This is a genomic window from Mycobacterium florentinum (assembly GCF_010730355.1).
Lineage (GTDB): Bacteria > Actinomycetota > Actinomycetes > Mycobacteriales > Mycobacteriaceae > Mycobacterium > Mycobacterium florentinum.
On sequence record NZ_AP022576.1, the window covers coordinates 3,023,912 to 3,080,418 of the forward strand.

The 56,507-nt window shown below is 67.8% G+C and carries 54 protein-coding genes and 2 pseudogenes (2 of these 56 running past the window's edge); 24 read left to right on the forward strand and 32 right to left on the reverse strand.

Translation table 11 applies throughout. The features are described 5' to 3' along the window. Together G6N55_RS14345 and G6N55_RS14350 are read right to left on the reverse strand one after the other, a co-directional pair. On the reverse strand, window positions 1-14 hold the 5' end (the start) of the coding sequence (locus G6N55_RS14345) for a PaaI family thioesterase (RefSeq protein WP_085222656.1). Its footprint begins 625 nt before the window's first position; the window shows 14 of its 639 coding nt (coding positions 1-14); the start codon lies at window positions 12-14; its stop codon lies off the left edge, out of view. Then, window positions 14-1,309 (reverse strand): adenylosuccinate synthase, encoded by a 1,296-nt coding sequence (locus G6N55_RS14350; RefSeq protein WP_085222655.1) that lies wholly within the window; start codon window positions 1,307-1,309, stop codon window positions 14-16. The genes G6N55_RS14345 and G6N55_RS14350 overlap by 1 nt, the downstream gene beginning before the upstream one ends. Before the next feature lie 80 nt (window positions 1,310-1,389). Here G6N55_RS14350 and G6N55_RS14355 point away from each other — a divergent pair, with 80 nt between their 5' ends. From G6N55_RS14355 to G6N55_RS14365, 3 genes are read left to right on the forward strand one after another with little or no spacing between them, the layout of a single operon-like run. Further along, complete coding sequence (locus tag G6N55_RS14355; RefSeq protein WP_085222654.1) at window positions 1,390-2,043, forward strand: peptidase M50; 654 nt, start codon at window positions 1,390-1,392, stop codon at window positions 2,041-2,043. Between the two features lie 9 nt (window positions 2,044-2,052). After that, complete coding sequence (locus G6N55_RS14360) at window positions 2,053-2,829, forward strand: site-2 protease family protein (RefSeq protein ID WP_085222653.1); 777 nt, start codon at window positions 2,053-2,055, stop codon at window positions 2,827-2,829. A 40-nt stretch (window positions 2,830-2,869) separates the two neighbouring features. Next, window positions 2,870-3,763 carry a cation diffusion facilitator family transporter gene (locus G6N55_RS14365; RefSeq protein WP_085222652.1) on the forward strand — a complete coding sequence of 298 codons (894 nt, stop codon included), beginning with the start codon at window positions 2,870-2,872 and terminating at the stop codon, window positions 3,761-3,763. On the opposite strand, the gene G6N55_RS14370 is transcribed toward G6N55_RS14365, so the two are convergent. Further along, the gene (locus G6N55_RS14370; RefSeq protein ID WP_085222651.1) at window positions 3,760-4,173 is read right to left on the reverse strand and encodes a DUF3151 domain-containing protein; all 414 of its coding nucleotides are present in this window, start codon (window positions 4,171-4,173) and stop codon (window positions 3,760-3,762) included. The two genes, G6N55_RS14365 and G6N55_RS14370, sit on opposite strands and share 4 nt — an antisense overlap. Window positions 4,174-4,218: 45 nt before the next feature. Here G6N55_RS14370 and G6N55_RS14375 point away from each other — a divergent pair, with 45 nt between their 5' ends. After that, window positions 4,219-5,049, forward strand: a complete 831-nt coding sequence (locus G6N55_RS14375; protein ID WP_085223020.1) for an Rv0361 family membrane protein — start codon at window positions 4,219-4,221, stop codon at window positions 5,047-5,049. An 81-nt stretch (window positions 5,050-5,130) separates the two neighbouring features. On the opposite strand, the gene fbaA is transcribed toward G6N55_RS14375, so the two are convergent. After that, window positions 5,131-6,165 (reverse strand): class II fructose-bisphosphate aldolase, encoded by a 1,035-nt coding sequence (gene fbaA, locus G6N55_RS14380; RefSeq protein WP_085222650.1) that lies wholly within the window; start codon window positions 6,163-6,165, stop codon window positions 5,131-5,133. 89 nt (window positions 6,166-6,254) lie between these two features. Here fbaA and G6N55_RS14385 point away from each other — a divergent pair, with 89 nt between their 5' ends. Beyond that, window positions 6,255-6,971, forward strand: coding sequence for a DedA family protein (locus G6N55_RS14385; RefSeq protein WP_085222649.1), 717 nt, complete (start codon window positions 6,255-6,257; stop codon window positions 6,969-6,971). On the opposite strand, the gene G6N55_RS30140 is transcribed toward G6N55_RS14385, so the two are convergent. Together G6N55_RS30140 and G6N55_RS14395 are read right to left on the reverse strand one after the other, a co-directional pair. Continuing rightward, a complete protein-coding gene (locus G6N55_RS30140; protein WP_085222648.1) occupies window positions 6,906-8,264 on the reverse strand; it encodes a 3-oxoacid CoA-transferase subunit B in 1,359 nt (452 codons plus the stop codon). The two genes, G6N55_RS14385 and G6N55_RS30140, sit on opposite strands and share 66 nt — an antisense overlap. Window positions 8,265-8,288: 24 nt before the next feature. Next, a complete protein-coding gene (locus G6N55_RS14395; RefSeq protein WP_085222647.1) occupies window positions 8,289-9,416 on the reverse strand; it encodes a glycoside hydrolase family 76 protein in 1,128 nt (375 codons plus the stop codon). Between the two features lie 172 nt (window positions 9,417-9,588). Here G6N55_RS14395 and G6N55_RS14400 point away from each other — a divergent pair, with 172 nt between their 5' ends. Both G6N55_RS14400 and eutC read left to right on the forward strand, forming a co-directional pair. After that, a complete protein-coding gene (locus tag G6N55_RS14400) occupies window positions 9,589-10,995 on the forward strand; it encodes an ethanolamine ammonia-lyase subunit EutB (protein ID WP_085222646.1) in 1,407 nt (468 codons plus the stop codon). Continuing rightward, a complete protein-coding gene (gene eutC / locus G6N55_RS14405; protein ID WP_085222645.1) occupies window positions 10,995-11,738 on the forward strand; it encodes an ethanolamine ammonia-lyase subunit EutC in 744 nt (247 codons plus the stop codon). The genes G6N55_RS14400 and eutC overlap by 1 nt, the downstream gene beginning before the upstream one ends. Here the strand turns inward: eutC and G6N55_RS14410 are convergent. Beyond that, window positions 11,709-12,281 (reverse strand): TetR/AcrR family transcriptional regulator, encoded by a 573-nt coding sequence (locus G6N55_RS14410; protein WP_085222644.1) that lies wholly within the window; start codon window positions 12,279-12,281, stop codon window positions 11,709-11,711. The two genes, eutC and G6N55_RS14410, sit on opposite strands and share 30 nt — an antisense overlap. Window positions 12,282-12,366: 85 nt before the next feature. On the opposite strand from G6N55_RS14410, the gene G6N55_RS14415 reads away from it, so the two are divergent. Then, window positions 12,367-13,248 (forward strand): SDR family oxidoreductase, encoded by an 882-nt coding sequence (locus G6N55_RS14415; RefSeq protein ID WP_085222643.1) that lies wholly within the window; start codon window positions 12,367-12,369, stop codon window positions 13,246-13,248. 113 nt (window positions 13,249-13,361) lie between these two features. Here G6N55_RS14415 and G6N55_RS14420 read toward each other — a convergent pair whose 3' ends face one another. From G6N55_RS14420 to G6N55_RS14455, 8 genes and pseudogenes are all read right to left on the reverse strand, one after another. Continuing rightward, a complete protein-coding gene (locus G6N55_RS14420) occupies window positions 13,362-14,570 on the reverse strand; it encodes a vWA domain-containing protein (RefSeq protein WP_085222642.1) in 1,209 nt (402 codons plus the stop codon). Window positions 14,571-14,576: 6 nt separating this feature from the next. Next, a complete protein-coding gene (locus G6N55_RS14425) occupies window positions 14,577-15,245 on the reverse strand; it encodes an SRPBCC family protein (protein ID WP_085222641.1) in 669 nt (222 codons plus the stop codon). A gap of 13 nt (window positions 15,246-15,258) precedes the next feature. Further along, entirely contained in the window at window positions 15,259-16,137 is an 879-nt protein-coding gene (locus tag G6N55_RS14430) for an AAA family ATPase (protein ID WP_085222640.1), read from the reverse strand. 134 nt (window positions 16,138-16,271) lie between these two features. After that, window positions 16,272-17,012, reverse strand: a pseudogene (locus G6N55_RS14435) (XdhC family protein); the annotation flags it as partial. Between the two features lie 10 nt (window positions 17,013-17,022). Continuing rightward, window positions 17,023-19,422, reverse strand: a complete 2,400-nt coding sequence (locus G6N55_RS14440; RefSeq protein WP_085222638.1) for an aerobic carbon-monoxide dehydrogenase large subunit — start codon at window positions 19,420-19,422, stop codon at window positions 17,023-17,025. Continuing rightward, window positions 19,419-19,898: a (2Fe-2S)-binding protein gene (locus tag G6N55_RS14445; protein WP_085222637.1), complete on the reverse strand. Its 480-nt coding sequence runs from the start codon at window positions 19,896-19,898 to the stop codon at window positions 19,419-19,421. Before G6N55_RS14445 ends, G6N55_RS14440 begins: the two co-directional genes overlap by 4 nt. A 2-nt stretch (window positions 19,899-19,900) precedes the next feature. After that, window positions 19,901-20,779, reverse strand: coding sequence for an FAD binding domain-containing protein (locus G6N55_RS14450; RefSeq protein ID WP_085222636.1), 879 nt, complete (start codon window positions 20,777-20,779; stop codon window positions 19,901-19,903). Window positions 20,780-20,845: 66 nt separating this feature from the next. Further along, a complete protein-coding gene (locus tag G6N55_RS14455; protein ID WP_169718499.1) occupies window positions 20,846-22,015 on the reverse strand; it encodes an XdhC family protein in 1,170 nt (389 codons plus the stop codon). Window positions 22,016-22,039: 24 nt separating this feature from the next. Here G6N55_RS14455 and G6N55_RS14460 point away from each other — a divergent pair, with 24 nt between their 5' ends. Further along, the gene (locus G6N55_RS14460; protein ID WP_085222634.1) at window positions 22,040-23,005 is read left to right on the forward strand and encodes a LysR family transcriptional regulator; all 966 of its coding nucleotides are present in this window, start codon (window positions 22,040-22,042) and stop codon (window positions 23,003-23,005) included. 157 nt (window positions 23,006-23,162) lie between these two features. On the opposite strand, the gene G6N55_RS14465 is transcribed toward G6N55_RS14460, so the two are convergent. From G6N55_RS14465 to ttfA, 4 genes are read right to left on the reverse strand one after another with little or no spacing between them, the layout of a single operon-like run. Then, window positions 23,163-23,816 (reverse strand): TrmH family RNA methyltransferase, encoded by a 654-nt coding sequence (locus G6N55_RS14465; protein ID WP_085222633.1) that lies wholly within the window; start codon window positions 23,814-23,816, stop codon window positions 23,163-23,165. Continuing rightward, on the reverse strand, window positions 23,813-24,667 hold the full coding sequence (locus tag G6N55_RS14470) for a hypothetical protein (protein WP_139826900.1): 855 nt from the start codon (window positions 24,665-24,667) through the stop codon (window positions 23,813-23,815). Before G6N55_RS14470 ends, G6N55_RS14465 begins: the two co-directional genes overlap by 4 nt. 57 nt (window positions 24,668-24,724) lie before the next feature. Then, window positions 24,725-25,258, reverse strand: coding sequence for an orotate phosphoribosyltransferase (pyrE, locus tag G6N55_RS14475; protein ID WP_085222631.1), 534 nt, complete (start codon window positions 25,256-25,258; stop codon window positions 24,725-24,727). 18 nt (window positions 25,259-25,276) lie between these two features. After that, window positions 25,277-26,125 carry a trehalose monomycolate transport factor TtfA gene (gene ttfA / locus G6N55_RS14480; protein WP_085222630.1) on the reverse strand — a complete coding sequence of 283 codons (849 nt, stop codon included), beginning with the start codon at window positions 26,123-26,125 and terminating at the stop codon, window positions 25,277-25,279. Window positions 26,126-26,217: 92 nt separating this feature from the next. On the opposite strand from ttfA, the gene G6N55_RS14485 reads away from it, so the two are divergent. Then, the gene (locus G6N55_RS14485; protein WP_085222629.1) at window positions 26,218-27,033 is read left to right on the forward strand and encodes an enoyl-CoA hydratase/isomerase family protein; all 816 of its coding nucleotides are present in this window, start codon (window positions 26,218-26,220) and stop codon (window positions 27,031-27,033) included. Between the two features lie 182 nt (window positions 27,034-27,215). Here the strand turns inward: G6N55_RS14485 and clpB are convergent, their stop codons facing one another. After that, window positions 27,216-29,762 carry an ATP-dependent chaperone ClpB gene (gene clpB / locus G6N55_RS14490; protein WP_085222628.1) on the reverse strand — a complete coding sequence of 849 codons (2,547 nt, stop codon included), beginning with the start codon at window positions 29,760-29,762 and terminating at the stop codon, window positions 27,216-27,218. 105 nt (window positions 29,763-29,867) lie between these two features. On the opposite strand from clpB, the gene G6N55_RS29815 reads away from it, so the two are divergent. The 3 genes from G6N55_RS29815 (at window position 29,868) to G6N55_RS14505 (ending at window position 32,966) form a co-directional block, all read left to right on the forward strand. Further along, window positions 29,868-30,800, forward strand: coding sequence for a DUF3060 domain-containing protein (locus tag G6N55_RS29815; RefSeq protein WP_232079007.1), 933 nt, complete (start codon window positions 29,868-29,870; stop codon window positions 30,798-30,800). Between the two features lie 30 nt (window positions 30,801-30,830). After that, window positions 30,831-32,003: an FAD-binding oxidoreductase gene (locus G6N55_RS14500; RefSeq protein ID WP_085222627.1), complete on the forward strand. Its 1,173-nt coding sequence runs from the start codon at window positions 30,831-30,833 to the stop codon at window positions 32,001-32,003. A gap of 72 nt (window positions 32,004-32,075) precedes the next feature. Continuing rightward, entirely contained in the window at window positions 32,076-32,966 is an 891-nt protein-coding gene (locus G6N55_RS14505; protein ID WP_085222626.1) for an aldose 1-epimerase, read from the forward strand. Here G6N55_RS14505 and G6N55_RS14510 read toward each other — a convergent pair. Genes G6N55_RS14510 through dnaK form a run of 4 tightly spaced genes read right to left on the reverse strand, consistent with a single transcriptional unit; the run spans window position 32,963 to window position 37,102 of the window. Then, window positions 32,963-33,349 (reverse strand): heat shock protein transcriptional repressor HspR, encoded by a 387-nt coding sequence (locus G6N55_RS14510; protein ID WP_085222625.1) that lies wholly within the window; start codon window positions 33,347-33,349, stop codon window positions 32,963-32,965. The two genes, G6N55_RS14505 and G6N55_RS14510, sit on opposite strands and share 4 nt — an antisense overlap. Further along, window positions 33,349-34,527, reverse strand: coding sequence for a molecular chaperone DnaJ (dnaJ, locus tag G6N55_RS14515; protein ID WP_085222624.1), 1,179 nt, complete (start codon window positions 34,525-34,527; stop codon window positions 33,349-33,351). Before dnaJ ends, G6N55_RS14510 begins: the two co-directional genes overlap by 1 nt. 53 nt (window positions 34,528-34,580) lie before the next feature. After that, window positions 34,581-35,243, reverse strand: a complete 663-nt coding sequence (gene grpE, locus G6N55_RS14520) for a nucleotide exchange factor GrpE (RefSeq protein ID WP_085222623.1) — start codon at window positions 35,241-35,243, stop codon at window positions 34,581-34,583. Next, entirely contained in the window at window positions 35,240-37,102 is a 1,863-nt protein-coding gene (gene dnaK, locus G6N55_RS14525; protein ID WP_085222622.1) for a molecular chaperone DnaK, read from the reverse strand. The genes grpE and dnaK overlap by 4 nt, the downstream gene beginning before the upstream one ends. Window positions 37,103-37,511: 409 nt before the next feature. Between dnaK and G6N55_RS14530 the strand changes: the two genes are divergently transcribed. Beyond that, on the forward strand, window positions 37,512-38,684 hold the full coding sequence (locus tag G6N55_RS14530) for a sulfotransferase family protein (protein ID WP_085222621.1): 1,173 nt from the start codon (window positions 37,512-37,514) through the stop codon (window positions 38,682-38,684). Window position 38,685: 1 nt separating this feature from the next. Here the strand turns inward: G6N55_RS14530 and G6N55_RS14535 are convergent, their stop codons facing one another. Then, window positions 38,686-39,579 (reverse strand): LysR family transcriptional regulator, encoded by an 894-nt coding sequence (locus G6N55_RS14535; protein WP_085223018.1) that lies wholly within the window; start codon window positions 39,577-39,579, stop codon window positions 38,686-38,688. Window positions 39,580-39,721: 142 nt separating this feature from the next. On the opposite strand from G6N55_RS14535, the gene G6N55_RS14540 reads away from it, so the two are divergent. Together G6N55_RS14540 and G6N55_RS14545 are read left to right on the forward strand one after the other, a co-directional pair. After that, on the forward strand, window positions 39,722-41,212 hold the full coding sequence (locus tag G6N55_RS14540; protein WP_085222620.1) for an aldehyde dehydrogenase family protein: 1,491 nt from the start codon (window positions 39,722-39,724) through the stop codon (window positions 41,210-41,212). 11 nt (window positions 41,213-41,223) lie between these two features. Further along, window positions 41,224-42,174 (forward strand): amidohydrolase family protein, encoded by a 951-nt coding sequence (locus G6N55_RS14545; RefSeq protein ID WP_085222619.1) that lies wholly within the window; start codon window positions 41,224-41,226, stop codon window positions 42,172-42,174. Between the two features lies 1 nt (window position 42,175). Here G6N55_RS14545 and G6N55_RS14550 read toward each other — a convergent pair whose 3' ends face one another. Beyond that, window positions 42,176-42,733, reverse strand: coding sequence for a nucleotidyltransferase family protein (locus tag G6N55_RS14550; RefSeq protein WP_232079008.1), 558 nt, complete (start codon window positions 42,731-42,733; stop codon window positions 42,176-42,178). A gap of 166 nt (window positions 42,734-42,899) precedes the next feature. Between G6N55_RS14550 and G6N55_RS14555 the strand changes: the two genes are divergently transcribed. Continuing rightward, on the forward strand, window positions 42,900-43,490 hold the full coding sequence (locus G6N55_RS14555; RefSeq protein WP_085222617.1) for a hypothetical protein: 591 nt from the start codon (window positions 42,900-42,902) through the stop codon (window positions 43,488-43,490). Window positions 43,491-43,746: 256 nt separating this feature from the next. Here the strand turns inward: G6N55_RS14555 and G6N55_RS14560 are convergent, their stop codons facing one another. Together G6N55_RS14560 and G6N55_RS30145 are read right to left on the reverse strand one after the other, a co-directional pair. Then, window positions 43,747-43,917, reverse strand: coding sequence for a barstar family protein (locus G6N55_RS14560; protein WP_163667338.1), 171 nt, complete (start codon window positions 43,915-43,917; stop codon window positions 43,747-43,749). 173 nt (window positions 43,918-44,090) lie between these two features. After that, window positions 44,091-44,225, reverse strand: coding sequence for a hypothetical protein (locus tag G6N55_RS30145; RefSeq protein ID WP_264001599.1), 135 nt, complete (start codon window positions 44,223-44,225; stop codon window positions 44,091-44,093). A 114-nt stretch (window positions 44,226-44,339) separates the two neighbouring features. On the opposite strand from G6N55_RS30145, the gene G6N55_RS14565 reads away from it, so the two are divergent. From G6N55_RS14565 to G6N55_RS14575, 3 genes are all read left to right on the forward strand, one after another. Continuing rightward, window positions 44,340-44,840 carry a hypothetical protein gene (locus G6N55_RS14565; protein ID WP_139826869.1) on the forward strand — a complete coding sequence of 167 codons (501 nt, stop codon included), beginning with the start codon at window positions 44,340-44,342 and terminating at the stop codon, window positions 44,838-44,840. Window positions 44,841-44,937: 97 nt separating this feature from the next. Further along, the gene (locus tag G6N55_RS14570; RefSeq protein WP_139826868.1) at window positions 44,938-45,441 is read left to right on the forward strand and encodes an oligopeptide transporter substrate-binding protein; all 504 of its coding nucleotides are present in this window, start codon (window positions 44,938-44,940) and stop codon (window positions 45,439-45,441) included. Between the two features lie 68 nt (window positions 45,442-45,509). Beyond that, window positions 45,510-47,153 carry an Hsp70 family protein gene (locus tag G6N55_RS14575; RefSeq protein ID WP_085222614.1) on the forward strand — a complete coding sequence of 548 codons (1,644 nt, stop codon included), beginning with the start codon at window positions 45,510-45,512 and terminating at the stop codon, window positions 47,151-47,153. On the opposite strand, the gene iniC is transcribed toward G6N55_RS14575, so the two are convergent. Both iniC and G6N55_RS14585 read right to left on the reverse strand, forming a co-directional pair. After that, window positions 47,147-48,652 (reverse strand): isoniazid-induced dynamin-like GTPase IniC, encoded by a 1,506-nt coding sequence (iniC, locus tag G6N55_RS14580; RefSeq protein ID WP_085222613.1) that lies wholly within the window; start codon window positions 48,650-48,652, stop codon window positions 47,147-47,149. The two genes, G6N55_RS14575 and iniC, sit on opposite strands and share 7 nt — an antisense overlap. Then, complete coding sequence (locus tag G6N55_RS14585; RefSeq protein ID WP_085222612.1) at window positions 48,649-50,490, reverse strand: dynamin-like GTPase family protein; 1,842 nt, start codon at window positions 50,488-50,490, stop codon at window positions 48,649-48,651. Before G6N55_RS14585 ends, iniC begins: the two co-directional genes overlap by 4 nt. A 437-nt stretch (window positions 50,491-50,927) precedes the next feature. On the opposite strand from G6N55_RS14585, the gene G6N55_RS29820 reads away from it, so the two are divergent. From G6N55_RS29820 to G6N55_RS29830, 3 genes are read left to right on the forward strand one after another with little or no spacing between them, the layout of a single operon-like run. After that, window positions 50,928-51,149, forward strand: coding sequence for a hypothetical protein (locus G6N55_RS29820; protein WP_139826867.1), 222 nt, complete (start codon window positions 50,928-50,930; stop codon window positions 51,147-51,149). 24 nt (window positions 51,150-51,173) lie between these two features. Continuing rightward, entirely contained in the window at window positions 51,174-51,911 is a 738-nt protein-coding gene (locus G6N55_RS29825) for a hypothetical protein (RefSeq protein ID WP_163667341.1), read from the forward strand. 12 nt (window positions 51,912-51,923) lie between these two features. Then, the gene (locus G6N55_RS29830) at window positions 51,924-52,934 is read left to right on the forward strand and encodes a hypothetical protein (protein ID WP_085222610.1); all 1,011 of its coding nucleotides are present in this window, start codon (window positions 51,924-51,926) and stop codon (window positions 52,932-52,934) included. A 48-nt stretch (window positions 52,935-52,982) separates the two neighbouring features. Here the strand turns inward: G6N55_RS29830 and G6N55_RS30360 are convergent. Then, a pseudogene (locus G6N55_RS30360) lies at window positions 52,983-53,249 on the reverse strand (IniB N-terminal domain-containing protein); the annotation flags it as partial. Between the two features lie 122 nt (window positions 53,250-53,371). Continuing rightward, window positions 53,372-53,911, reverse strand: a complete 540-nt coding sequence (locus G6N55_RS14605; protein ID WP_085223016.1) for an Rv0340 family IniB-related protein — start codon at window positions 53,909-53,911, stop codon at window positions 53,372-53,374. A gap of 273 nt (window positions 53,912-54,184) precedes the next feature. Between G6N55_RS14605 and iniR the strand changes: the two genes are divergently transcribed. Continuing rightward, window positions 54,185-56,507: the 5' portion of an isoniazid response ATPase/transcriptional regulator IniR gene (gene iniR, locus G6N55_RS14610; RefSeq protein WP_085222609.1), read on the forward strand. The gene runs 62 nt beyond the window's last position; the window shows 2,323 of its 2,385 coding nt (coding positions 1-2,323); the start codon lies at window positions 54,185-54,187; the stop codon falls past the right edge of the window.

Here is a 56,507-nt window from a genome sequence, read left to right on the forward strand (position 1 = left end):
TCAGGGTCGGCCACTAGCGCGCCGCCAAGACGTCGCGGCGCACGATGGTCTGATCCCGTCCCGGCCCCACGCCGATGCACGAAACATGTGCTCCGGCAAGCTCTTCCAGACGCAGCACGTAGTCGCGCGCCTTGGCGGGCAGGTCCTCGAACTCGCGTGCGGCGGAGATGTCCTCCCACCAGCCGGGCAGCTCTTCGTAAATCGGTTCGGCCTTGTGCAGATCGCTCTGCGTCATCGGCATTTCGTCGGTCCGCACACCGTCGACGCGGTAGCCGACGCACACCGGCACGGTTTCCAGGCTGGACAGCACGTCGAGCTTGGTCAGGAAGTAGTCGGTGATGCCGTTGACCCGGGTGGCATAGCGGGCGATCACGGCGTCGAACCAACCGGTGCGCCGCCGCCGCCCGGTGGTGACACCGAACTCGCCGCCGGTCTTGGACAGGTATTCGCCGCTCTCGTCGAACAATTCGGTCGGGAACGGGCCCGAGCCCACCCGGGTGGTGTAGGCCTTGAGGATGCCGAGCACGGTGGTGATCCGGGTCGGGCCGATGCCGGACCCGACGGCCGCGCCGCCCGCCGTCGGATTCGAGGACGTCACATAGGGATACGTGCCGTGGTCGACGTCGAGCAGCGTGCCCTGCGAGCCCTCCAGCAGCACGGTCTCGCCGGCCTCCAGCGCGGTGTTGAGCAGCAGCCGGGTGTCGGCGATGCGGTGGGCGAACCCGTCGGCCTGCTTCAGCAGCGCGTCGACGACCTGCTGGGGATCCAGCGCCTTGCGGTTGTAGATCTTGACCAGGATCTGGTTCTTGAGTTCCAGTGCGCCCTCGACCTTTTGGGCCAGCAGCTCCGGGTCGAGCACGTCGGCGACCCGGATGCCCTGGCGCGCGATCTTGTCCTGGTAGCAGGGTCCGATGCCGCGGCCGGTGGTGCCGATCTTCTTGTTGCCCATGTAGCGCTCGGTCACCTTGTCGATGGCCACGTGGTAGGGCAGCAGCAGATGCGCGTCCGCGGAGATCAACAGCCTCGAGGTGTCGACGCCGCGGTCTTCCAGGCCTCGCAGCTCGTCGAGCAGCACGCCGGGATCGATCACCACGCCATTGCCGATGACGTTGGTGACGCCGGGCGTGAGCACTCCCGACGGGATCAGATGAAGGGCGAAGTTCTCGCCGGTCGGCAGTACGACGGTGTGTCCGGCGTTGTTGCCGCCCTGGTAGCGCACCACCCACTGCACTCGCCCACCGAGCAGGTCAGTGGCCTTACCTTTGCCCTCGTCGCCCCATTGGGCGCCGATGAGGACGATTGCCGGCATGACATGCTCCCGCCTGGTCTCGCCTGCTTATTGTGGTCCAGCCGGGGACCCACCCTATCCCAGCAGGTCGCGAGGAGCCCATGAATATCGCCGCGGACACGGCCGACCTGGCGGTGTTGTGCTTCGGCGACCGGCGGCCGCCCGGACCGCTCGGCGGCCTGCCCGTCCACCGCGTCGAGAGCCCGGACGAGATCGACGCCGCGATCGGGCCCTACCGACGGCTGGTCGTCCTCGGCGGCGACGCCGACCTGGCCGCGGTTTTGAGCCGGCTGCTGCGCGCCCAGCGACTCGACGTCGAAGTGGCCTACGTGCCGCGCCGCCGCACCCGCGCGACCCGCATCTACCGCGTGAAGGCGGGACGGCGGGCGGCCCGGCGGGCCCGGCGCGGCGCGGTGCGGCGGGTCACCCTGGTGCGCGACGAGACCGGCGCGGTGATCGTGGGCCGGGCCGGCTGGCAGCCCCCCGAGGACCGGGAGCTCATTCACGGCGAGGCCGTCGTCGACGACACGCAGCTGTTCGACGGCGACGTCACCGGCGCGTTCGTCGAGCCGACGCTGGCCGTGCCGGGCCTGCGGGCCGCGGTACACGGCCGCTGGCGGCGGTGGGTGGCCGGGCGCGCCGTGCAGCTGGGCAGCACCGGCGTCGTGGTGGTCCGCGACGGTGTCGCCGCTCCCCGCGCCGCGCGACGATCGACGTTCTACCGCCACGTCGAAGGTTGGTTGTTGGTCCGGTAGTTTCGACCGGTGGACTCACACGGGCACGCATCGGTGCGACCCAGCCCAATCTTCTTGGCACTCGTCGCATTGACGGCCGCCGGCGGTGTGCTGGCCTGGCTGTCCGGCACGACCGTGCGGCCGATATCGTACGCAGGGGTGTTCATCTTCGTGATCTCCGGTTGGCTGGTCTCGTTGTGCCTACACGAATTCGGCCACGCGGCGACCGCGTGGCGTTTCGGCGACCACGACGAGCAAGTGCGCGGCTACCTGACGCTGGATCCGCGCCGCTACGCCCATCCCGGGCTGTCGCTGCTGCTGCCGATGGTGTTCATCGCGCTGGGCGGGATCGGCTTGCCCGGCGCCGCGGTGTACGTGCGCGCCTGGTTCATGTCGCCGACGCGCCGCACCCTGGTCAGCCTGGCCGGCCCGGCGGCCAATCTGCTGCTGGCGGTGCTGCTGCTCACGCTGACCCGGCTGTTCTTCGACCCGGAGCACTGGGTGCTGTGGGCGGGTGTGGCGTTTCTGGGTTTCCTGCAGATCATGGCGGTCGTGCTGAACCTGCTGCCCATCCCCGGCCTGGACGGTTACGACGCCCTGGAACCGCACCTGAGCCCCGAGACGCAGCGCGCCGTGGCACCGGCCAAACAGTACGGCGTGTTCATCCTGTTGTTCCTGCTGTTGGCGCCGGCGATCAACCAATGGCTGTTCTCGGTGGTGGACTGGTTCTTCGACTTCTCCGGGGTGCCGCACCTGCTGGCCAACGCCGGCAATTCGCTGACCCGCTTCTGGAGCCGCTGGTTCTAGGTCTTGCAATATATGCGATTCCACGCATATATTGATCGGCATGGGCGCAGGACACAGTCACACCCCCGCCGAAGCCGACGCGTCTCGGATGATCCCCCGCATGATCATGGCCGCGGGGATTTTGGCGACGTTCTTCGTGATCGAGCTGGCGACTTCGCTGCTGATCAATTCCCTTGCGCTGCTGGCCGATGCCGGGCACATGCTGACCGACGTGGTCGCGGTGTTCATGGGGCTGGCCGCGGTGATGCTGGCCAAGCGCGGCAGCACGTCGCCGTATCGCACCTACGGCTGGCACCGCGCCGAGGTCTTCACCGCGGTGGCCAATGCGGTGTTGCTGGTGGGTGTGGCGGCGTTCATCCTCTACGAGGCGATCGAGCGCCTGGGCACCGGAGCCGAGGTCCCCGGCCTGCCGATGATCGTGGTGGCGCTGGCCGGGCTGGTCGCCAACTTCGTGGTGGCGATGCTGCTGCGGTCGCATTCGGAGGGCAGCCTGGCCGTCAAGGGCGCCTACATGGAGGTCATCGCCGACACCGTCGGCAGCCTGGGCGTGCTGATCGCCGGCATCGTGACCGTCACGACGCACTGGCCCTACGCCGACGTCGTGGTCGCCGTCCTGGTGGCCCTGTGGGTGCTGCCCCGCGCGTTCTCGCTGGCGCGCGCGGCGCTGCGGATCCTGTCCGAGACGTCTCCGGCCCACATCGACGTCGAGGAGCTGCGGACGGCGCTGAACGCCGTCGACGGCGTGACCGAAGTGCACGATCTGCACGTGTGGACGCTGTCGCCGGGCAAGGACATGTGCACGGTGCATCTGATCAGCGCCACCGACTCGGCCAGCGTGCTCACTGACGCGCGCGAGGTGCTGCACGAGCGTGGGCTCGAGCACGCCACCGTGCAGGTCGAGAGCCGCGACAGCGACTGCTCGGAGAACTGCTAGAGACCGAGCTCTTTGCGGGCCGCGGGGTCGCAATCGTCGAGCAGGTCCAGGCAGCGGTTCAGCTCGTCGGTCTCGCCGATCGTGTCGGCGGCCTTGGCCAGCGCCGCCACACAGCGCAGGAAGCCGCGGTTGGGCTCGTGCGAGTACGGCACCGGGCCGAAGCCCTTCCAGCCGTTGCGGCGTAACTGGTCCAGGCCGCGGTGGTAGCCGGTCCGGGCGTACGCATAGGCGGTGACGGCCCGGTCTTCGGCCAGCGCCTCCTCAGCGAGGGCCGCCCAGGCCACCGACGCCGACGGATGCGCCGCGGCGACGATGCTCGGATTCTCGTTGGCGAGCAGTTCGGCCTCGGCTTCGATGTCGCCGGGCAGCAGGATTGGATCGGGTCCCAGGAGATCACCCATCGGTGTCATAAGTTCTATTCTGCCGTCTCGCCGCGGATGACTAAGCTCCAACTCATGCCTAACCCACCGGAGCCCGATCGCGGCACCCCGCCGGGTGAGGATCCAACCGGCGAGCACGTCGACGAGGCAACCGAGGCCTATCCGCTGGTTCCACCCGATCCTGAGACCGAGACCGTGGTGATCAACCCCGATCCGGACAACCAGGACGAGGGTGACCCGGCAGGGCAACAGCCCGAACGTCGCTTCACCGCGCCCGGCTTCGACTCGAAGGAAACGGCGATCATCCACACCGCCCCGGAGCCCGCAACGGAGGTGTTCTCGACGTCGCCGAGTCAGCCCGGCCCGCCGGGGCAGCCGCCCATGCCTCCGCTGCCTCCGAAATCTGCTGCACCACAAGCTATCCCGGGGCGGGACGGCAACAAGCCACGATCGACATCCAGGAGTTTCAACTGGGGCTGGGTGCTGGCGATCACCGTGATCGTGCTGGCGCTGGCGGCGATCGCCATCCTGGGCACCGTGCTGCTGACCCGCGGAAAGCATTCACACGTCTCGCAAGAAGACCTGGTTCGCCAATCCATCCATGCCTTCGACACCGCGGTGCAGCGCGGCGACCTGACTCAGCTGCGCAGCATCACCTGCGGCACCACCCGCGACGGCTACGTCGACTACGACGAGCGCGCGTGGAGCGAGACCTACCAACGGGTTTCGGCGGCCAAGCAGTATCCGGTGATCGCCAGCATCGACCAGATCGTCGTCAACGGTCAGCACGCCGAGGCCAACGTCACCACGTTCATGGCCTACGACCCGCAGGTCCGCTCAACGCGCAGCCTCGACCTGCAGTACCGCGACGACCAGTGGAAGATCTGCCAGTCCCCCAGCGGCTAGGTTAGGCCCTCACGCCAAGTGCCCGTCCAGCCGGGCGTTCGGCGACGAGTACCCGTCCAGCCGGGCACTCGAGGAAAGCCGTTAGACGCCGACCGACTTTCCGGCGCAGTGCAGGTCATTGCAAGCCTCGATCACGCGCTCGGTCATCGACGCTTCGGCCTTCTTGAGGTAGCTGCGCGGGTCGTAGACCTTCTTGTTGCCCACCTCGCCGTCGACCTTGAGCACGCCGTCGTAGTTGGTGAACATGTGCGCGGCGAGCGGGCGGGTGAAGGCGTACTGGGTGTCGGTGTCGACGTTCATCTTCACCACGCCGTAGCGCAGCGCCTCTTCGATCTCCGACTTCAGCGATCCCGAGCCGCCGTGGAAGACGAAGTCGAACGGCTTGGAACCGTCGGCCAGGCCGAGCTTGGCCACCGCGACCTTCTGGCCCTCGTCGAGGATGTCGGGACGCAGCTTGACGTTGCCGGGCTTGTAGACGCCGTGCACGTTGCCGAAGGTGGCGGCCAGCAGGTACTTGCCGTGCTCGCCGTGGCCCAGCGCGTCGATCGTCTTCTCGAAGTCCTCGGGAGTGGTGTAGAGCTTGTCGTCGATCGCGCCCTCGACGCCGTCCTCCTCGCCGCCGACCACGCCGATCTCCACCTCGAGGATGATCTTGGCGGCCGCGGCGTCCTTGAGCAGCTCCTTGGCGATCGCGAGGTTCTCGTCGATCGGCACCGCCGAGCCGTCCCACATGTGCGACTGGAACAGCGGGTTCTTGCCGGCGGCCACCCGCTCGGCCGAGATCGCCAGCAGCGGACGCACGTAGGTGTCCAGCTTGTCCTTGGGGCAGTGGTCGGTGTGCAGCGCGACGTTGATCGGGTACTTGGCCGCGATGGCGCGGGTGAACTTGGCCAGCGCGACCGCGCCGGTCACCATGTCCTTCACCCCGAGGCCGGAGGCGAACTCCGCACCGCCGGTGGAGAACTGGATGATGCCGTCGCTGCCGGCGTCGGCGAAGCCCTTGATGGCGGCGTTGACGGTCTCCGACGAGGTGCAGTTGATGGCCGGGAAGGCGTACGCGTTCTCCTTGGCGCGTCCCAGCATCTCGGCGTAGACCTCGGGGGTTGCGATGGGCATGAATTCCTCCCTAAGACTTAAGTTGCCCCAGTATCGCAACCCGACGTTGACGGCGGGCACCCACCTGGGGGCCGGTATGTTGAGGCACCATGAGCACCGCCGTGACGGCCTTGCCCGACATCATCGATCCGATGTTCTGGATCGGACCCCAGGGCCTGTTCGCCTCCGCGGTGTTGCCGACCATCCTGGTCATCGTCTTCGTAGAGACCGGTCTGCTGTTTCCGCTGCTGCCGGGCGAGTCGCTGCTGTTCACCGGCGGATTGCTGGCCGCGCACGGAACGCTCAACATCTGGGTGCTGGCGCCGTCCGTCGCGGTGGTCGCGATCCTCGGCGACCAGACCGGGTATTTCATCGGCCGCAGGATCGGCCCGGCCCTGTTCAAGAAGGAAGACTCCCGGTTCTTCAAGCAGCACTACGTGACCGAGTCGCACGCCTTCTTCGAGAAGTACGGGCCCGCGGCCATCATCCTGGCCCGCTTCATGCCGTTCGTGCGGACGTTCACGCCGGTCGTCGCCGGGGTGTCCTACATGCGCTATCCGGTCTACCTGGCGTTCGACATCGTCGGCGGGGTGCTGTGGGGCGGCGGTGTGACGGTGGCCGGCTACTTCTTGGGCAACATCCCGTTCGTCCACCAGAACCTGGAAAAGATCATTCTGGTCATCCTGTTCGTCTCGCTGCTGCCGGCACTGATCGCCGCCACCCGGGGCTACCTGGGGCGACGGCGCGCCGCCAAGACAGGTTCAGGCGACGAGGAAGTCGCAACCGGTCTTGGCACGGACGTCGTCGACCGTCACCCCGGGGTGTAGTTCGGTCAGGGTGAGCCCGCGTTCCGGGTCGACGTCGAAGACGCACAGGTCGGTGATGATCATGTTCACCACGCCTTTGCCGGTCAGCGGCAGCGTGCATTGCTTGAGGATTTTCGGGCTGCCGTCCTTGGCCGTGTGATCCATCACGACGATCACCCGCTTGACGCCGGACACCAGGTCCATCGCACCACCCGGACCCTTGACCATCTTGCCCGGAACCATCCAGTTGGCCAGGTCACCGTTCTCGGCTACTTCCAGGCCACCGAGGATGGCCAGGTCGACGTGCCCGCCGCGGATCATCGCGAAGGAGTCGGCGCTGTTGAAGAAGCTGGAGCCGCTGATCGTGGTGATGGTCTGTTTTCCCGCGTTGACCAGGTCGGGATCCACCTGGTCCTCGGCCGGATAGGCCCCGATGCCGAGCAGGCCGTTCTCGGACTGCAGCGTCACGTTGATGTCGTCGGGGATGTAATTGGCCACCAGCGTCGGAATGCCGATGCCCAGGTTCACATAGTAGCCGTCGCGCAGTTCCCGGGCGGCGCGCTTGGCCATGGTCTCGCGGATCGGGGTGTCGTTCTTGGTTACGGCGGCACCCCTGGTGGTGCGGAATTCGATCCGCTTCTCGTAGCCGGGTCCCTCGATGATGCGGTCCACATAGATGCCGGGGGTGTGGATCTGGTCGGGGTCCAGTTCGCCGACCTCGACCAGTTCCTCGACCTCGGCGACGGTCACCGTGCCGCAGGTGGCGATCATCGGGTTGAAGTTGCGCGCGGTCTTGCGGTAGATCAGGTTGCCCGCCGTGTCGCCCTTCCACGCCTTGACGATCGCGACGTCGGCGCGGATCCCTTCCTCCAGCACATATTCGGTGCCGTCGAACACTCGCATGTCCTTGCCTTCGGCGAGTTGGGTGCCGAACGCGGTGCGGGTGTAGAAGCCCGGAATCCCTGCGCCGCCGGCGCGTAACTTCTCGGCCAGCGTGCCTTGCGGGGTGAGCGACAGGTCCAGCTCGCCGGCCAGTACCTGGCGCTCGAATTCCTTGTTTTCTCCTACGTAGGAGGCAATAACTTTCTTGACCTGACGGCCCTTGAGCAACAGACCCATGCCGAAATCGTCGACGCCGGCGTTGTTTCCGACGATCGTCAGCTCTTTGACGCCGCTGTCCACCAACGCCTGGATCAGATTCTCCGGGATACCGCACAGCCCGAATCCGCCTGCGGCAATTGTGATTCCGTCCTTCAGCAGGTCTTGCAATGCCGACTCGGCATCGGGGCGAACCTTGGTGCCCGAAGGGGTCATTCGAAAGCTCCTCTCAAAGGCCGGTCACGCGTGGCCTGGTGTCACGGCGGTGACGTTACAGGCGGCCTCCATCAGCATCCACCCCGACAGCTGCACCGACAGGTCCCGCTCCGGAGTCTCGGACGCGTTGACCGCACCCTCGACGAACTGCGCTTGCCCGCCGCCCGTCGTCGGCAACTCCGCATCGCGGTCCCAAAACGCCCCGAACAGCGGCAGCCCGTCCACCGTCTGCCGGCAATCCCAGGCCGACTTCGCGCTCGACAGCACGATGGTGCGCGCGGTGTCCCGGGCCACGACGTCGTCGGCGGAGTCGCCCGGCAGCGTGGTGGCGACCAGCGCCAGGTAGCGCGCAGTGATGCCGGCGAACAGCCCGCCGTCGCCGCCGCCGGAACCCTTCAGCACGCCCGACGGCGCCATGTGCTCGTTGACGGCGGCGACCAGGCGGTGCACCCGGGCGGCGTGCCGGCCCCGCGCCTGGACGCCGGTGCGGGCCGCCAGCTCGGTCTCCAGCCCGAGCACCACACCCTGGCAGTAGGTGTACTGCGCGCGGACCAGCGAACCGGCCTTGATGCCGTCGAACACCAGATGGGTCTGCGGGTCGATCAGGGTCTGGTCGATCCAGTCGCCCATCTGTGCGGCGCGCTTGAGATGCTCCCCGTAGCGGGCCAAGAAGATTCCCGCCGGACCGTTGGCCGGGGCGTTGAAGAACTGGTCCTGCTTGCGCCACGGGATGCCGCCGCCGTCCTCGGGTACCCACGCCTTCATGAACTGGTCGGCGAGCTTCGGCATGGCGCGGCCGCGCTCGACGCCGACGATCCGGGCGGCGCGTTCCAGCGCGATCGCCAGCCACGCCATGTCGTCGTAATAGCTGTTGGTCCAGCGGAAGTTGTTGCGCAGCCGGTGCGAGCGAACCTGCCGGTTGATCTCGGTGTACCGATGCGGCTGCGGGTCCCGCTGCTGCGCGTCGACCAGGCAGTCCAGCAGGTGCGCCTGCCACCAGTAGTGCCAGGTGCCGAACAGCCGGACCCGGCGCGTCGCCGGCCAGGCCACCACGCCCAGCTGGGTTCCCGGCAACCCCCACAGCCGTTTCAGGTGGCGTTGCGCGACAGCGGCTTCGGAGCTGGCAGCCCGGTTGGCCCATAGCTGGTCCATGCCTACCGATCCTGCCTCATGCGGGTTTGGGCGTTGAGTGTGCGCTGGCGGCGTTGACTGTGCGGCCACGGCGGCCCGGATCGGCGTGTCGTCGCCCACGCCGCACACTCAACGCCGCCGACGCACGGCGAAGTTGACCTGCTGCTGAACCGACAGTGACCTACTGTGAAATATGCGCTATCGGCAAACCATCTCGGGGACCACGCATTCCTTTGCGGGGCTGGTCGACGTGATGGCGAAGGCGACGCCGCTGCGTTCCGGTGACCAGCTGGCCGGTTGCGCGGCCGATTCGGACGCCGAACGGGCCGCGGCGGCGTGGGTGCTGGCCGACATACCGCTGGCGACATTCCTCAACGACGTGGTGGTGCCGTATGAGACCGACGAGGTCACCCGGCTCATCATCGACAGCCACGATCGCGAGGCGTTCGGCCCGGTCGCGCACCTGACCGTCGGCGGCTTGCGCGACTGGCTGCTGGATGCGGCGTCGCGCGACGACAGCGCGGCACGCATCGCCGCCGTCTCCCCCGGGCTCATCCCGGAGATGGCGGCCGCGGTGTCGAAGATCATGCGCAACCAGGACCTGATCCTGGTGGCCGCCGCCGTGACGGCCACCGCGGCGTTGCGGACGACGATCGGGTTGCCGGGCACGCTGGCCACCCGGCTGCAACCCAACCACCCCACCGACGACCCGCGCGGGATCGCCGCGGCGATGCTCGACGGCCTGCTGATGGGCTGCGGCGACGCGGTGATCGGCATCAACCCGGCGACCGACTCGCCGCACGCGGCGTCGGACCTGCTGCATCTGCTCGACGACATTCGCCAGCGGTTCGCCATCCCCGTGCAGTCCTGCGTGCTGTGCCACGTCACGACCACGATGGAACTGATGGAACAGGGCGCGCCCGTCGACCTGGTTTTCCAGTCGATCGCGGGCACCGAGGGCGCCAATGCGGGCTTCGGCACCTCCATCGCGATGCTGACCGAAGCCAACGAGGCCGCCCGGTCGCTGCGCCGCGGCACGGTCGGCGACAACGTCATGTACCTCGAGACGGGGCAGGGCTCGGCGTTGTCGGCCGGCGCGCATCTCGGCGTGGGCAACCAGCCGGTCGACCAGCAGACGCTGGAGGCGCGCTCCTACGCGGTGGCCCGGGCGCTGGAACCGCTGTTGATCGACACCGTCGTCGGATTCATCGGGCCGGAGTACCTCTACGACGGCAAGCAGATCATCCGCGCCGGGCTGGAAGACAACTTCTGCGGGAAACTGCTCGGCCTGCCGATGGGTGTCGACGTCTGCTACACCAACCACACCGAGGCCGACCAGGACGACATGGACACGCTGCTGACCCTGCTGGGCGCGGCCGGCACCGCATTCGTGATCGCCGTTCCCGGCGCCGACGACATCATGCTCGGTTATCAGAGCCTGTCGTTTCACGACGCGTTGTACGTCCGAAAGGCGTTGGGGCTGCGGCCCGCACCCGAATTCGAAGCATGGCTGGCCAGCCTGGGCATGGCCGACGCCGACGGCCGGATTCTTCCCGTCGACCTGGCGACGTCGCCGCTGCGCGCCTTGGCAGCCGGCTGATGATCGACCTTTGGGCACCGCTGCGGGCCACTACGCGGGCCCGCATCGGACTGGGCCGTGCCGGAAACTCACTGCCGACCCGTCGGGTGCTGGAGTTCCAGGCCGCACACGCCGCGGCGCGCGACGCCGTCCACGAGCCACTCGATGCCGACGACCTGATCGAGCAGCTGAGCCACATCGGGCTCGGTGAGCCGCTGCGGATACACAGCCGGGCGAGGACACGCGGCGAATACCTGCGCCGACCCGATCTCGGCCGCAGCCCCGCGGACCTGTCCGGCTTGCCAAAGACCAAGGCGGACATCGGCTTTGTGCTCGCCGATGGGTTGTCACCTCGTGCGCTGACCGACCACGCCGCGGGAATGGTCGACGCGCTGGTTCGCGAATTCGACGGCCGCTACCGCATTGCCCCGCCGGTCATCGCCAGTCAGGCGCGCGTCGCGCTGGGGGATCACATCGGCGAAGCCCTGGGCGTCACAACGGTTCTGGTGCTTATCGGTGAACGCCCCGGGCTCTCGGTCGCCGACAGTCTGGGCATCTATCTGACGCATCGACCGGCGCCGGGTGTCACCGACGCGGATCGCAACTGCATCTCGAACATCCATCCGCCCGACGGCCTCGCCTACCCGACGGCCGCGGCGGTCGCCGCCGCGCTCGTCACCGGAGCCCGCAAGCTCGGCCGGTCGGGCATCGCCCTCAAAGACCGGTGCGGTGGCTCAGCTGAGATTGGTCGCGGCGGCGCGTAATTCCTCCAATTCCTGACATGCGATGGTGCCCAGGTCTTGGTTCTCGCCGGGTTCGGCCCAGCGCGCGTATGCCGTCTTGAATGCCAAGGCACCCAGCTCGGCGGCCAGTGCCGCGGTCGGCTCGGGCACGCCCCGGGATTGCAGTGCTTCGACCATCGCGAGAGCCAGCCCGATCTGCTTGAGCGCGTTGCGTTCCTGAAGTTCGGCGCTGGCCGCGATCGCGGCCTTGAGCCTGGGGGCAAGCTCCTTGTTGAACGACGTGAACGCCGCCGCGGCCGCTTTCAAGCCGGAGCACACCGCCGCCAGCGGTGTCGCATCGGCGGGCGCCGCCGCAATGCCCTCTCGCAGCAGTTGCGCGATGGCATCCTGACCCGCCGCCAGCACGTCGCGCTTGTCCGGGAAGTGCCGAAAGAACGTGCTCTTGGTCAGGCCCGCGCGTTCGGCGATCTCCGCCACCGTCGTCTGGTCGTATCCGCGTTCGTTGAACAACTCCAGTGCCGCGCCGACCAACCGTGCCCGCGCGTCAGGTTGCCAGCGTGCCATGGCCCCACTGTAGTGATGCGACTTTTATCCCGTCACTGCTGTAGGGTGATGAGACCATAGTCGCATCACATGAACGGAGCTACTCGTGCGCGTATTCGTCACCGGCGCCAGCGGAGGAATCGGCTCGGCCGTCGTCGCACAACTGATCGCCGCCGATCACCAGGTCGTGGGCCTGGCCCGATCCGAAGCCTCGGCCGCGACCATCAGCGGACTCGGCGCCGAGCCGCTGCGCGGAGACATTGCCGACTTCGACGTGTTACAAAAGGCGGCTTACGACGCCGATGGCATTGTCTACCTGGCTTTTTCGCACGACTTCAGCGCCGTCGGCGACGCCGTCGGCGACGAAGCCCGTGCCGTCGCCGCGCTGGGCGACGCGCTGGTCGGCTCCGGTAAGCCGCTGGTGCTCGCAAACGGCACCCCGGCGGCACCTGGACGTGCCAGCACCGAAGACGACCCGTTCAACGTCGAGGGTCCGGTGGCCGGCCGCGGCCGCACCGGCCAGGCCGTCATCGATCTCGCCGGGCGCGGGGTCCGGTCCGCCGTCGTCCGGCTGCCGCGGTCGGTTCACGACGCGAGCGGGCGCTACGGCTTCGCCAGTCTGCTGATCCAAGCCGCACGACAGCGTGGCGTCTCGGGCTACGTCGGTGACGGTTCGCAACGCTGGCCCGCAGTCCACCGCGACGACGCGGCATCGCTGTTCCGGCTCGCGTTGGAAGAAGCCCCTCCCGGGTCGGTGCTGCACGCGGTGGGCGACGAAGGCGACCCGATGCGGGCGATCGCCGAGGTGATCGGCCGCCGACTCGGCCTACCCGTCGAATCCACCCCGGCCGAGAATTTCGGGCCGCTCGGCACCATCTTCGCCGTCGACCAACCGTCGTCGAGCACACTGACTCAGCAGCGATTCGGTTGGCGGCCAACACATCCGAGACTGCTCGAGGACCTGGAAACCGGCTACTACCCCGAGTGAAGCCCATTGACACACCGTCCGGGCGTCTAGTGACGGATTCGACTGTGCGCCCGCGGATTCGAGTGTGCTCTCACGGCGGTGTCGGCCCGCGTGTCGCCGCCCTCACCGCACACTCACCGCCAAGCTTGCCCACTCGACGCCAACTCCAGCAGTAGATCGCGCAGACCCGTCAGCGAGTGCGCCGGCAGGAACAGGTCACAATAGGGCAGGGCCGCGGCCATCGAGCCGGCAAGCGGCTCGAATTCACGCTGTGCCGCACGAGGATTGAGCCAGACCAGCAGCTCGGCGCGACGGCGCAGCCGGGCCATCGCGTGCTCCAGCTCCTCGGGGGGATCGCTGTCCCAGCCGTCGGACGCGACGATCACCACGGCGCCGCGCAGTGCGTTGCCGTGCGGCGGGGCGAGCAGCGCGGCCATGCTGCGGCCGATGAACGTGCCGCCGTAGCGGTCGGTGACCTTGGCGTTGGCCCGCTGCAACGCCATCTCGGCCGACCGGTGCGACAGCACCGAGGTGAGCCGGGTCAGTGACGTCGAAAACGCGAACACCTCGGGCCGAGTTCCCGCCTGGCGCAACACCGCTCGCATCAAATGCAAATAGACCGCGGCGTAGGGCTGCATCGAACGGCTGACATCGCAGAGCAGCACGACCCGCCGGGGCCTGCGGCGCGGGCGGGTCCGCGCCAGCACCATCGATTCCCAGCCGGTGGCCCGCGACGCGTTCATGGTGGCCCGCAGGTCGATGCGCTTGCCGCCGGGGCTGGGCTCGAATCGCAGGCTGCGGCGCCGCGGCCAGCGCGCAACGGTCGCTTCCAGCCAAATGCCAAGCATCCGAAGATCTTCGGGATCGAAACGGTCGAACGGCTCGTCGGCCAGCACGGCGATCCGGCTGGGCAGCACGTCGGGCAGCAGCAGACCCGAGGTCGACGTGTCGTCACCGGTAGCAACGGTCCGCGTCACCCAGGGCAGCTTCTGCGTGGAGGTGGATCCGCCACCACCCGGACGCACCGTACCGGCGGCCGGCGTCTTGGGACCCGGCAGCGGCAGGGGGCTGTCGGGGTGTCCGTTGCCGTCGGGTTCGGCCGCGCCGAACACCGAGGCGAAGACCGCGTCGAAGGCGCCCAGATCCTCCATCCGGTTGACCAATGTCAGCCGGGCCGCCCAATACAGCGCGGTTCTGTTGTCCGGAGGCAACTTTCGCAGCGCCTGCACAAAATTCGCCGGGCCACTGGCGGACACCAACACCCCGACGCGGCGCAGCCGGTCGACCAGCGCCGTCGCGAGCGCCGCCCGGTCGACGCCCCGCAGCAGCAAGGGGGTACCCACGAGCGGCTAACGGCGCCGCAGCAGCACCCAGATCAGCACCAGCGCGGCCACCGCCGCCAGCGCCGGGCCGGCGTATTTCTTGAGCCGGTCGCCACCGGCGAGCTGCAGCAGGTCGATGGGCTCGGGCTCGGGAGCGGGGGCTTGCTGGGTTCCCGGGACCGGGTTCACCCGCCGCGCCGGAATCGGCTCCTCCTCCGACGCCGGCTCCGGCGCCGCCGCGCGGCCGCCCTTCTCGGCGGCCAGCTTGGCCTCCAGCGATTCCACGAACTGCCCCAGCAATTTCTCCGACACCTGCTGCAGCATGCCGCTGCCGAACTGGGCCAGCTTGCCGACGATCTTCAGGTCGGTGTCGACGGTGACGCTGGTGCGCTCGCCGTCCGCCTGCAGCTGCGCGGTGACCGTCGCGGCCGCGTTGCCGGTGCCGCGCGCTTCCTTGCCCTTGCCGTCGATGACGGCGCGGTGCTGATCGCGGTCCTGCTCGACGAAACGCACCTTGCCGCTGAATTCGCTTGTCACCGGCCCTACTTTGACTTTGACCTTGCCGAGATAGTCCTCGCCCTCGTGGCCGATCAGCTGGGCACCGGGCATCAGCGGGATCACTTGCTCCAGGTCGCACAGCACGTCCCAGGCCTGGTCGATGGGCGCACCTACGGTGAACTGGTTGGCAATCTTCATGCTGCGGGTCCTCTCATGTGCGGCTGTACTCGGAAAATGCGTCGCGGATCTGCGTACGGTCGTCGGGCGTCTTGGCCAGCGCCCCCAGGCTCATGGCCGCGGAGTCGTCGACGAGGTCGGCCACGCCCAGCGACACCAGGGCGGCGACCCAGTCGATGGTCTCGGCGACGCCCGGTGGCTTGTCCAGGTCGAGATCGCGTGCACTGCCGACGAATTGGGTGGCCTGTTCGATCAATGGCGCGGCCGCGCCGGGCACCGTGCGCCGGACGATAGCGGCGGCCCGGTCCGGCTCGGGGTAGTCGATCCAGTGGTAGAGACAGCGCCGGCGCAGCGCGTCGTGCAGGTCGCGGCTGCGGTTGGAGGTCAGCACCGCGATCGGCGGGCGCTCCGCGACGAAAGTGCCCAGTTCGGGGACGGTGACTGCGGACTCGCCGAGGAACTCCAGCAGCAGCGCCTCGAATTCATCGTCGGCCCGGTCGATTTCGTCGATCAACAGCACGGGAGGGTTCGGCCCGTGGTGGCGCACGCACTGCAGGATGGGCCGGTCCACCAGATAGGTCTCGGTGTACAGATCCGCTTCCTGGATGCCGGTGCCACGAGCTTCGGCCAGCCGGATGGACAGCAACTGGCGTTGGTAGTTCCAGTCGTAGAGCGCCTCGTTCGCGGTCAGGCCCTCGTAGCATTGCAGCCGCACCATCGGGGTGTTCAGCACTGCCGCAAGGGTTTTCGCTGCGGTGGTCTTGCCGACTCCGGGCTCACCCTCGAGCAGCAACGGCCTGCCGAGCGTGATGGCCAGATAGATCGCCGACGCGGTCCCGGTGTCGAGCAGATAATCCATTGCGTCGAACTGGCGCACCACGTCGTCGGGGCTGCTGAACACCGCCGGCGTCATGCGCCGGCTTTTCCGGCGGCGAATGCCGATCGGCATCCCGGGCAGCAGAACCAGTAGTCGGTGCCCGCCAGCTCGAGGTGTTCGGTGGCGAGGCCGATCGGCACCGTCATGCCGCACACCGGATCGACCGCCTCGGCTGCGCCGCTGGTTTCCGGGACGGTCTGCCGGGTCAGGCTGCCGTCGCGCACGGCGGCGATCAGTTCGGCCGCGATCGACACCGCGATCTCCGCAGGGGTCTTGGCGCCGATGCGCAGCCCGACCGGGGTGTGGATGCGGGCCCGCTCGGCCTCGGAGAGTTCGAGGTCGTTGAGGATCGATGCCCCGCGGACCTTGCTGGCCACCAGGCCGATATAGCCGACGCCGTTATCCAGTGCGGCACGGATGATTTCGGCTTCCGGACCGCCGTGGCTGGCGATCACCACCGCGGTGGTGTCGGAGAGATCGGTGTCACGCCTGGCGTCGTAACCGAGCACCCGGCACACGTCGATCAGCGCGTCGGCGATCGGCGTCGCACCGTAGATCCGAATCAGCGGGGCGGGCAGCTGCGGCGTCAGGAAGATCTCCAGCGACCCGCCGGACAGGCAGGGGTTGACCACCACGCTGGCACCGGCGGCCTCCGGAAAGTGCACGTCCCCGTCGGGAAGCACGCGCAGCAACACACTCTCGCCCGCCTGCAGCACACCCAGGGCCGCCTTGCGCACGGAGTTCTGCGCGCACTGCCCGCCGACGAACCCCTCAATCGTTCCGTCCGCCAACAGGATTGCCTCGTCACCCGGATACGCCGACGTCGGTGGCTGGGCGCGCACCACCGTGGCATGCACGAATGGTGTCCGTGCCGCCAACAGTTGCCGAGCCCGCTCGCTGATCGCCGTCATCGCGCAGTCCCTAGATCGGCGGTCTGGCGCGGCCCTGCATGGCCTCCCAGACCCGCGACGGCGTCAGCGGCATATCGGCGTGCCGAACCCCGAACGGCGCCAACGCATCCACCACGGCGTTGACCACCGCGGGCGGCGAACCGACCGTCGCCGATTCGCCGATCCCCTTCGCGCCGATCGGGTGATGCGGCGACGGCGTCACGGTGTGCCCGGTTTCCAGGTGCGGCACCTCGAGGGCGGTCGGGATCAGGTAGTCCATCAGCGACCCGCCCAGGCAGTTGCCCTCCTCGTCGAAGGCGATCATCTCCATCAGTGCCATCCCGATGCCGTCGACGATGCCGCCGTGCACCTGGCCCTCAATGATCATCGGATTGATCTGTGTGCCGCAGTCGTCGACGGCGAGGAAGCGCCGCACCTTGACCACCGCGGTGCCCGGATCGATATCCACCACACAGAAATACGCGCCGTAGGGATAGGTCAGGTTCTCCGGGTTGTAGCAGATCTGGGCGTCCAGCCCACCCTCGATACCCTCCGGGAGATCACCGGCGCCGTGCGCGCGCATCGCGATGTCCTGAATCGTGACCGCTGCGGACGGATCACCCTTGACGTGGAATTTGCCCTTCTCCCAATCCAAGTCGGCGACCGAAACCTCGAGCATGCCCGACGCGATGATCTTCGCCTTGTCACGGACCTTGCGGGCCACCAATGCCGCGGCCGCCCCGGACACCGGCGTGGAGCGGCTGCCGTAGGTGCCCAGCCCGAACGGCGTCTGATCGGTGTCGCCGTGTACGACATCGATGTCGTCGGGCGGGATGCCCAGCTCCTCGGCGACGATCTGCGCGAACGTCGTCTCATGGCCCTGGCCCTGCGTCTGCACCGAAAGCCGCACCACCGCCTTACCGGTGGGGTGCACCCGCAACTCGCAGCCGTCGGCCATACCGAGGCCGAGGATGTCCATATCCTTGCGCGGGCCGGCGCCGACGGCCTCGGTGAAGAAGGACATGCCGATGCCCATCAGCTCGCCGCGCTCGCGTTTGGCTGCCTGCTCGGCCCGTAGCGCGTCATAGCCGATCATGTCCATGGCCTTGCGCATGGTGGTCTCGTAGTCACCGGAGTCGTAAACCCAGCCGGTCTTACTGCGGTACGGGAACTGGTCGGGCCGCAGCAGGTTTCGCAGCCGCAGCTCGGCCGGGTCCATCTTCAGGTCGAACGCCAGGCAATCCACCAGCCGCTCAACGAAATACACCGCCTCGGTGATCCGGAACGAACACGCATACGCCACCCCGCCGGGTGCCTTGTTGGTGTATACCGCGGTCATGTGGCAGTAGGCGGCTTCGATGTCGTAGCTGCCGGTGAACACCCCGAAAAAGCCCGCCGGGTACTTCACCGGCGCCGCGGTGCCGTTGAATGCGCCGTGGTCGGCCAGCACGGTGGACCGGATCGCCAGGATCTTTCCCTCGTTGGTGGCGGCGATCTCGCCGACCATGATGTAGTCGCGGGCGAAGCCGGTGGACGTCAGGTTCTCGCTGCGGTCCTCCATCCACTTCACCGGCTTGCCCAGCAGCAGCGAGCCGACGATCGCGCACACGTAGCCGGGGTAGATCGGCACCTTGTTTCCGAATCCGCCGCCGATGTCGGGCGAGATCACCTGGATCTTGTGCTCGGGCAGGCCGGCGACCAACGCGTACAGGGTGCGGTGCGCGTGCGGCGCCTGGCTGGTGGACCACAGCGTCAACTTGCCGGTAACCGGATCCAAATCGGCTACCGCACCGCAGGTTTCCATCGGCGCCGGGTGGACCCGGGGGTAGACGATCTCCTGCTTGACGACGACGTCGGCTTTGGCGAACACCGCATCGGTGGCCGCCGCGTCACCGGTCTCCCAGTCGAAGCAGTGGTTGTCGGTCTTGCCGTCCAGGTCGGTCCGGATCACCGGGGCCGACGGATCCAGCGCGGTGCGGACATCGACGACAGGGTCCAGCGGGTCGTATTCGACGTCGATCAGCTCCAGCGCGTCGCGGGCCGAATACCGGTCCTCGGCAACGACAAACGCGACCTCCTGACCCTGGAAACGCACCTTGTCGGTGGCCAGCACCGCCTGCACGTCGTTGGACAGCGTCGGCATCCAGGCCAGGCCCTTGGCGGCCAGGTCGGCGCCGGTCACCACCGCCTTGACCTTCGGATGTGCTTGCGCGGCAGTCACATCGATGCCGACGATAGTGGCGTGCGCGTACGGCGAACGCAGGATCGCCAGGTGCAGCATGCCGGGCAGCGCGATGTCGTCGACGTAGCGACCCCGGCCGCGGATGAAGCGGGGATCCTCCTTGCGCATCATCCGGCCGTAGCCGCACGGCTTTTGGTCGTTGTCGGCCAGGTCTTCCGGCGACGGCGGGCGGGATTCGATGGTCGTCATGAGCCGGCCTCCACTGGTGCGGCATGCGACGCGGCCCATTGAATGGACCGCACGATCGTGGTGTACCCGGTGCAGCGGCAGATCTGCCCCGAAATCGCCTCCCGGATGGTCTCCTCGTCGGGGTTCGGGTCGCGGTCCAGCAGGGCGCGGGCGGTGATCATCATTCCCGGTGTGCAGAAACCGCATTGCAGGCCGTGGCAGCGCATGAAGCCTTCCTGCACCGGGTCCAGCTCGCCGTCGGTCGCGAGACCTTCGACGGTGCGCACACTGTGGCCCGACGCCATCACGGCGAGCATCGTGCAGGATTTCACCGGCACGCCGTCGACATCGACCACGCACGTTCCGCAATTGCTGGTGTCGCAACCCCAGTGAGTTCCGGTGAGCCGCAACTGATCGCGCAGGAAATGCACGAGCAGCATCCGGGGTTCGACGTCGGCGGTCACCTGCTCGCCGTTGACGGTCATATTCACCTGCATGACTAGTTCCCTTCTGCGCGTACTCGTTCGGCGGCGGTGCGCAAGGTTCGAGTGGTCAATTCGGCGGCCAGGTGCCGCTTGTATTCGGCGGTGCCGCGGCCATCGGTCACCGGGTCGCAGGCCTGCGCGGCAAGCCGGCCCGCGTCGGCGAATACCCCGTCGGTGGCCGGCCGCCCGGCCAGCCCGGCCGCCACGTCGGCCAGTGCCGTCCGGTCGGCGTTGACGGCGGTCAGGCCCAGCCGGGCCGCGGTGATTACGGCACCGTCCAGGGTGAGCGCCGCGCCCACCGCCGCCACGGCCCAATCACCCACGCGCCGTTCGACTTTGGCATAGGCGCTGGACGAGTTGTGTCGCAGCGGGATTCGCACCTCGACGAGCATCTCGTTGAAGGCCAGTGCGGTTTCGTAGGGCCCGACGATGAAGTCGTCGATCGGTATTTCGCGTTCGCCCGACGGCCCGCGGGCCAGGCACACCGCGTCCAGCGCCTCGCACACGGTCGACAGATCCTCGGCCGGATCCGCCTGGCACAGCGAGCCCCCCAGGGTGCCGCGATTGCGGACCACCGGGTCGGCGATGACGCGTTCGGCGTCGCGGAAGATCGGGCACACGGCGGCCAGCGGGTCGGAGTCCAGCAGCTCGCGGTGACGGGTCATGGCGCCGATGCGGACCAGGGTCGGGTCGGTGATCACGTACCCGAGCTCGAGCGCCAGGTCGTTGATGTCGACGAGGTATTCGGGGTTGGCGATGCGCAGCTTCATCATCGGCAGCAGGCTGTGTCCGCCGGCGACGACTCGCGCCCCCTCCCCCAACCGATCCAGTAATCCGATGGCGTGGTCGACACTGGTTGCACGTTCGTATTCGAAGGGGCCGGGGACCTGCATGTGACGCACCTCACTTGGAAGGGGAACACAAGTGTCGGCCGCTCTGACAAGGGCGTCAATAGCGAGTTAAGCGCTCGTTGAAGTCGCCTCGAACCCGCCAGTGACCTGCTGTTCCGGCGCCTCGTGGTGGATTCGGCCGGCCAGCCGGGCCAGCGGCAAACCACCGCCACCCCAGCGCCGGGCGATGATGTCGGCCGCGATCGAGACCGCGGTCTCCTCCGGCGTTCGGGCGCCCAGATCCAGCCCGATCGGGCTGGTGAGCCGGCTCAGCTCGGCGTCGGTCAGCCCGATCGCCCGCAGCCGCGCCATTCGGTCGTCGTGCGTGCGCCGCGAGCCCATCGCCCCCACGTACCCGACCCGCGGCAGGCGCAGCGCCACTTCGAGCACCGGGACGTCGAACTTCGGGTCGTGGGTGAGCACGCAGATCACCGTGCTCTCGTCGACGGCGCCCGCCTCCGCCTGGGCGGCGAGGTAGCGGTGTGGCCAGTCGACGACGACATGCTCGGCCGCCGGAAATCGGGCCCGCGTGGCAAACACCGAACGCGCGTCGCACACCGTGACGCGGTAGCCGAGGAAGGCGCCCTGCTGCGCCAGGGCGGCGGCGAAATCGATGGCGCCGAACACCAGCATCCGCGGCTGTGGGGCGTAGCTGGAGACGAACACCTCCATGCCTTCGCCGAGCCGCTGCCCGTCGGGCCCGTATTCGAGCACCTCGCTGCGGCCCACCGCGAGCAGCCCGCGCGCGTCGTCGGCGACCGCGGCGTCGGCGCGCGCCGATCCCAGCGACCCCGCCTCCGCATCCGGGCGGACGACGAGCCGCCGGCCGATCCACCGCGCGTCGGGATGGCCGATGACGGTCGCAACCGCGACCGGACGTTGCTCATCGATGTCTTCGTAGACCACGCCTAGTTCGGGAAAGGTCTTCTGAGATACCGCCTCGACGAAGATGTCGATGATGCCACCGCACGTCAGGCCGACCGCGAAGGCGTCGTCGTCGCTGACTCCGTAGCGTTCCAGCCGCGGTGTTCCGGTCTGCGTCACCTCGGTAGCGGCTTGGTAGACAGCGCCTTCCACGCAACCGCCCGACACCGAACCGCTCACCGAGCCGTCCGGTGCGACCACCATCGAGGCTCCGGGCAGTCGCGGTGCCGACCGAAAAGTTCGCACCACGGTCCCCAGACCCGCGGTGTCACCGGCGCGCCAAATCTTCATTAGTTCGGCAAGCACGTCTCGCACACTTCCCAAAGTAGGCTCATAAGCATGACTCCGGCTCAACTTCGGGCCTATTCGGCGGTGGTTCGGTTGGGCTCGGTGCGAGCCGCCGCCGCGGAACTCGGTGTTTCCGACGCCGGAATCTCGATGCATGTCGCGGCGCTGCGCAAAGAACTCGGCGACCCGCTGTTCACCAGAACCGGTGCGGGGCTGGCGTTCACGCCCGGCGGGCTGCGACTGGCCAGCCGCGCGGTCGAAATCCTGGGTCTGCAGCAACAAACCGCGATCGAGGTCACCGAGGCGGCGCACGGGCGCCGGTTGTTGCGGATCGCGGCGTCGACGGCGTTCGCCGAACACGCGGCGCCCGGCCTGATCGAGTTGTTCTCGTCGCGGGCCGACGACCTGTCGGTGGAGTTGAGCGTGCATCCGACGAGCCGGTTCCGCGAGCTGATCGCCTCGCGCGCCGTCGACATCGCGATCGGCCCGGCCAGCGAGAGCTCGGCGGCTCCCGACGAGTCAATCTTCGTGCGGCCCTTCCTGAAATACCAGATCATCACCGTCGTCGCACCGAATAGTCCACTGACTGCGGGCATTCCGGCGCCGAGCATGTTACGTCAGCAGCAGTGGATGCTCGGGCCGTCGGCGGGCAGCGTGGATGGCGAGATCGCAATCATGCTGCGCGGCTTGGCAATTCCAGAGTCGCAGCAGCGAATCTTCCAGAGCGATGCGGCCGCACTCGAGGAGGTGCAACGGGTCGGCGGTGTGGCGTTGACGATAGGCTTCGCCGTCGCCAAGGACCTCGCTGCGGGCAGGCTGGTGCATGTGACCGGCCCGGGCCTTGATCGGTCGGGCGAGTGGTGCGCGATGACGCTGGCGCCCGCGGCGCGTCAGCCGGCGGTGTCCGAGCTGGTCCGCTTCATCACGACGCCGCGGTGTATCCAGGCGATGATCCGCGGATCCGGCGTCGGGGTGACGAGGTTTCGCCCCAAGGTTCACGTCACGCTGTGGAGCTGAGCGCCCCACCCCTTCTCCCCCATGCGTCGAGTGTGCGGCCAGGCCGCCGCCGCGTCGAACGTGCTCTCAGGGCGGAAAAATAGCCGAAAACTCGCCATCAGAGCACGTTCGACGAAAGGGACGGGCGACGACGGGCGGCGGGCCGAGGTGACGGCGTTTACCAGGCGCGGCCGAGATCCCCGTGCTGACGGATCCAGGCGTGCATCGCGATCCCGGCGGCGACGCCGGCGTTGATGCTGCGCGTCGAGCCGAACTGCGCGATCGACACCGTGAGCGCCGCACCCAGCCGGGTGTCGTCGGTGATGCCCGGTCCCTCCTGGCCGAACACCAATAGACATTCGCGCGGTAGTGCGGCTTCCTCGAGCCGCGCGGCGCCCGGCACGTTGTCCACCGCGACCACGCTCAAACCCGCGGCCGTCGCGAAATCCAGCAACTCGGCGGTGCTGTCGTGATGGCAGAGCCGTTGATAGCGATCGGTCACCATGGCGCCGCGGCGATTCCAGCGACGCCGCCCGACGATGTGCACGGTATCCACCGCGAAGGCGTTGGCGGTACGCACCACCGAACCGATATTCGCGTCGTGGCCGAAGTTCTCGATCGCGATGTGTAGCGGATGCCGGCGATGATCGATGTCGGCGATGATCGCTTCGCGGGTCCAATACCGGTAAGCGTCAACAACATTGCGAGTATCGCCGTCGCGCAAAAGAATTGGGTCATAACGCGGGTCGTCTGGAAGATCGCCCACCCAGGGCCCGACGCCCGCGGCCGGTGGGACCGCCCATTCGGTGGGCCCAGGCCCGGGCTCGCTCATCGCTGCGTCCACACACCCGCGTGGGTGCCGACGATCGCCACCGTCGCATAGAGCAACGCCTGGTTGATCTCACCCTGCGTGCACAACGACGCGGAGACGCGCACCGCATCCAGCGAGGCGTCGGGCAGGATCAGCACCGACGACCCGTACACCGCGCACGCCGGGTTCAGGCCGCGACCGGGAAGGGTCGGCGACGCCAGCAGCATCATGGGTCCGCCGCGACGGGCGGAGTCGTCGCGGTACCGGGCCGCGAGGGATTCGGCCTGCAACCCCAGCAGCATGTAGCCGTTGCCGGTGAAGGCCCCCGGATCGCCGAGTTGCGCCTTGGTCACCGGGGTTCCGTCGGCGCGCCAGGCCGACAGCGTGGTGGTCTGGACCACCAGGCCCGTGTCGTTGACGTTGGTCGGCATCAACCCGATCGGAAACGCGGCGGGGTACGCAGCGGAGGTGTCGGCGATCCGGTCCCGCTCCGAATAGCTGTACACGCCGCGCACCTGGCTGCGATCCTTCAGCGGACCAAGGCAGACCGCGCCGGTCATCCGGTCGGGGGGCGCCGACAGCGGCGACCGGATATCGCGCACGGTGGCCATCGCGTTGTCGCAGCTGCCCAGCCCGGCGGCTTCCATCGGGTGGGCGAGCGCGCCGTAAAGCCCGAACCGGATGTCCTCGGGTTTGGCGTGCGGCTTCTTCGGGTCCGTCGGTGCGGCGTCGACGTCGACCAACACATAGTCGCCATCCCAGCGCAGGTTCGACACCGACATGTTCCAGCCCAGCAGCGCCAGCGATTCACCCAGCCGCGCACCCTGAGCGCCGTACGGGCGGACGGCATGATTGGAATCCGAACAGCCCATCAGGCAGGTGGCCAAACAGACTGCTATCGCAAGGAAAGTGCGCACAGCGGTGAAGCCCTAGCCCAACCCCAGATCGGCCAGGCCCAGCACGCTGCGGTACAGCAGCCCCTCGGCCTGGATGGCCTCCGCGGCGCCGGTCGCGCGGTCCACGACGGTGGCCACGCCGACGACTTCGGCTCCCGCGTCCTGGACGGCGTGCACCGCGGTCAACGCCGAGCCACCGGTGGTGCTGGTGTCTTCGACCACCAGCACCCGTTGACCTGACACCTCGGATCCCTCGATAAGACGTTGCAGGCCATGGGCTTTCGCGGACTTGCGCACTACAAAGGCATCGATCGGACGTCCGGGCGCGTGCATGATGGCGGTCGCGACCGGATCGGCGCCCAGGGTCAGCCCGCCGACGACCGCGTAATCCCAGTCGGCGGTGAGTTCACGCATCAGCACGCCGATCAGGGCGGACGCGCGGTGGTGCAGTGTGGCCCGGCGCAGGTCGACGTAGTAGTCGGCCTCTTTGCCCGACGACAGGGTGACCCGGCCGTGCACCACCGACAGGCGGCGCACCAGTTCGGCCAGCTCGTCGCGATCAGACATGTTGCAGCGCAATAGCTTTCAGCGCTGGAAGTTGGTGGCCTGTTGGCCGTTACGCCCCGTCGACGACGGCGGGCGCCGGATGGCTTCGGTACGGCCCTCGTCGCGGCGGGCCGACTCCGGGGCGCGGCGACCGGCGTCTCCCACCAGCCCGGATACGTCCTGTGCCGAGCGCCGGGGCGGCAGCTCCGCCCGCCCGGCCGGGGCCAGCGGACGACTCGGTGCCGCACTGCGCGGTCCGCCGTGCTCGTCGCTGTCGGCGGGCACCGGCGGCAACACTCGCAATAGGTCGTTGAACTGGCGCACCGTGCGCAGGCCCTCGTCCCACTGGGTGCGCGTACTGGAAACCGGCATCGCGACCAGCGTCCAGTTCTGCTCGTTCCACATGATCTCCGCGGAGTCCGGCGCGGTGTGCGCGAAGGTGACCATCCGCCGGTCGCAGGCCCGACGGGCCGCGTCCAGGTTGGTCGAGTACACCATCCGCGGGCCGATCGCCCCCAGCAGCCAGATGTCACTCTCGCGCGGCTCTTTGAGTCCCTTCAGCCGCAGGTCGACGACGACGTTGGTGCCCACCTTGCGGTGCAAGGCGATCACCGTGGCGACCTCGTCGAGATCGAAGATGTACACCGCTTCGCCGCGGATCTGCCCCAGCACGACGTTGTGGGCGGGAACATCGCCGACCGTCGACATCACGCCGCGCTTCCAGCGCTTGAGGATGTCGGTCGATTCGCGCTCGTAGTCGAATCCGTGCGAGCGGGCCCACGATTTACGGCGCCTGCTGCGCCCCCGCCGACGATCGACGTCGACGTACAGCAACACCACCGCGCCGACGAAGCACAGCGCGGAGAGCGTGAACCAGAGGGGGACCATCCTAAGTAGCGTATCTGCTATGGCACCGGAACCAAGAATGCGACCTGGTCACAACCACATTAAGGTTTGCTGGCCCACGTAGGGTTTCATCCATGGTCTACGAGGGTTACCAGCTAATTCGCGTCGCCGCGGCCGACGGCGTTTGCCGGGCGACGATCGACCACCCCCCGATCAATCTGCTGGACGTGCCGTTGCTGAACGAGTTCGACCGGCTGGCTTGCGAGGTCGCGGCCGACGACGACGTACGCGTGCTGGTCGTCGACTCGGCCGACCCCGAAATGTTCATTGCCCACGCCGACGTGGGACTGGTCCTGGACCTGCCGCCCGACGACATCGGGCCGCACGACGAGCTGTCGTTGTTCCACGCCGTAACCGAGCGGGTTCGGACGCTGCCCAAGGCCACTATCGCCGTCATCGAGGGCGTCTGCCGCGGCGGCGGCTGCGAGTTCGCGATGGCGTTCGACATGCGGTTCGCCGCACTCGGCGCGACGGTGCTCGGTCATCCCGAGTTGGCCGTCGGCATCATCCCGGGCGGCGGCGGCACCCAGCGGCTGCCCCGGCTGGTGGGCCGGGCGCGCGCCCTGGAAGTCATCCTCGGGTGCATGGACATCGACGCCGAGACGGCCGAAGCCTGGGGATATGTGAACCGCGCACTGCCGAGCGATCGGCTCCGGCGATTCGTCGACAAGCTCGCCGGCCGCATCGCGTCGTCGCAGGCGGTGGCCATCGCCAACGCGAAGCGCGCGGTCGACGCCGCCACAGGCAATGACCTCCCGACCGGTTTACGCATCGAGGATCAGCTGTTCCGCGAAACGCTTGCCCAGCCGGCCGCCCGTCAACTGCTGCAGGCAGTGATCGACGCCGGCGCCCAGACCCGTGACTTCGAGCTGGGCGACCGGCGCCGCTAAGAACACGCCGAACGTGCTCTGAGGGCGGAAAAATCGCTCAATTCTCGCCATGAGAGCACGTTCGGCGAAGGTGGCGCGCCGCGAAGGTGGCGCGCCGCGTGGGCGGCCGGCGAAGGTGGCGCGCCGCGCAGGCGGCGCGAGAGCGCGGGCGACCGGCGAAGGTGGCCGGCCGCCAGAGACAACTAGCCCAGGATCAGGCCGTCGCCGTCCGGGTTGACGTTGACCGGAACGGTGTCGCCGTCGTGCACTTCCCCGGACAGCAGCATCTTGGCGAGCTGGTCGCCGATGGCCTGCTGCACCAGCCGGCGCAACGGCCGCGCGCCATAGACGGGGTCGAACCCGCGCTGCGCCAACCACTTCTTGGCCGGCACCGACACCTCGAGCGTCAGCCGCCGCTGTGCCAGGCGCTTGCCCAGCTGGGCGAGCTGGATGTCGACGATCTCGACCAGCTCTTCGGGGTTCAGCCCGTCGAAGATCAGCACATCGTCGAGCCGGTTGATGAACTCCGGCTTGAACGCCGAGCGCACGGCGGCCATCACCTGCTCCTCGCTGCCGCCCGAACCGAGGTTGGACGTCAGGATCAGGATCGTGTTGCGGAAGTCGACCGTGCGGCCCTGCCCGTCGGTCAGCCGGCCCTCGTCGAGCACCTGCAGCAGCACGTCGAACACGTCGGGGTGGGCCTTTTCGACCTCGTCGAACAGCACGACGGTGTAAGGCCGCCGGCGCACCGCCTCGGTCAGCTGGCCGCCCTGGTCGTAGCCGATGTAGCCGGGAGGGGCACCGACCAGGCGAGCCACCGAGTGCTTCTCGCCGTACTCGCTCATGTCGATGCGGACCATCGCCCGGTCGTCGTCGAACAGGAAGTCCGCCAACGCCTTGGCCAGCTCCGTCTTGCCGACGCCGGTGGGGCCCAGGAACATGAACGATCCGGTGGGCCGGTTGGGGTCGGCGACGCCGGCCCGGCTGCGGCGCACCGCGTCGGACACGGCCTGCACGGCCTTGCGCTGCCCGACCACGCGCCTGCCCAGCTCGTCTTCCATCCGCAGCAGCTTGGCGGTCTCGCCTTCCAGCATCCGGCCGGCCGGGATGCCCGTCCACGCCGACACCACGTCGGCGATGTCGTCGGGACCGACCTCTTCCTTGAGCATCACGTTCTCGCGAGCCTCGGCCTGCGGCAGCGCGGCGTCGAGCTTCTTCTCCACTTCCGGGATGCGCCCGTAGCGCAGCTCGGCGGCCTTGGCCAGGTCGCCGTCGCGCTCGGCACGGTCGGACTCCCCGCGCAACACCTCCAGCTGTTCCTTGAGGTCGCGGACGACGTCGATCGCGCTCTTCTCGTTCTGCCACCTAGTGGTCAGCTCGGCCAGCTTCTCCTTCTGGTCGGCCAGCTCGGAGCGCAGTTTTTCCAGCCGCTCCTTGGACGCCTCGTCCTCTTCCTTGGCCAGCGCCATCTCTTCGATCTCGAGACGACGCACCAGGCGTTCGACCTCGTCGATCTCGACGGGCCGCGAGTCGATCTCCATCTTCAGCCGGCTGGCCGCCTCGTCGACCAGGTCGATGGCCTTGTCCGGCAGGAAGCGGGCGGTGATGTAGCGGTCGGACAGCGTGGCCGCGGCCACCAGGGCCGAGTCGGTGATGCGCACGCCGTGGTGCACCTCGTAGCGGTCCTTCAGCCCGCGCAGGATGCCGACGGTGTCCTCGACCGAGGGTTCGCCGACCAGCACCTGCTGGAAGCGCCGCTCCAGGGCGGCGTCCTTCTCGATGTACTTGCGGTACTCGTCGAGCGTGGTCGCACCGACCAGCCGCAGCTCACCGCGGGCCAGCATCGGCTTGATCATGTTGCCGGCGTCCATCGCGCCCTCGCCGGTCGCGCCGGCTCCCACGATGGTGTGCAGCTCGTCGATGAAGGTGATGATCTGCCCGGCGGAGTTCTTGATGTCGTCGAGCACGGCCTTGAGCCGCTCCTCGAACTCACCGCGGTACTTGGCGCCGGCCACCATCGAACCGAGGTCGAGGGAGACCACGGTCTTGTCGCGCAGACTCTCGGGCACGTCGCCGGCGACGATGCGCTGGGCTAGGCCCTCCACGATCGCGGTCTTGCCGACGCCGGGCTCGCCGATCAGCACCGGGTTGTTCTTGGTGCGACGAGAGAGTACTTGCACGACGCGGCGAATCTCGTTGTCCCGCCCGATAACCGGGTCGAGCTTGCCCTCGCGGGCCCGCTCGGTCAGGTCGGTGGAGTACTTCTCCAAAGCCTGATAGGTGGACTCGGGATCGGCGCTGGTGACCCGGGCGCTGCCGCGGACCTTGACGAACGCCTCCCGCAGCGCCTGGGGTGACGCGCCGTGTCCGGTGAGCAGTTTGGCGACGTCGGAGTCGCCGGTGGCCAGGCCCACCATCAGGTGTTCGGTGGAGACGTACTCGTCGTCCATCTCGGTGGCCAGCTGCTGGGCCGTGGTGATCGCCGCCAGGGATTCACGGGACAGCTGCGGCTGCGAGCTGGAGCCGCTGGCCTGGGGCAGCCGCTCGAGCAGGTGCTCGGTCTCGTCGCGAATGGTCGCGGGCTCGACGCCGACAGCCTCCAGCAGGGGTGCGGCGATTCCGTCGTTCTGCGTCAGCAGCGCCAACAGCAGATGAGCCGGCCTGATCTCAGGGTTACCGGCAGCGCTGGCGGCCTGCAGGGCTGACGTCAGGGCCGCTTGCGTCTTGGTGGTCGGGTTAAAAGAGTCCACGACACCTCCGTTCGGGTATAGGGAAAATGCTTGTCGCGTTGTTCAACGTCGTCAAGGTTGAGTCTGTTCCGCTCAAGTTTAGATTCTTTGGAGGAATTTCGCACCATGGACGACGACTCCGCCCTTGCGCCGCCGCCGCGCAGGATTCCGGTCGTCTTCCGGCTGGCCGAGGCGCTGCCGTTTCGCTGGCGGTACGTCTGGACGCTGTTCGTGGTCGCGATCGCACCCATCGTGCTGTGGATCAAAGTGCCCGTGGCCTTCGCCGCGGCGGCGGTACTCACCCTGGCCGGGATCTACGCCGCACACCTGCTCGCCGCACGGGTGCGAATCGGATTACTCAAGTGGGGCCGGGTCGCAACCATCACTGGCACTGAAACAGTTTCGCGTGCAACACGTTTCAATGCCCGGCTGGCGACGGCGCAGGGATGGGCGGTCACGCGCAAGCGCGTCGACGGCGCCAACATCAAGACCAGGGTCTCCTACGCGCTGGACGGCCACCGGGGAGAGCTCGTGGTGCATGGACGGGAATACGTCGACGGGGTGATCCTGGCGGACGAGCGCAATCCCGCACTGGCCCGGTCGGTGACCGCTTTCGCCTATGACCTCGACCGCGATGAGACCGGTAACTGGGCCGGCACGCTGCGTCCCCGGCTACGAGTGGGGATGGCCAGCTGGCTGGTCATCGTGATCGGCTGGCTGGTCCTGGCCGCTTTCGCAGCGACCGGGATGCGCACCGACCTCGCGGACAACGGCCTGTCCACCAACGTCCCCAGCGGTGGCACCTTGCAGGTCAGCGGGTCCGGCACCACGAAGACGATCCCCTGCAACGGCGGCTATCTCTCGGTGAGCGGTGTGAACAACACGATCGCCGTCACCGGCCACTGCACCAGCGTGAGCATCGCCGGCAAGGGGAATCAAGTCACGATCGACAGCACGGACGCGATCAGCACCGCGGGCACGGGCAACGTCGTGACCTACCACTGGGGCTCCCCGAACGTCGCCAACGCCGGGACGTCGAACACCGTCGGGCAGGGCTGATCCGCCTGGCCGAGTTTAGAATCGGCCTCCGTGGGCTTAGAGGACTCCGATGCGTTGCGGGTGCTGCGCGATGCGCTGGCCCCGGACGACTCGGGCGCCGGCGGCGAACTCGTCCACCACTTTTACACCCACTGGTTCGCCCTCGACGTGTCGGTGCGCGACTTGTTTCCACCCGAAATGGACGCTCAGCGAGCCGCTTTCGGCCACGCGCTGCACTGGGTCTACGGCGAGCTGGTGGAGCAGCGCGCCCAGGAGCCGGTGGCCTTTCTCGCCCAGCTCGGCCGGGATCACCGCAAATACGGTGTGCTGCCAAGCCATTACGAGTCGTGCCGGCGCGCGCTGTATTCGACGCTGCGCACCCGGTTGAGCGATGCTTGGACCGACGCCGTCGACGAGGCGGCCAGTCAGTCGCTGAACCTGATCACCGGGGTGATGAGCGGCGCCGCGGATGCCGAAGAGGGACCGGCTTGGTGGGACGGCACCGTCGTCGAGCACCAGCGGGTCTCCCGCGACCTTGCGGTCGTTCGCCTGCGGCTGGACCGGCCGATGCACTATCACCCCGGCCAGTACGTCAACGTCCAGGTCCCGCAGTGCCCGCGACGCTGGCGATTCCTCAGCCCCGCGATGCCGGCCGACCCCGACGGCGGGACCGAGTTTCACGTCCGCCAGGTCCCCGGCGGCCTAGTCAGCACCGCGATCGTCAACGAAAGCCGGCCGGGCGACCGATGGCGGTTATCCAGCCCGCACGGCGGCCTGCAGGTCGACCGCAACGGTGCTGACGTGCTGATGGTGGCCGGCAGCACCGGTTTGGCACCGCTGCGGTCGCTGATCTTGGACCTGTCGCGCTACGCGGAGAATCCGCGGGTGCACCTCTTCTTCGGCGCGCGCTACCGCTGCGAGCTCTACGACCTGCCGACGTTGTGGCAGGTTGCCGCGCACAACCCCTGGCTGTCGGTGTCGCCGGTGTCCGAATACAACAGCGACCCCACCTGGGCCGCGGACTATCCGGACGTCACGCCGCCGCGAGGCCTGCACGTCCACCAAATCGGCCGGCTCCCCGACGTCGTCACCAAATACGGCGGTTGGGGCGACCGGCAGATCCTGGTCTGCGGCGGACCGGCCATGGTCCAGGCGACCAAGGCCGCACTGATCGCCAAAGGTGCCCCGCCGGAGCGCATTCAGCACGACCCACTGAGCCGATAGCGCGCCGGCCCGCGACGATGCGGGCCGGCGCGGCCCGCTGAGAAGCCGGCCAATTCAAGCTAGGCTGACCGCGTGCACGTCGTGACCCTGCGCGATCCGTCGTCATCGTTGGTCGCGCAGTTCGTGCCGGACGGGGGCATGATCGGTAGCTCGCTGACCGACTCCGGGGTGGAGTTGCTGGGTCAGCGGCGCGGCCTGGATGCCTATATCGAAGCGGGCAAGACCATGGGCATCCCGATTCTGTACCCCTGGGCAAATCGCTTGGGCGGCAACACTTATACGGCCGAGAACGTGACCGTGGAGTTGACGCCGGGTGAAAACGGGGTGCGGGCGGATCCCAACGGGCTGCCCATCCACGGCACCCTTGCCGCCTATCGGGGCTGGCGGGTGGTGAACGAGTCGGCCAACGAGTTGACCGCCGAAGTGGACTTCGGCGCGCAGCCGCGGCTGCTGGCCAGCTTCCCGTATCCGCATCTGCTGACGGTGTCCGTGCGACTGGCCGAACGGACGTTGACGGTGCGCACCACCGTCACCGCGACGGGTGATATCGCGGTCCCGCTGTGCTTCGGCTTTCATCCGTATCTGCGGGTGCCTGAGGCGGGGCGCAGCGAGTGGATCATCGAGACACCGCCGCTGCGGCATTTGAGTCTCGACGAGCGGGGCCTGCCCACCGGCGGGTCTTCGGAGCAGTCTGCCAAGCAGGAGCCGTTGGGGGACAATACTTTTGACGATGCCTACGACCAGGTGGCCGAAGGCGCGGTGTTCGCGGTGTCCGGCGGCGGGCGGCGGCTGGAAGTGCGCTTCGAGCAAGGGTATTCGGCGGCCCAGATCTTCGCACCGCCCGGCGAGGACGTGGTGTGCTTCGAGCCGATGACCGCGCCGACCGATGCGCTCAGCCGCGGCAACTACCCCAGTGCGCGTCCCGGCGACCCGGCGGTCGCGGTGTTCTCGATTCGCGCCTAGCGGCCTTTACGCGGCTGCCACACCACCAGCGCGGTACTCTTGGGCACCACCGCGACATCGCGGCGCTGGTTGTTACGCAGCACCGCGATCTCCTCGGCCATTTCCTTCAGCCGCGATTGCAGCGCCTCGACCTGATTGGTCAGCTCGATGATCCGCTTGATGCCGGCCAGGTTGACGCCCTCGTCCTGCGAGAGCCGCTGCACCTCGCGCAGCAGATCCACGTCGTGCTGCGAATAACGCCGTCCGCCACCGGAAGTGCGGCTCGGGATGACCAGGCCGAGGCGATCGTAGGTGCGCAGCGTCTGCGCATGCATGCCGGCCAGTTCGGCCGCTACCGAGATCAAGAAGGTCCGGGCCTCTTCTCGCTTGGGGTTTTTCGCCATCAGCGATTACCCGCCCATCCCGCCCGGGGATTGAAGCCGCTGGAGCGCTCGGCCTCCGCATACGCCTCGAGCGCCTCCTGCGCGGCGCCTTCCAGGTTCGGCGGCACAGCGACTTTCACAGTGACCAGCAGGTCTCCGCTGCCGCCGCTGCGCTTGGGCACACCGCGTCCGCGCACCCGCAGGATCCGGCCGTCGGCTGTGCCCTTGGGCACCCGCACGCCGACTTTGCCGTCCAGCGTGGGAACCGAAAGCGTTGAGCCCAAAGCCAATTCACTGAAACTGACCGGAACCGTCACGGTGAGGTCGTCGCCGTCTCGACCGAAGACCTTGTCTGGGCGCACATGCACCGTCACGTACAGGTCACCCGATGGCGCACCGCGCAGTCCAGCCTCGCCCTGCCCGGGCAGCCGGATCCGTTGTCCGTCTTCGACGCCGGGAGGGATCCGCACGTTGATGGTGCGGGTGCGGGTGGTGACGCCGGTGCCCTTGCACTCGTCGCAGGGGTGCTCGATGATCGAGCCGCTGCCCCGGCAGTCGGTGCAGGGCTCGGAGAAACCGAACGCACCCTGGTTGCTGCTGACCACACCGGCGCCGTTACAGGTGGGGCACACCTTCGGGCTGGTGCCCGGACGTGCCCCGCTGCCATGGCAATTGGTGCAGGGCGCCGGGCTGGTCAGCCGCAGCGGCATCGCGACGCCATTGGCGGCCTCGACGAAGTCCAGCTCGGTCTCGGTCTCCAGATCGTTGCCGCGTCGGGGCCGGCTGGGACGAGCGCCCGCGCCGCGTCCGAACAACCCACCGAAGAGGTCACCGATGTTGGTGCCCCCGCTGCGGCCGGCGGCGTCGAACAGATCGTTGAGATTGAACTCGGCGCCGTCACCGCCCACGTTGAAGCCACCGAAGCCGCCGGTGTCGAACCGTCGACCGCCAAGGCCACCACCGGCGAAGAGCCGGCGGGTTTCGTCGTACTCCTTGCGCTTGGTGGCATCCGAGAGCACGTTGTGTGCTTCCGACACCGCTTTGAACCGTTCGCCCGCGGCGGGGTTGTCGGGATTCGCATCCGGATGCAGGTCGCGTGCCAACTTTCGGTAGGCGCGCTTTATCTCTTCGGGGCTGGCGTCGGGGGAGACGCCAAGCTCCTTGTAGAAGTCCTTTTCGACCCATTCACGCTGAGCCATGTCGCGTCACCCCCTTTCACCTTTCGCTATTTCTGCTGTGCTGATTCTGTGCCTTATTCACCGGAGGTGTCGGCGTTATCGTTCGTGTCGGCCGGTTCGGTTTCGGCCGGCCCGGGTGCGGCGGCCGCTTCGCTGTCACCGGCGACCGTGTCGACGACGCCGACCAGAGCGTGACGCAATACGTTTTCGCCCAGTTTGTAGCCCTCGCGCATGACGGTGCCGATCACCGGTTTGGAGCCCTCGCCGCCATCACCCTCGTGCTGGACGGCTTCGTGCAACACCGGGTCGAAATCTTCGCCCTCGGCACCGAACGCCACCAGACCGAGTCCGGTCAGCGCGCTCATCAGCTTGTCGGCAACCGACTTCAGCGGGCCCGACTCCAGGTCACCGTGCTTGCGCGCACGGTCGAGATCGTCGAGCACGCCCAGCAATTGGGTCACGACGGTGGCCTTGGCCCGATCCGCCGCGGCCTGCTGGTCGCGCAGCGCACGCTTGCGATAGTTCGCGAAGTCGGCCTGCACCCGTTGCAGGTCGGCGAGCAGCTCGGCCGCTTTGCCTGCCTCCTCGGGAGTTTCGCCGGCGACCGACCCGGGGGCCGCCCCGCCCGGCGCCCCTGGTTGGGGGCCGGGAGGGACGTTTCGAACTTCTCCGGTCTCGGGATCAATCCGCCGCTTATCGGTGACAGTTACCGGTTCCTGCGGATTGCCTTCGGTCACTTGGACTCCCGGTCGTCGTCGACCACCTCCGCGTCCACGACATCATCAGCGGAGCCGGATGAGCCGCCGGACTCGGTGCCGCCGGGCTGTCCACCGGCCGCCTGAGTGGCTTCGTAGATCGCCTGACCCAGCGCCTGAGACTCCTGTCCCAGCTTCTCCATCGCCGTCTTGATCGCGGAGATGTCGGTGCCGCCCAGGGCCGACTTGGCGTCGGCGATCGCGCCGTCGACCTTCGACAGCGTCTCCTCGGGAACCTGCGACCCGCCCTCGGCTTCGCGCTGCTCCTTGACGAACTTCTCCGTCTGGTAGACCAGCGACTCGGCCTGGTTGCGGACGTCGGCCTCTTCGCGACGCTTGCGGTCCTCCTCGGCGTGCGCCTCGGCGTCCTTGATCATCCGGTCGATCTCCTCCTTGGAAAGGCCGGAGCCCTCCTGGATTTTGATCGTGTTCTCCTTGCCGGTGCCCTTGTCCTTGGCCGTGACGTGCACGATGCCGTTGGCGTCGATGTCGAAGGTGACCTCGATCTGGGGCACGCCGCGCGGGGCCGGCGGGATGCCGGTCAGCTCGAAGGAGCCGAGCAGCTTGTTGTGCGAAGCGATTTCGCGCTCACCCTGGAAGACCTGAATCTGCACCGACGGCTGGTTGTCGTCGGCCGTGGTGAAGGTCTCCGACCGCTTGGTCGGGATCGTGGTGTTGCGCTCGATCAGCTTGGTCATCACGCCACCCTTGGTCTCGATACCGAGGCTCAGCGGCGTGACATCAAGCAGCAGAACGTCTTTCACCTCACCCTTGAGGACACCCGCCTGCAGCGCGGCACCAACGGCCACGACCTCGTCGGGGTTGACGCCCTTGTTGGGTTCCTTGCCGCCGGTCATCTCCTTGACCAGCTCCGAGACCGCGGGCATGCGGGTGGAACCACCCACCAGCACCACGTGGTCGATCTCGGACACCGAGATGCCGGCGTCCTTGATCACGGACTGGAACGGCTGACGCGTGCGGTCGAGCAAATCCTGTGTGATGCGCTGGAATTCGGCGCGGGTCAGCTGCTCGTCGAGGAACAACGGGTTCTTGTCGGCGTCGACGGTGATGTAGGGCAGGTTGATCGAGGTGCTCTGCGAACTCGAGAGCTCGATCTTGGCCTTCTCGGCGGCCTCACGCAGCCGCTGCATCGCCATCTTGTCCTTGGTCAGGTCAATTCCACTGGTGCCCTTGAACTTGTCGACGAGCCACTCGACGACGCGGTCGTCCCAGTCGTCCCCGCCGAGGTGGTTGTCCCCACTGGTGGCGCGGACCTCGACCACGCCCTCGCCGATCTCGAGCAGCGAGACGTCGAAGGTGCCGCCGCCGAGGTCGAAGACCAGGATGGTCTGTTCCTTCTCGCCCTTGTCCAGGCCGTAGGCCAGGGCCGCCGCGGTCGGCTCGTTGACGATGCGCAGGACGTTGAGGCCGGCGATCTGGCCGGCTTCCTTGGTGGCCTGACGCTGCGCGTCGTTGAAGTACGCGGGCACGGTGACGACCGCGTCGGTCACGTCCTCGCCCAGATACGCTTCGGCGTCGCGCTTCAGCTTCATCAGCACCCGGGCGCTGATCTCCTGAGCGGTGTACTTCTTGTCGTCGATCTCGATGGACCAGTCGGTGCCCATGTGCCGCTTGACCGAACGGATGGTGCGGTCAACGTTGGTGACCGCCTGGTTCTTGGCGGGCTGGCCGACGAGCACCTCACCGTTGCGCGCGAAGGCGACGATCGACGGGGTGGTGCGTGAGCCCTCGGAGTTGGCGACGACGACGGGGTCGCCACCTTCCAGGACTGCGACGACGGAGTTGGTGGTCCCGAGGTCGATACCGACCGCACGAGCCATAGTGATTCCTCCTGATTGTGTAGAGCTTCTGTGGTGCCACTATGCTGAGTGAACCCCGCTCAAGCCTGCCCCCGTGGACGCCGGCCTGTCAACCCAGTATTGAGTCTGGGTCACTCAACTTGTCGATTATCCTAACGATCCGTGTCGGGACCTTGTTCCCGGGGGGCCTCAGGATTTTTCCGAAGGTCGCGATCGGCCCGGCCACCAGCCAAGACGGTGCCATCTCAAATTCGCCGTGTCATGGAAATGACGTTTCAGTTAATTACGCATGCGTAGGACAACTAAGTAGTACCGTTCCACTGACTTGTACTTCTGTCCCAGTCCCCCCATGAGAAGGGCGAGGCGTCATGGCTGCTCCCCAGGTCGTCGTTGCGCGTCGCGCAACCCCACCGTGTTGTCCCCACCTGCGATGAAGGCCCGCCGTTTGACGTCGCGATTTTCGTGGTGGCACGAGTGGGCAGCGCCGCTGTGGATCGGCTGTAACTTCACCGCCTGGACGCGCCTGCTGACCCGCAACCACTTCGCCGTGCACTGGAGCCGCTGGCATTACGTGGTGCTCTACACGGTCCTGTCCGTCGTGAACTCCTTGCTCGGGATGTGCCAGAACATCGTCTTCGGCAGGCGAGTCGCCAACACGGCGATCGGAGATGCGCCGATCTTCATCATCGGGCACTGGCGCAGCGGCACCACGATGCTGCACGAAATGATGGTCCTCGACGATCACCACACGGGCCCGACGACCTACGAATGCATTGCGCCGCACCACTTTCTGCTGACCCAGCGGTTTGCCCGATTCGCGGAATTCCTGACGTCGAAGCATCGCGCCATGGACAACATGGACATGAGCATGGCGCACCCGCAGGAAGACGAATTCGCCTGGTGCATGCTGGGTCTGCCCTCGCCGTACCTCACCATCGCGTTCCCGAACCGGCCGACCCAGGACGAGCAGTATCTGGACATGGACAAGCTGAGCGCCCGGGAACTGGGGACATGGAAACAGACCTTCTTCCGGTTCGTTCAGCAGGTGTACTTCCGCCGACGCAAGGCAATCGTTCTGAAGAGTCCGACACACAGTTTCCGGATCAAGGTGCTGCTGGAGATATTTCCAAAGGCGAAGTTCGTCCACATCGTCCGGGATCCCTACGTCGTCTATCCGTCGACCGTCAATCTCTTCAAAGCGTTCTCTCTCGTCCACGGCCTGCAACGGCCGACGTTCGAGGGCCTCGATGAAAACGTCCTGTCCAACTATCTCGACCTGCATCGAAAGCTGGACGAAGGGCGCGAACTCGTTGACCCGTCAAGGTTTTACGAATTGCGCTACGAGGATCTGATCGGCGATCCCGAGGGGCAGCTGCGCAAGATGTACGAACACCTGGACCTGGGCGACTTCGACCGGTACCTGCCGCGGCTGCGCCAATACCTTGGTGCCAAGGCGACCTACCGGACGAACAGCTACGAGATGACGACCGAGCAGCGCGCGATCATCACGCAGCGCTGGGCCGAGGTCATCGATCGCTACGGCTACGGGGCACCGGCGCAGAATGCACTGCCCGAGCACGAGAAGATGCCCCTCGCAAGCTAATTCAGCGCGCCGCGATCTCCTCGATCAGCGCGAGCACCGCGCGGGTGGCCGCGCTGGTCGACCGAGCCGCGGACGTGGTGACGAACAGCCGCCATTCCAGGTCGTAGTCGCTGACGCGCAGCGTGGCCAAGCCGAAATCGTCGATTTCATCGAGGATCGTCCAGCTCAGAAACCCGATCCCCAGACCGTTGCGGATGTACGTCGCGGCCGTGCCAAGGTCGGCGACCTCCACCACGACGGTCCTTTCGACGCCGGCGGCGGTGAAGGCGTTGTCGATCACCGTTCTGGTGCCGTATCCAGGTGGGCTGTCGACGAACGACATTCCTTCCAGCTCGGCCAGTGGCACCGAATCCCGTTGGGCCAGTGGATGATCAGCGGGTACGACCAGTAGCAACGGAACGGCGGCAACCAGACGGGCATTCAGGTCGGCCGGCGGCGGCCCGGTGAAGACGAGAAAGGCGACGTCGAGGTCGCCGTCGCGGAGCTGGCGGGCGAGTCCGGCCGATCCGGCACTGGCGGCGCGCAGGCGAACCGTCACTCCGGGATGCCGGGTATGCAGTTCGGCCAGCACCGCGGGCATATCGATCACGCTGATCGACGTCAGAATCCCGACCGTGACGGTGCCGCGCACAGAGCCGCGGGTGGCGTTGACCGCATCTTTGGCCGCGCGGGCGGCGTCCAGTGTTTCGCGGGCGCGGGGGCGCAGCTCCTCTCCCGCCGGAGTCAGCTCGACACCCGCCGAGCCCCGCACGAATAGCTCCGCGCCGAGTTCGCGCTCGAGGGCCTTTATCGTGGCGGACACGCCCGATTGGACGACATGCAACTTCTTCGCGGCCTCGGTGAAGCTGCGGTTGTCCGCGACGGCGAGGAAGTACTCAAGATGGCGCAGCTCCATCCAGTCATTATCACCGCCCGTGCTAATACCCATCAGAACATGTCGTTGGCCCTGATGCCGCTGGCAAACGTAGCGTCGACCTGGTCGAGCGTGCCTGACCGCCCGTCGACCAACCCAATCCCCGACCTTGCTGGATGTGCCAATGACTCTGCAAGCTCCCGCCCTGACTCGCACCAGAACACGCTGGTCGTCTCCCTCCACCGACGACCAGTTCGTCGTCGAGAACCCCGCGACGGGCCGAACCGTCACCGTGGTCCAGGGCGCGGGGCCCAATGAGGTCGACCAGGCGGTGCGCAAAGCACACGCCGCACACCTGCGCTGGAAGCAGCGGCCGGCCCGGGAACGTGGCGCCTACCTGCGTGAAATCGCCAAGATCATCCGCGCCCATGCCGACGAACTCGCTATGCTCGAGTCGCGGGAAATGGGCAAGCCGATCATCCAGGCGCGCCAGTTCGACCTCGAAGCGGCGATCTCCATCTTCGAATTCTTCAGCAGCATCGTGGAGGCCATGCCGAACAAGGCGCGCGACCACGACACGGTCCTGGACGTCACCACGCTGGAGCCGTACGGGGTGATCGCGGCGATCGTGCCCTTCAACTGGCCACCCATCCACACCGCCGGAAAGATCGCTCCAGCAATCGCCGTCGGCAACGCCGTCGTGTTGAAACCACCGGAGCAGACGCCCTCGGTGGTGCTGCGCATGGTCGAACTGATCCAGTCGGTGCTGCCGGACCGCGTGGTGCACGCCGTGCCGGGCAAGGGCGAGGTCGGTGCCGCGCTGGCCGGACACCGTCTGGTGGGCAAGGTGTCTTTCACCGGGTCGCCCAGGACGGGTTCCGCGGTGATGCGCAATGCCGCCTGCAACCTGACCCCGACCCTGATGGAGCTCGGCGGAAAAAACCCGTTGATCGTCTTCGACGACGCCAACATGCACGAGGCGCTGATGGCCGCCATCGACGGTGGCTTCTTCAACCAAGGCGAAGCGTGTACCGCGTCATCGCGAATCCTGGTGCAGGACAAGATCTATGACGAGTTCGCCGCAAAGCTGTGCAAAGCGGTGACCAAGCTTCGGGTGGGCGACGGCGCCGACCCCACGACCGATGTGGGGCCGCTGGTCACCCGCGCGCAGCAGAAGCAGGTGCTGGACTACCTCAAGCTCGGCGTGGCCGAGGGGGCGCGCATCGCCGCCCAGGCGCCGCTGCCCGACGATCCTCGCCTGGCCGACGGCTTCTACGCATCACCGACCGTGCTGACCGACGTGACCCCGCGGATGCGGGTCGCCCGGGAAGAGATCTTCGGACCGGTCGTCACCCTGATCCCCTTCTCCGAAGAGGGTGAGGCGGTACGGATCGCCAACAGCACCCCATTCGGACTGGTTGCGGCGGTGTTCACCCAGGACGGCGATCGCGCGTTGCGGGTGAGCCGGCAGATCCGGGCCGGCGCCGTCTTCGTCAACAACTATGTCCGGATCGCCATCGGCACCGGATTCGGCGGGGTCGGCCACAGCGGATTCGGGCGCGAACACGCCGAGGAGACGCTCGCGGAATACGGCTACACCAAGACGATCCGCTGGGCCGCCAAGCGGGACGAACTGCCCTACTGGACCGCCGCCAACCGCGTGCTGGAGACGTAAGGACCACCACAGTGCGGACTATCGCACTCGAAGAGCATTACGCCACAGCGGGATTCCTGCGCGGGCCGGGTAGCTGGCTCGCGTCGCGCGCGGGCGTCATCGAACCGATCGCCGATCTCGGTGACGGCCGCATCGCGGCGATGGACGAGGCGGGAATCGATCTGGCGGTGCTGTCGCTGGCCGCGCCCGGTGTCGAACAGCTGGACGGCCCGAAAGCCGTTGCGCTGGCCCGCGAATGCAACGACGAACTCGCGGCGGCGGTCGCCCGCTACCCCGAGCGGCTGGCGGGCTTCGCGAGCGTGCCGATCAGCGCGCCCGACGCGGCGGCCGACGAGCTGGACCGGGCGATGCGCAAGCTCGGCTTCCTCGGCGCGGTTATCAACGGGCACAGTCAAGGTCGCTATCTGGACGACGCCTTTTTCGAGCCGATTCTCGATCGCGCGGCGGCGCTGAACGCTCCGATCTACCTGCACCCGACGATCCCGCCGGCTGCCGTCATCGAGTCCAGCTACGCGGGGTTCTCCCCCGAGGTCACATTCGCCTTCGCGACGGTGGGGTGGGGCTGGCACATCAACACCGCCACTCACGTGCTGCGACTGATTCTTGGTGGCGTGTTCGACCGCTACCCGGATTTGCAGATCATCATCGGGCACATGGGCGAGGGGACGTCGTTCATGCTGCCGCGTTTCGACGCCACGCTGAAGCCGGAGCTGACCGGGCTCAAACACCCGATCAGCACCTATCTACGGCGCAACGTGCACTACACCTTCGCCAACTTCAACGACGAAGCCACCTACGCGAACCTGGTCGCACACGTCGGCATTGACCGGGTGGCGTTTTCGGCCGACTACCCGTTCGGGTCGATGAAGACCGCCCGCGAATTCCTGGACAAGCTCCCGCTGACCGACGACGAGCGGGCGCGCATCAGCCACCTCAACGCGGAGAAGCTGCTCGGTCTGTGACCTAGCCGGGCTCGTCGACGTCCTGACCGCCGGCAAGGTCACTGCAGTCGACGTTCTCGACGTCATGGCGGCCCCGCAGATACGCCCCGGCGCCTTGGTCCCCGGATATCTGAGCCAGCACGTCGGGCCAGTGCCGGCGCGCGATGACCACCGGATGGCCGGGCCGGTCACCGAAATACGCACGTGCCAAACCACTTTCGGCCGCGCGGCCGAGCACCCGCGCTACGACGTCGGGGCCCACGTCGGGGGTGTCGATCACATGCAGCACGGCGTCGTCGGCGCCCAGGCGATCGGCCTCGGCCAGGCCGGCACGCACCGACTCGCTGAGCCCCTGGTGCCATTGCGGCGCGGTGATCGCCGTGACGCCGGGCGGGGCCGCGACCTCGGCGGCACCCAGGACCAGAACGACGTCGGTGCAGCCCCCGTCGCGAAGAGCGCCGACCGCGATGTCAAGCCAGCCTGCTACCAAGACCTTTGGCTTGCCATAGCGGCGCCCGGCGCCCGCGGCGAGCAAGACTCCAACGTGGCGTGACGGATCGGTGGACTGCGGTAACCGCACTCCCCAATGATGCATCCGCCCTCTGGCTGGGCGACAGCCCCATCGAGCGTGGCGCCCAGCGATAACACTTTGTTATCGGCGGCATTTCAAAAGGGCGTCGCCCCAGCACCTTGCGCCGTCTCCTGCGTAGTCTGCTTCTGATATCTCCGAGCTTCGGGAGCGACGCGTGCGGTTTTCGCAGAATGCCCGGCGGGGCCTGGCGGGTGGTTCGCTGGTGCTCGCGACCCTGTTGGCTAGCCCCATGCTGATTTCGGGCTGCAGCTCCGTCATCGACGGCAAGCCGGTGGCCGTACCGGGCACCGGACCGACCGAGCCGACGTTCCCCACGCCGCGGCCCAGTATCACCGCGGCGCCGCCGTCGGGCCCCATCGGGGTTCCGCCGTCGACGCCGGCGAACCCGACCGCTCCGGCTGGCGCGATTCCGCTGCCGCCCGACCAGAACGGCTACGTCTTCATCGAGACCAAGTCCGGCATCACGCGTTGCCAGATCAACAAGGACAGCGTCGGATGCGAAGCACCGTTCACCGACTCGCCCATGCAGGATGGTGAGCACGCCAACGGCGTCCACATCACGTCTGGCGGCACGGTGCAGTGGATCTTGGGCAACCTGGGCGCGATCCCCGCCGTCACGATCGACTACAAGATCTACGACGCGCAGGGCTGGACGATCGACGCTTCCGAAGCCGGCACCCGATTCACCAACGGCCACACCGGGCACGGCATGTTCGTCAGTGTCGAGAAGGTCAACACGTTCTAGGCGACTGGTTTAGCCTCCCGAGTTGCGCTGGCATGCATGATCTAGGCGTCGACTGCTGCGACTGGAAGGCCTACGGATAGCCAGCGTTCACGGACCTCGCCGACCTTGTCGGCGGGAGCGGAAAGCAACAAACCGAAGGCCGCTGGCGGCCTGAGTTCGTCACGGTGGTTGTCCCTGTAGAAGGACATCGCGTTGGCGAACCAACGAAACACTTCGGGTTGATCAACCAGAGTTAGATGCGCATTAGTAATTTCGGTCAAGTAGCCGCGAGCGGGGCCTGCCGGTGCCCTGCATTCACCATGTTGTCCAAGTCACGCATAAAGTCATCAAAGGCATCCGCATTGCGCCCAAACCATTCCGGGAAGTCCCATGCCTCGGCGAAGGCGTCATAAACCGCATCGAGGGTCTTAATGTGCGATCCCTCCACGATGCGAACCTCAACCCCTGGCACGGGAACCAGCGGGGATTCAGAGCGTATTCCCACACATGGCCCGCGACCGCCGGCCTGTCTCAAGAATTCGTCAACGTTCACGTATGTGCCATCGCTACCGCATCCTGCGGAATGCTCCGTAATGATCATTGGTATACCAAGCCGATCCGTCACTGGCTTGGCGTCTGAATTGGTAGCCCAACGCGGGGCAGCGGAGCCGCCGCCACCAACTCCGCCGAAATCGTCTCGCAGTGCGCCGCCCGCACCTGCAGCCCCGCATCAGTGACCCGAAGAGCATCGGCCACGTCGAGGAGTTTAGGCCGGTACCAGCGATTAGCACTTCACCTCATTCCAAGGCGGAGGGCGACGTGCGCGTAGAGCCCCTTCACGTCCTGACGCCGGTCAGTACGATCGGTGCCGTGGCAGGCCCCCCGCAGGACTTCAACAATGAGCCGACGCGCTACAGAGACGTCGGCAGGGGCGGTGGCCCGCCCGCCGATGGCCCGCCAGCCGACGAACCGCCGCAGCCCGCTCCCGGCCCGGTCGAGCCCCAGACGGATCCTTTCGACGACGAGACCGAGCCCACCGCGTGGTACCGCAAGCCGGTAGGCCTGATCATCTGGGGCCTGTCCGTTCTGGTCCTGATCGCCCTGATCGTCTACGGCATCGTCCAGCTCATCGGAGACCAGGGCACCACCAGCAACCCCAAGACGAGCACGACGACGCCGTCGACCACCACGACGACGGTCACGACCACCCCGCCGTCGTCGGCGCCGACGACCACGACCACGACGACAACGGCACCACCCACCAGCAGCGCCGAGGCGCCGGAACCAACACACCAGCCCACCCAGCAGCAACCCACGCATCGGCATCACTGGCCGTCATGGCTGCCCACGACCATCCCCGCGTTGCCCTAACGAGTTGATTGCAATCAGGTCAACATTTGACGGCCGATCGGAAGCCGCCCGTGTGGGATCCGCCCCGGACCAGCCCGCCCCGCTAATCTCGGCGACCATGGGAAGGCACGCGCCGGCAGACCATTTCGTCGACGACGACCCGACCGTGTTCATCCACTACGGGGACGACGACCACGGCAGCGCGGAGCCCGATCCCGACGATCCGATTCCGGGTTGGCGCAAACCAATTGCGTTGGCCGGGTGGGGCCTGCTCATCGCGGTGCTGATCGCGCTGATCGTCTGGGGCATCATCCAACTCATGCACGGCGCCCCGCCGCAACAACCGATAACCAACACCACCCCCGCGACCGCCACCACGACGCCGGCCCGGTCGTCGAGCACCTCGAGCGTGCCACCGCCGGCACCAAGCGAGCAGACGACCACCCCGCCCGCCACCGACGCCCCGTCGGCGTCGACCGAGGACTCGCTGCCGTCGACCGCCACGACCACGCCGACCACGCCATCGGGCGACGCGTACCCGCTGCCACAACTGCCGTCGGTGATCACGCTGCCGCCGCTGCCGGGGCTACCGACCGAGATCACGCTGCCGCCCGGCCTGTGAAAAGGGCTCCCACCTAGACTCTCGGGAACCCACAGTCACATTTACGACAAAGCACAGAGGTATGCCAGATGTCCGAGTCGCTCGGGTTGTCCATCGGGATGGCCAATCTGGTCGCGGCCAGGACGGGTGGCGACGTGGTGACTCGCAGATCCGTGCTCACCCTGTTTGACCAGCGCCCATCGGAAGTCGGCCTCCCGGAGGAAACTGGGGACCCGGCCGACGCCGGCCTGGTGATGCGGGGGTTCGTCGAACGGGTCGGCGACCGAACTCCGCTGGTGGCGGCCGACGGCACCAAGTACCTCGGTGACGCGCTGACGGTCGAGGCGCTCGAGGCGATGGCCCGCGCCGTCGACTACGGAACGCCGGTCACGATCGCCGTCCCCGCCTATTGGTCGCCGGAACAGTCCGCGGCCCTGCGCGAGGAATTCTTCGCCCAGCCGGGCCTGGCTCCCAACGGCGTTCCGCCGGCGCTGATCTCCGACGCCACCGCGTCGCTCACCGCGCTGCGGGCCGAACCGGACTTCCCGGCCCAAGGCATCGTCGCGCTGTGCGACTTCGGCGCCAGCGGCACCACCGTCACGCTGAGCGACGCCGGATCGGACTATGCGCAGATCGGCCCGTCGGTGCGCTACCGCGAATTCTCCGGCGACGGGATCGACCAGCTCATCCTCGACCGCATGCGCGACAGCGTTCCGAGCGACAGCTCCGGCGGCGTCGCCAGCACGACGCGGATGGGGTCGCTGACTCGCCTGCTCGACCAATACCGGACCGCGAAGGAGGAACTGTCGACGGCGCCGGTCACCACCGTCCCGGCGGTAACCGGCGAGGACGTCGAGCTGTCCCGCAACGAATTCGAGGAGCTGATCTCCGGGCCGCTGGACGAATTCGTCACGGGCGTCGAAAACATCTTGCGGCACAACGAGATTCCGGCGACAAAATTGGCCGCTGTGGCCACCGTCGGCGGTGGCGCTGCCATCCCGCTGCTCGCCACCCGCCTTTCCGAACGCCTCGGGGTGCCGGTGCACACCGCACCACAGCCCGCGTTCACCGCCGCCCTCGGCGCGGCCTCCTTCGGTCTGCAGCACCCCGCAACGAGCGCGGTGCCGAGCCCTGCCGTCGGCAATGCGACGCAATTGGCACCCGCCGTGCCGGCCGACATGACGCAAGCCATCCCGAACGCCCGGATCGAAGAAGAGGGACCCCTGGCCTGGTCCGAGGACGAAGACGAGGAAGATCCCGTCCCCTACACCGGCCCGGAACACAGTGGCCAATATGTCCGCGACGCAATGGGTTTCGAGTACGAGGAGGACGACCCCTCCGCCGCCGCACCACCGCCGTGGTACCGGCGCACCGCCGTCGTCTTGAGCCTGGCAGCCGCGGCCGCGGCCATCATGGTGGCCACGATCCTGGCGTTGACCCTGGGCGAGGAGAACCCGAGGCCGGTGCAGCCGTCGCCGAGTCACCCGACGGCCCCGCCGCCCGAGCAAACCGTGACCGTCACCGAGCCGAACCCCACCGAGACGGTGACCGCGCCGCCCCCGCCGCCACCGTCGACGACCACCACCACCGAACCGCCCGTGACGATCACCGAGGCTCCGCCCACCACGACGTATCAGCCGCCGCCCACCACGACGGTCCCGCCGCCCACGACCACGGTCCCGCCGCCGGTGCCAACCGAACGCGAGCGACACTGGCCGTGGCGGCGCTACTGACGCGGCTGAATGTTGGGGCCGTGAGTGGCGAAGTCGGCCACCATCGCCTCGGCGCTGCGCACCGCAGCACGGCATGCCTTGGTGGTGAACGGGTCGTTGAGCGGATGCTCGGCCCGGCGGCGCCAGCGTTGCGCCGCGGCGAATGCGGCTCGCGGCCCCTCGTTGGGGTCGGCGTTACGATCCAAACCCAGCCGGCTGGCCGGGCGGGTGCCCGATCCGCCGATGATGCGACGCAGTGACGCGATTTCTTCCGTGTTCAACATGGTTGGGCGAGAAGATAATTGGCTGAGCAGCCGAAGCTCCTCGAAAGCGTGCGTGTCGGCCAGCAGCGGGTCGATATCGGCGATGACATAGGGTGTCGCGACGATCGGGAACGCCTCTACGAACCTGCGCAACGACACCAGCGCGGTGTGCGCCTTCAACATGTCGGAGCGTTGCGCGAATTGCTGATCGATGACCTCGCGCAGCGCTACCAACCCACTGCGCTCCAGCAATTCGTCGGCCAGGCCGGCCGCGTCGGCGACGCCGGTGGCCAGCACGGCGAGCGAGATCCGCAGACCGAACATGCCGAACCGGTCCAACAGCTGGGCACGGGTTGCCGCGTCGACGGGCAGCGGGCTCTCGACGCGCACGAAGCGGTCCACGCTCAGCATGGCCTTGCTGAGTTCGGTCGTATCGGCAGACGCGAGCTTCTGCAGGGCGATGAACTCGCTTTGGCGCAGCGTGCGCGCGGTCAGCGCCAGCAGCCCCGAGACCGGCACCACGGCTTGGCAGATGCCCGTCTCATTCATCTCCTTGGTGAATCGCTGTGCCACATCGGCTGCCGACAGCATGGCGTCGATCCGGCCCGCGCCGATCTCGTCGGCCCGCGACGCCACCCCGATGATGCCCAGCGCGCCCGTGGACCCGCCGACGAGTTGCCCAATCTGCTTGAGCAGGGCCACATCTGCGGCGTTGAGGGTGCGCAGCAGGAACACCACCGCGTCCACTCGCGGCACCCCGTCGGGGGGCACCAGCAACCGCAGCGTGCGCTCGGAGGCCTCACGCGTCAGCGACGACGTCCCCGGGGTGTCGATGATGGTGGTCTCGACCAATTCTTCGGCCGGCCACTCGACGTCCAGGTCGGCCACGTCGGCGGGGTTGAGTGTCCGGAAGTCGAACGTCAGCCCGGAGCTGTGATTGATCGGCACATTGGAATGCCTTCCGCCCCAATGGTTTGCGGTGACCTTTGGGGTGGGCCCGTGCCGGAACCACGTCACGATCCGGGTGGCCTCGGTGGCGTCGGTCGGGGCGATGTCTTGACCGACCAAAGCGTTGAGCAGGGTGGACTTTCCGGCCTTGAGTGTGCCGGCCAGGGCGATGCGGATCGGTTCGTTCAGCCGCGCGCCGATGCGGTCCAGTTCGAAGAAAACCTCGGGTCGGTTCCGGAATGCCGGCTCACCACGGTAGGCCTGGACGGTCCCGCCCAAAATCGCTCGGACTCGATCGCTCGTGCTCACACCCGTCCTACGGTCACCTGTGGCGTCAGTTTGTCCACATTCTCGGTGACCTGGTTCAGGATATTCAACTGCCGCTCGAGTTCCCGGACCTTGTTATCACGTTCGGCTTCTTCCACGTGCGCGGCGGCGATGGTGGACTGCAGCGATTCGTTGAGCGATCGGGAGATCTCGTTGGCGATGTCGCGGTAGTGGTCGCGCAGCGTGCGGTGGATGATCTTGAGCCGGTCGCGCGATTCCTTGCCCACCACGAACGAGATGTCGTCGACAAAGCGCCGCACATTTGTCTTGGCCTCGGCGCGCGCCCGCAGCAGCCGGTTCTCCTTGTCCTCCTTGTAGGCCATCCGGCCCAGGATCAGCCCGGCGCCCACCGACAACGGGTTGAACAGGCCCAGACCCGCCACGGACGACAACATGCCGATCATCACCACGCCGCCGTACGAACCACGCAGTCCGCTCACCATTTTCTGGCCCTTACCGGCCGGCTTGGACTCGAGGTCGGACACCGACTTGAGCTGGCCGAAGTCCCCGCCCATCGCGCGTTGGCTCAGCTGGGGGGTTAGCACCGAGTCCAGTCCCGCCGCGGCGAACGAACGGGCGACGTCGTCGGCCAGCTCCTCGGCGCGTTGGTAGGCCCAGACGAAGTTGTCTCCGACGGCGGTGGCGACGGCTTCCTCGACGTCGCTGCCGATTTCGGCCCAATGCCGGGTCGGGTCGCACGAATCGATCTGGCGCTCGATGTCCTCGGTGAGGGAACGGAACCGGGCGCGCATGTCGTGGTCGACGTCGGTGCTCAGGTCGGTGAATCCGTCGTTGAGCACCTGCTGCCACAGGGCGGTCTGCTCGAGTGCGTCCAGCGCGTCGCGCTTGCGCCGCTCCAGGTCTTCGGCAAGCCCGTCACGAAGCCCTGGATCGTTGACGACCGCGAGTTCCGAGCCCGCGGACATCGTCAATTGTTCTGCGGCCGAACGGATATCGCGGAGAACCTCGTCGCGCACCCGGTCGGTCTCGCGGGTGAGCACCCGCTCACTGAGGAATTTGACGATCGCGGGGAAGTTGGATTCCTCGTTGAGTTCGGTGTCGTTCTGGGTGACGGCGTGGCTGCGCAGCAGCGACGAGACGGGCAGGATCGGTATCGGCACCCCGGCGCGCTGCAGGTGCGCGGTGTTGGCGGCGACGATGTCGCGCCAGTGCGGATACAGGTCAGTCTTGGTGGCCGCCAACACCGACACGGGGCAGATGCGGTGGGCCTGGCGGATGAACCACATCTCCGGTTCGGTCAATTCCTGGCTGGTGTCGCTGACCATGATCAGCGCGTCCGCGTTGGGCAGCAGGCCCAGCGTCGCCGACAAGTGCGGCTGCCCGTGGCCGCCCACGCCCGGGGTGTCGATGAATGTCAGCCCACCTTGCAGAAGCGGGCTGGGCGCGGCGATCTCGACGCGCAGCACTTCACGGTTGCCGGCTTGCGGCGCGCGGCGCAGGTCGGTGTTGATGTCGTCGATCGGGATGTCGACGGGCGCGGGCTCTCCGTTGGGTCCGGCCGCCACGATCAGCCGGGCCGACGGTGGGTCGCCGTGGCTGACGACGGTGATGACGACGGTGGCCTCGTCGTCGCCCACTCGCGCCACCGGCAGATTGAGCAACGAGTTGAGCAGCTGACTCTTGCCCTGTTTGAGCTGCCCGGCGATCACCACCCGGATCTGCGGGTCGGTAATTCGGTCGCGGGCGCGGGCTAGTCGTTCCGCGAGATCATTGCGTTCGCTGAGTTCGGCGATGGCGATGGTGTGGTCGATCAGCTCGACGATGACGCTGACGCGCCTCGGATCGCTGGCTTGAGTCACCGCGGTTCCCCACTTTCTCGCATCTGTGATTACGGTATGCGCGCGAATCGGCGGGGATCAAAACATCCCCGCCGTTTCGCTACATCCGCGTGTTACCCGTGCGGGCCGGGGTGCGACGGCGCGGGTGCGTGCACCGGAGCCGGAGCATGCACCGGGGCCGGAGCGTGCGGAGTCCCTTCGAACACCGACGGGCTGTGCGGGGCCGGGGCATGCTCCACCGGAGCCGGGGCATGCTGAACCGGGGCAGGCGAATGCTGAACCGGGGCGGGCGAGTGCTCGACCGGAGCCGGCGAATGCTGAACCGGGGCGGGCGAGTGCTGAACCGGTGCCTGCTGCGCGGGCTCGTGGATCACCGGTCCACCCGCGCTGCCGTGGCCGCCGGCACCGCCGGCGCCGCCACCCTGCAAGACGGAGCCGGGGTTCGACGGAGGCGTCGCGTGACCACCAATACCGCCCCCGGCACCGCCGCCGCCCTGAATCACCGGGCCCTGTCCGGCAGGCCCGGCCGGGCCGTGAGCGCCGACACCACCGCTGCCGGCGGCACCGCCGCCGCCACCGAGCGTCGCGCCTTCCTGGCCGAGGATGCCGCCGTGAGCTCCACCGCCGGCACCCGCGTTGATGCCACCGCCCGGGAAGCCACCGCCAACACCGGCCCCTGAGTTGATGCCGCCAGCAGCTCCGCCGTGGCCGCCCATACCTGCGCCGCCGACTCCTGCGTTGATGCCGCCGCCAGCTTCTGCGTGGCTGCCCAAGCCGGCGGGTCCGGCAACGGTCGCGGATTGCGCCGTCGCGTGGCCTCCCAGCCCACCTTCACCGCTCAACGTGCCGCCGGTGCGTGCCCCGCCGATGCCGAGACCAGCGCCGCCAGCCGCGGCGGCACCGCCTTGACCACCGACGCCGACACCCCCGAGCGGGCCGGCCACGTGAGGAGTGGCGGCACCGTTCAGCGCTGCGCCCTCGCTAGCGATCAACCCCGCCTGACCGCTGGCCCCCAGCGCCGCGTTACCTCCCCCGCCGGCAATCGCGCCGGCGTTGCCCGCACCTGCCAGCTGGCTGCTGGCACCGAAACTTGCCTGGCTCGCCAAAGCGGCCTGACCGCCCAGACCTGCCTGCTCACCGGCACCGAAGCCGCCGCCGACCTGGCTACCAACGCCAGCACCAAAGCCGCCGGCCACCTGGCTGCCAAAGCCGCCTGCCGCCTGGCCACCGGCACCGGCGCCAGCGCCGAACGCGCCACCAGCCTGGCCGCCAAAACCACCTGCAGCCTGGCCGCCGAGGCCGCCACCCGCTTGGCCGCCGGCACCGAAACTTGCCTGGCTCACCAGAGCGGCCTGACCGCCGACACCTGCTTGGCCAGCCAACCCGGCCTGACCGCCAGCACCGAAGCCGCCACCGGCCTGACCGCCGGCTTCACCCCTTAGACCAACACCGGCGTGACCCCCCAGGCCAGCGCCTCCCCCAAGGCCGGCGCCGCCGTTGAATCCGGCACCAGCACCGACCCCAGCGCGACCGCCGAGACCAGCTTCGCCACCAAGACCCGCACCGCCACCGAACCCGGCGCCGCCTTCAAGTCCGCCACCGGCCCGCAGCCCAACACCTTCACCGAAACCGGCACGGCCACCGAAACCGCTCTCACCACCGAGACCGATACCGGCGCGGCCGCCCAGGCCGCTCTCGCCGCCGAAACCAAGACCAGCGCGGCCGCCGAATCCGGTCTGCGCACCCAAACCGATGCCGGTCAGGCCGCCACCGCCAAGTCCGAAGCCGCCGTGTCCACCAAAGCCACCACCAATACCCAGGCCGGCATTGAGGCCGACGCCCAAACCAAACTCGCTTCCGAAGCCGCCACCATGACCGGGGCCGTGGCCGAATTCACCCACGCCAGGCCGGAACCCGCCCCAGCCGGGGCCACAGCCCGTACCGCCCCAATCGGGGCCACAACCGGGTCCGAACCCAGGCCGGTCGCCCCAGCCGTGTCCCCAGCCAGGCCGACCGTCGTCCCATCCGTGGTGTCCCCAACCGGGCCGCCCGTCACCCCAGCCCGGACGGAAGCCACCCCAGCCAGGTCCGAAACCGGGACCAAACCCGCCGGTGCCGGGACCAAATCCGCCCCAACCGGGCTGAAAGCCGAACCCGCCGTAGCCGCCGCCGTACAGTCCGGCGTTGACGCCACCGAGCAGCGCGCCACCCAAGTCGCCAACGATCGCGCCACCGAGGCCGAGTGCGGCGCCGGCGCCGTCGACAACCGGCGCAATCGCGTCACCCACCAGGGCGCCCGCATCCTGAGCAACCGCGCCGACCAGGCCGGGTCCGTACCCGTAGCCCGGGTCGTATCCGCCGTATCCGGGGTCATAGCCGCCGTAGCCCTGGTCGTACCCGTAGCCCTGGTCGTAGCCGCCATAGCCCGGGGCAAAGCCGTACTGATCGGTGAGCACCTGCTGTAACCCGCCAATCGGGTCGCCCACGCCAAGGGGCACCCCCGGGACGGCGCTGGCCACCGCCGACGCGAACTCCTCCGGAGCCACATTGACCAAGCCTGCGTCGGTCATAGCTTGCCCGGGACCCGAAACGAATGCCTGGGCCGCGTCCGGGTTGGCAAACAAATCCATGATGTATTGGATCAGCCGGTCCATGATTGATTCCCCTCCAAGTCCCCTTCGCCGGATCGACCGGCGTTCTGCAATACACGCTATGGATTCCGCCCCCGCTCGGAATCGGGGTTGGATCCCCCAGCTGACCGAGGCCCCACCGGGATCCATGGGGGCATCCCGTTAGGGGATTAGGGGATATGCGGGGATGCCCCAACGCAGCCCAAAGAAGCCCCTATCACGTGGTATTAGCGCAGCTCAGAGCTGTAAAATTCGACCGCGAAGGTGAAGACTCAGCCGTGCAGGCCGAAGTCGTGGTGCTCGGGCTCCCCGGGATGCGGGTGGGCGACCGGGTGATCCCACACGCCGAGGTCGTGCGCCGGGAATCCCCCATGGTCGACCGTTGCATCCGGCGTCTCAGCCCCGGTGAGCTGCACCGACGCTCCAGGAGAGTCAATACCGAGCGGCCGTGGATCGGTGGGCGGCTGGACGGGCGTCGGGATCGACGGCTGATGGATCACGCTGGCCGCCGGACCGTGCGAATCGACCACCCCCGCGGGGGTGTGCGGCGTGAATGCATCGAGGGCGGCCGCAGCCGCGCCGCTTGCCCAGACGTTTCCATGATCGGGGGCGGGCACGCCCGAGGCCGGTGCTGTCGGAGAACCCATCGACAGCGAATCCGTCACCATAGGAATCAGATTATTGACATCGGCGCTGGTCACATCGGTGAGGTGAGCATCCGCGATGGACTGCGCGGGGTTGGCCGCGTAGCGCGCCGCGGCATCGGGGTCGCGCACGAGCGAGATCACGAAGTCGAGCAGTGAGTTTGCCATCGGGCGCACCTCCTTGCCGTACTCCGCCCTTGCCATCGGCGTCCACAGGGGCCGCCCAGTCAATTGCCACGATGCTATCGGCTCAACCGAGCGATGTGATCGGTGCGCACCCCACCCGGCGCCCGACGGCATTAGGGGGTGCTGCGTTAGGGGAATCGCGGGACTACGGGGATGCCTACCCGGATACGGGGGTTGGTACGGCTATGGTGAAAAACCACTCCTGACCACCAGCGCAGCACCGATTAGGGGGTACGCGACATCAGCGACTCCCAAATGGCCGAAAAAATCGCGCAAGCACTGGCCGACGCACCGACCATTCCGGTCAAGCTCGTGATCAGCGGCGGTATCGGAACCGGGAAAACCACCGCCCTTGCCGCGGTCCGCGACGAGCTGCGACGTTCCGGGCTGACCGTGCTCGCCCGCCCTGCCCGGGCGGGCGATCCACCCGATGCCGCGCTGGTCATCGACGACGCCCACCTGATGAGCGAGCCCGAGCTGCTCAGCCTTATCGAGTCTGTCGCCGACCCGCGCACCACCGTGGTGGTCGCCGCCGAGCCGCAGCAACGCCTGCGGGACCTGACCGTGGCGATGGAGCGGGATCGACCGCGCATATCGCTGGATCCCCTGCCCGTCGCCGAAGACCTGGCGGCGTGCACCGCGGGACTGCCGTTTCTGGTTAACGCAACGTCGCAGGGCACACACTCGCCGGCCCAGGCGGCCACGTTCGCGCTGATCGCACGGCTGCGCCGGCTCGACGAACCCGACCTGGACACGCTGCTCATCATGTCGCTGACCCAGGACCTGGGAGCAGCCGATATTGCTGCGGCACTGGGCATTTCGGCGACTGATGCGCACCTGCTGGTCGATCGGGCCCGCGCCAGTGGGCTAATCGAGCCATCACACAGCCCCGAGTTCCTGCAGCTGGTACACGGCGCGGTCTCCCAGATCGTCGGCAATGCCCACCACCGCGAGGTCGAAACCGCCCTGCTGCGCTCACAACTCGACATGTCGACGGTTTCGCCGCAGTTCGCACTGCGGCTCGCCGAACACGGGCTCGAAGACGACCGGCTGGCGGCCATCCTCGCGACCGAAGCAGCAGCAGCTCGTGGTGAGTCAGTCAGGGCCGCAAGGCTTTACCAAGCCGCGGTCACCGCCGGGGCCACAGGTCTGACGTCCCGGGTCGCCGATGCGCTGGCCCTCAACGGGGATTGCGCTGCCGCGGCAGCACTGGCCGACGAGCTACTCAGCTCCCCCGACTCCACTGAACGTGCTGCGGCAGTTCGGATCTCGGCCAGCGTCGCAGCCCATGAGGGCAACGCGAACCAGGCGGCGGAATTGTTCAGCTGGCTCGGCCCGCACCCGGACGCGGTGGTCGGTGCCGCCGCCGCGATCGCGCTCACCGCGACCGGCGACCTGACCACGGCACGTGCCGCGCTACGCCTTCAGGACTCCGGTCCGCCGACGATGGCCGCCCGCAGCGCGCGCAGTCTGGCCGAGGGGCTGCTGCTGACCATGGACCGGCCGTACCCGGCCGCGATGGCGAAACTCAGCCAGTCCATCGCGGCCGAACAAACTGTGAGCGAGGTCATTCCGGACAGCCCGGCCGCGCTGATCACCTTGGCCGCGATCCACGGTGGCGATCCGGTCCGCGCCCGCACCGTAATCGGGCGCGCCCGCCGCCCCGGCGGTGATGCGCTGTTCGCGCCGCGGCACACCTTGCTGTCCGGCTGGATCAAGATGCTGGACGGGCAGCTGCCATCGGCCAGCGCGGAGGTCACTGCGGCCGGCTCCGGGCTGCACCCGCGCGACGCGTTGTGGGCGGCGGCGCTGCAGACGGCGATCGCGCGTCGCAGCGGCGACACCGGCGCGCTGCAAAAGCATTGGTACGCAGGCATGGAGGTGCTCGCCGAGTACTCCATCGACCTGTTCGCGCTGCTGCCGTTGGGCGAATTGTGGGTGGGCGCCGCCCGGATACGCCAGGTCGAACAGGTGCGCCACGCCCTCGATCAGGCGTTCACCCTGCTGGAATCACTGGGCAACCCGATTTTGTGGGCAATCCCACTGCACTGGGCCGGTGTGCACGCGGGAATCCTCGCCAACGCGCCGGATTTGGTCGCCCCGCATGGGCAGGCCCTCGGCGCGGCGGCCGCGGCCAGCACCCTCGCGCACGCCCTATCGGGGTCGGGCCGTACCTGGCTACGCGTCCTCGCCAACCAGGTCGACGCCGACGAGGTCACCGCGTCGGCCAGGGCGCTAGCGCATGTCGGGCTGACCTCGGATGCGACCCGGCTGGCCGGCCAGGCGGCGCTGCAAACACCCGACGGCAGGGTGTCCGGAGCGATGCTGCAACTGGCCCGGGATCTTAAATTGGGCGCGGCCCCGGGCGATATTCCCAGCGAGCCGACCGGCGCGGAACCCGAGGCCGCGACTACGTCGGCCCTGCATCAGCCGACGTCGGGATCGCCGCTGTCGCATCGCGAACGCGAGGTCGCCGAACTCTTGCTCCTGGGCCTGCCGTATCGCGATATCGGTGCGCAACTGTTCATTTCGGCGAAGACGGTCGAGCACCACGTGGCCCGAATCCGTCGCCGGCTAG

Excerpts from the sequence above, each read along its gene's own strand:
- G6N55_RS29815 (WP_232079007.1), top strand. The coding sequence starts at position 29,868 with ATGGACGACGACTCCGCCCTTGCGCCGCCGCCGCGCAGGATTCCGGTC.
- G6N55_RS14540 (WP_085222620.1), top strand. The coding sequence starts at position 39,722 with ATGACTCTGCAAGCTCCCGCCCTGACTCGCACCAGAACACGCTGGTCG.
- fbaA (WP_085222650.1), bottom strand. The coding sequence starts at position 6,165 with ATGCCCATCGCAACCCCCGAGGTCTACGCCGAGATGCTGGGACGCGCC.
- G6N55_RS14530 (WP_085222621.1), top strand. The coding sequence starts at position 37,512 with ATGAAGGCCCGCCGTTTGACGTCGCGATTTTCGTGGTGGCACGAGTGG.
- G6N55_RS14570 (WP_139826868.1), top strand. The coding sequence starts at position 44,938 with ATGGGAAGGCACGCGCCGGCAGACCATTTCGTCGACGACGACCCGACC.
- G6N55_RS14385 (WP_085222649.1), top strand. The coding sequence starts at position 6,255 with ATGAGCACCGCCGTGACGGCCTTGCCCGACATCATCGATCCGATGTTC.
- G6N55_RS14470 (WP_139826900.1), bottom strand. The coding sequence starts at position 24,667 with ATGGGCTGTTCGGATTCCAATCATGCCGTCCGCCCGTACGGCGCTCAG.
- G6N55_RS14440 (WP_085222638.1), bottom strand. The coding sequence starts at position 19,422 with ATGACGACCATCGAATCCCGCCCGCCGTCGCCGGAAGACCTGGCCGAC.
- G6N55_RS14395 (WP_085222647.1), bottom strand. The coding sequence starts at position 9,416 with ATGGACCAGCTATGGGCCAACCGGGCTGCCAGCTCCGAAGCCGCTGTC.
- G6N55_RS14575 (WP_085222614.1), top strand. The coding sequence starts at position 45,510 with ATGTCCGAGTCGCTCGGGTTGTCCATCGGGATGGCCAATCTGGTCGCG.
- G6N55_RS14445 (WP_085222637.1), bottom strand. The coding sequence starts at position 19,898 with ATGCAGGTGAATATGACCGTCAACGGCGAGCAGGTGACCGCCGACGTC.
- G6N55_RS14355 (WP_085222654.1), top strand. The coding sequence starts at position 1,390 with ATGAATATCGCCGCGGACACGGCCGACCTGGCGGTGTTGTGCTTCGGC.
- G6N55_RS14535 (WP_085223018.1), bottom strand. The coding sequence starts at position 39,579 with ATGGAGCTGCGCCATCTTGAGTACTTCCTCGCCGTCGCGGACAACCGC.
- G6N55_RS14365 (WP_085222652.1), top strand. The coding sequence starts at position 2,870 with ATGGGCGCAGGACACAGTCACACCCCCGCCGAAGCCGACGCGTCTCGG.
- G6N55_RS14425 (WP_085222641.1), bottom strand. The coding sequence starts at position 15,245 with ATGAAGATTGCCAACCAGTTCACCGTAGGTGCGCCCATCGACCAGGCC.
- G6N55_RS14430 (WP_085222640.1), bottom strand. The coding sequence starts at position 16,137 with ATGACGCCGGCGGTGTTCAGCAGCCCCGACGACGTGGTGCGCCAGTTC.
- pyrE (WP_085222631.1), bottom strand. The coding sequence starts at position 25,258 with ATGTCTGATCGCGACGAGCTGGCCGAACTGGTGCGCCGCCTGTCGGTG.
- G6N55_RS14605 (WP_085223016.1), bottom strand. The coding sequence starts at position 53,911 with ATGGCAAACTCACTGCTCGACTTCGTGATCTCGCTCGTGCGCGACCCC.
- eutC (WP_085222645.1), top strand. The coding sequence starts at position 10,995 with ATGATCGACCTTTGGGCACCGCTGCGGGCCACTACGCGGGCCCGCATC.
- G6N55_RS14450 (WP_085222636.1), bottom strand. The coding sequence starts at position 20,779 with ATGCAGGTCCCCGGCCCCTTCGAATACGAACGTGCAACCAGTGTCGAC.
- G6N55_RS14375 (WP_085223020.1), top strand. The coding sequence starts at position 4,219 with ATGCCTAACCCACCGGAGCCCGATCGCGGCACCCCGCCGGGTGAGGAT.
- G6N55_RS14370 (WP_085222651.1), bottom strand. The coding sequence starts at position 4,173 with ATGACACCGATGGGTGATCTCCTGGGACCCGATCCAATCCTGCTGCCC.
- G6N55_RS14350 (WP_085222655.1), bottom strand. The coding sequence starts at position 1,309 with ATGCCGGCAATCGTCCTCATCGGCGCCCAATGGGGCGACGAGGGCAAA.
- G6N55_RS30140 (WP_085222648.1), bottom strand. The coding sequence starts at position 8,264 with ATGACCCCTTCGGGCACCAAGGTTCGCCCCGATGCCGAGTCGGCATTG.
- G6N55_RS14410 (WP_085222644.1), bottom strand. The coding sequence starts at position 12,281 with ATGGCACGCTGGCAACCTGACGCGCGGGCACGGTTGGTCGGCGCGGCA.
- G6N55_RS14510 (WP_085222625.1), bottom strand. The coding sequence starts at position 33,349 with ATGGCGAAAAACCCCAAGCGAGAAGAGGCCCGGACCTTCTTGATCTCG.
- dnaJ (WP_085222624.1), bottom strand. The coding sequence starts at position 34,527 with ATGGCTCAGCGTGAATGGGTCGAAAAGGACTTCTACAAGGAGCTTGGC.
- G6N55_RS14400 (WP_085222646.1), top strand. The coding sequence starts at position 9,589 with ATGCGCTATCGGCAAACCATCTCGGGGACCACGCATTCCTTTGCGGGG.
- G6N55_RS14465 (WP_085222633.1), bottom strand. The coding sequence starts at position 23,816 with ATGAGCGAGCCCGGGCCTGGGCCCACCGAATGGGCGGTCCCACCGGCC.
- ttfA (WP_085222630.1), bottom strand. The coding sequence starts at position 26,125 with ATGGTCCCCCTCTGGTTCACGCTCTCCGCGCTGTGCTTCGTCGGCGCG.
- dnaK (WP_085222622.1), bottom strand. The coding sequence starts at position 37,102 with ATGGCTCGTGCGGTCGGTATCGACCTCGGGACCACCAACTCCGTCGTC.
- G6N55_RS14485 (WP_085222629.1), top strand. The coding sequence starts at position 26,218 with ATGGTCTACGAGGGTTACCAGCTAATTCGCGTCGCCGCGGCCGACGGC.
- G6N55_RS14460 (WP_085222634.1), top strand. The coding sequence starts at position 22,040 with ATGACTCCGGCTCAACTTCGGGCCTATTCGGCGGTGGTTCGGTTGGGC.